The organism is Hymenobacter sp. IS2118 (assembly GCF_000715495.1).
In the GTDB taxonomy this organism is placed as follows: Bacteria; Bacteroidota; Bacteroidia; order Cytophagales; family Hymenobacteraceae; genus Hymenobacter.
Genome location: NZ_JNLX01000084.1, coordinates 57,672 through 115,342, shown reverse-complemented (window position 1 = coordinate 115,342; position 57,671 = coordinate 57,672). Strand labels below are relative to the sequence as shown.

Annotated in this window: 46 protein-coding genes (2 of these 46 cut by a window edge); 24 read left to right on the top strand and 22 right to left on the bottom strand. The window is 59.0% G+C overall.

Going from position 1 to position 57,671, the window contains the following annotated elements; all coding sequences use genetic code 11:
• The 4 genes from GM79_RS07435 to truB form a co-directional block, all read left to right on the top strand.
• On the top strand, positions 1–488 hold the 3' portion of the coding sequence (locus GM79_RS07435) for a cell division protein FtsX (protein ID WP_035561535.1). Its footprint begins 412 nt before the window's first position; the window shows 488 of its 900 coding nt (coding positions 413–900); its start codon lies off the left edge, out of view; its stop codon occupies positions 486–488.
• A gap of 128 nt (positions 489–616) precedes the next feature.
• A complete protein-coding gene (locus tag GM79_RS07430; protein ID WP_072008563.1) occupies positions 617–925 on the top strand; it encodes a DUF3098 domain-containing protein in 309 nt (102 codons plus the stop codon).
• Between the two features lie 10 nt (positions 926–935).
• The gene (locus GM79_RS07425; RefSeq protein WP_035561532.1) at positions 936–1,745 is read left to right on the top strand and encodes an undecaprenyl-diphosphate phosphatase; all 810 of its coding nucleotides are present in this window, start codon (positions 936–938) and stop codon (positions 1,743–1,745) included.
• Positions 1,742–2,566, top strand: a complete 825-nt coding sequence (gene truB / locus GM79_RS07420) for a tRNA pseudouridine(55) synthase TruB (protein ID WP_051718623.1) — start codon at positions 1,742–1,744, stop codon at positions 2,564–2,566. Before GM79_RS07425 ends, truB begins: the two co-directional genes overlap by 4 nt.
• A 176-nt stretch (positions 2,567–2,742) precedes the next feature.
• Here truB and GM79_RS26320 read toward each other — a convergent pair whose 3' ends face one another.
• Positions 2,743–5,685, bottom strand: coding sequence for a T9SS type A sorting domain-containing protein (locus GM79_RS26320; protein ID WP_035561530.1), 2,943 nt, complete (start codon positions 5,683–5,685; stop codon positions 2,743–2,745).
• A gap of 165 nt (positions 5,686–5,850) precedes the next feature.
• On the opposite strand from GM79_RS26320, the gene GM79_RS07410 reads away from it, so the two are divergent.
• The 7 genes from GM79_RS07410 to GM79_RS07380 all read left to right on the top strand — a co-directional run bounded on the left by GM79_RS07410 (position 5,851) and on the right by GM79_RS07380 (position 13,351).
• Positions 5,851–6,759, top strand: coding sequence for an LD-carboxypeptidase (locus GM79_RS07410; RefSeq protein ID WP_035561528.1), 909 nt, complete (start codon positions 5,851–5,853; stop codon positions 6,757–6,759).
• Between the two features lie 147 nt (positions 6,760–6,906).
• On the top strand, positions 6,907–7,854 hold the full coding sequence (locus GM79_RS07405; protein WP_035561525.1) for a bifunctional riboflavin kinase/FAD synthetase: 948 nt from the start codon (positions 6,907–6,909) through the stop codon (positions 7,852–7,854).
• Between the two features lie 33 nt (positions 7,855–7,887).
• Positions 7,888–9,129: a carboxypeptidase-like regulatory domain-containing protein gene (locus tag GM79_RS07400; protein WP_035561521.1), complete on the top strand. Its 1,242-nt coding sequence runs from the start codon at positions 7,888–7,890 to the stop codon at positions 9,127–9,129.
• A gap of 64 nt (positions 9,130–9,193) precedes the next feature.
• On the top strand, positions 9,194–10,420 hold the full coding sequence (locus tag GM79_RS07395) for a carboxypeptidase-like regulatory domain-containing protein (protein ID WP_035561518.1): 1,227 nt from the start codon (positions 9,194–9,196) through the stop codon (positions 10,418–10,420).
• Between the two features lie 10 nt (positions 10,421–10,430).
• Complete coding sequence (locus GM79_RS07390; protein WP_035561514.1) at positions 10,431–11,129, top strand: CoA transferase subunit A; 699 nt, start codon at positions 10,431–10,433, stop codon at positions 11,127–11,129.
• Positions 11,130–11,186: 57 nt separating this feature from the next.
• A complete protein-coding gene (locus GM79_RS07385; protein ID WP_035561642.1) occupies positions 11,187–12,563 on the top strand; it encodes a serine hydrolase domain-containing protein in 1,377 nt (458 codons plus the stop codon).
• Positions 12,564–12,691: 128 nt separating this feature from the next.
• Complete coding sequence (locus GM79_RS07380) at positions 12,692–13,351, top strand: 3-oxoacid CoA-transferase subunit B (protein ID WP_035561511.1); 660 nt, start codon at positions 12,692–12,694, stop codon at positions 13,349–13,351.
• Positions 13,352–13,560: 209 nt separating this feature from the next.
• Here GM79_RS07380 and GM79_RS07375 read toward each other — a convergent pair whose 3' ends face one another.
• A complete protein-coding gene (locus tag GM79_RS07375; RefSeq protein WP_035561508.1) occupies positions 13,561–14,391 on the bottom strand; it encodes a hypothetical protein in 831 nt (276 codons plus the stop codon).
• Between the two features lie 398 nt (positions 14,392–14,789).
• On the opposite strand from GM79_RS07375, the gene GM79_RS07370 reads away from it, so the two are divergent.
• The gene (locus tag GM79_RS07370; protein WP_410471176.1) at positions 14,790–16,328 is read left to right on the top strand and encodes a GNAT family N-acetyltransferase; all 1,539 of its coding nucleotides are present in this window, start codon (positions 14,790–14,792) and stop codon (positions 16,326–16,328) included.
• 126 nt (positions 16,329–16,454) lie between these two features.
• The gene (locus GM79_RS07365; RefSeq protein ID WP_035561505.1) at positions 16,455–17,231 is read left to right on the top strand and encodes an energy transducer TonB; all 777 of its coding nucleotides are present in this window, start codon (positions 16,455–16,457) and stop codon (positions 17,229–17,231) included.
• A gap of 139 nt (positions 17,232–17,370) precedes the next feature.
• Here the strand turns inward: GM79_RS07365 and phhA are convergent, their stop codons facing one another.
• Together phhA and GM79_RS07355 are read right to left on the bottom strand one after the other, a co-directional pair.
• The gene (gene phhA, locus GM79_RS07360) at positions 17,371–18,144 is read right to left on the bottom strand and encodes a phenylalanine 4-monooxygenase (RefSeq protein WP_035561502.1); all 774 of its coding nucleotides are present in this window, start codon (positions 18,142–18,144) and stop codon (positions 17,371–17,373) included.
• A gap of 216 nt (positions 18,145–18,360) precedes the next feature.
• Positions 18,361–19,083, bottom strand: a complete 723-nt coding sequence (locus GM79_RS07355) for an RDD family protein (RefSeq protein WP_035561636.1) — start codon at positions 19,081–19,083, stop codon at positions 18,361–18,363.
• A 234-nt stretch (positions 19,084–19,317) separates the two neighbouring features.
• Here GM79_RS07355 and GM79_RS07350 point away from each other — a divergent pair, with 234 nt between their 5' ends.
• The 10 genes from GM79_RS07350 (at position 19,318) to GM79_RS07305 (ending at position 31,354) form a co-directional block, all read left to right on the top strand.
• Positions 19,318–20,292, top strand: coding sequence for a stage II sporulation protein M (locus GM79_RS07350; protein WP_035561499.1), 975 nt, complete (start codon positions 19,318–19,320; stop codon positions 20,290–20,292).
• 28 nt (positions 20,293–20,320) lie between these two features.
• Positions 20,321–21,283, top strand: a complete 963-nt coding sequence (locus GM79_RS07345; protein ID WP_035561496.1) for a hypothetical protein — start codon at positions 20,321–20,323, stop codon at positions 21,281–21,283.
• 253 nt (positions 21,284–21,536) lie between these two features.
• Positions 21,537–22,313: a DUF4129 domain-containing protein gene (locus GM79_RS07340; RefSeq protein ID WP_152559886.1), complete on the top strand. Its 777-nt coding sequence runs from the start codon at positions 21,537–21,539 to the stop codon at positions 22,311–22,313.
• A 16-nt stretch (positions 22,314–22,329) separates the two neighbouring features.
• Entirely contained in the window at positions 22,330–23,844 is a 1,515-nt protein-coding gene (locus tag GM79_RS07335) for a DUF4350 domain-containing protein (RefSeq protein WP_035561491.1), read from the top strand.
• A 296-nt stretch (positions 23,845–24,140) separates the two neighbouring features.
• Positions 24,141–25,178 (top strand): AAA family ATPase, encoded by a 1,038-nt coding sequence (locus tag GM79_RS07330; protein WP_081867614.1) that lies wholly within the window; start codon positions 24,141–24,143, stop codon positions 25,176–25,178.
• Between the two features lie 46 nt (positions 25,179–25,224).
• Positions 25,225–25,584, top strand: a complete 360-nt coding sequence (locus GM79_RS07325) for a four helix bundle protein (protein ID WP_035561487.1) — start codon at positions 25,225–25,227, stop codon at positions 25,582–25,584.
• A gap of 119 nt (positions 25,585–25,703) precedes the next feature.
• Positions 25,704–27,053 (top strand): DUF58 domain-containing protein, encoded by a 1,350-nt coding sequence (locus GM79_RS07320; RefSeq protein WP_035561484.1) that lies wholly within the window; start codon positions 25,704–25,706, stop codon positions 27,051–27,053.
• Complete coding sequence (locus GM79_RS07315) at positions 27,050–29,113, top strand: beta-N-acetylhexosaminidase (RefSeq protein ID WP_081867613.1); 2,064 nt, start codon at positions 27,050–27,052, stop codon at positions 29,111–29,113. Before GM79_RS07320 ends, GM79_RS07315 begins: the two co-directional genes overlap by 4 nt.
• A gap of 98 nt (positions 29,114–29,211) precedes the next feature.
• A complete protein-coding gene (locus GM79_RS07310; RefSeq protein WP_035561478.1) occupies positions 29,212–30,681 on the top strand; it encodes a hypothetical protein in 1,470 nt (489 codons plus the stop codon).
• A 49-nt stretch (positions 30,682–30,730) separates the two neighbouring features.
• The gene (locus GM79_RS07305; RefSeq protein WP_035561475.1) at positions 30,731–31,354 is read left to right on the top strand and encodes a 3'-5' exonuclease; all 624 of its coding nucleotides are present in this window, start codon (positions 30,731–30,733) and stop codon (positions 31,352–31,354) included.
• Between the two features lie 47 nt (positions 31,355–31,401).
• Here GM79_RS07305 and GM79_RS07300 read toward each other — a convergent pair whose 3' ends face one another.
• The 18 genes from GM79_RS07300 to GM79_RS07215 all read right to left on the bottom strand — a co-directional run bounded on the left by GM79_RS07300 (position 31,402) and on the right by GM79_RS07215 (position 56,924).
• A complete protein-coding gene (locus GM79_RS07300; RefSeq protein WP_035561472.1) occupies positions 31,402–35,205 on the bottom strand; it encodes a hypothetical protein in 3,804 nt (1,267 codons plus the stop codon).
• A gap of 162 nt (positions 35,206–35,367) precedes the next feature.
• Positions 35,368–39,246, bottom strand: a complete 3,879-nt coding sequence (locus GM79_RS24720; protein WP_235183963.1) for a sensor histidine kinase — start codon at positions 39,244–39,246, stop codon at positions 35,368–35,370.
• Positions 39,247–39,534: 288 nt separating this feature from the next.
• Positions 39,535–39,789 carry a hypothetical protein gene (locus GM79_RS07290; RefSeq protein ID WP_035561469.1) on the bottom strand — a complete coding sequence of 85 codons (255 nt, stop codon included), beginning with the start codon at positions 39,787–39,789 and terminating at the stop codon, positions 39,535–39,537.
• A 65-nt stretch (positions 39,790–39,854) separates the two neighbouring features.
• Positions 39,855–40,442 carry a DUF420 domain-containing protein gene (locus GM79_RS07285; protein ID WP_081867612.1) on the bottom strand — a complete coding sequence of 196 codons (588 nt, stop codon included), beginning with the start codon at positions 40,440–40,442 and terminating at the stop codon, positions 39,855–39,857.
• Positions 40,426–41,103 (bottom strand): hypothetical protein, encoded by a 678-nt coding sequence (locus GM79_RS07280; protein ID WP_035561466.1) that lies wholly within the window; start codon positions 41,101–41,103, stop codon positions 40,426–40,428. Before GM79_RS07280 ends, GM79_RS07285 begins: the two co-directional genes overlap by 17 nt.
• A 3-nt stretch (positions 41,104–41,106) precedes the next feature.
• A complete protein-coding gene (locus GM79_RS07275) occupies positions 41,107–41,448 on the bottom strand; it encodes a cytochrome C oxidase subunit IV family protein (protein ID WP_035561464.1) in 342 nt (113 codons plus the stop codon).
• Positions 41,449–41,583: 135 nt separating this feature from the next.
• Positions 41,584–42,357 carry a cytochrome c oxidase subunit 3 gene (locus tag GM79_RS07270; RefSeq protein ID WP_035561462.1) on the bottom strand — a complete coding sequence of 258 codons (774 nt, stop codon included), beginning with the start codon at positions 42,355–42,357 and terminating at the stop codon, positions 41,584–41,586.
• 21 nt (positions 42,358–42,378) lie between these two features.
• Positions 42,379–42,966, bottom strand: coding sequence for a heme-copper oxidase subunit III (locus GM79_RS07265; protein WP_035561459.1), 588 nt, complete (start codon positions 42,964–42,966; stop codon positions 42,379–42,381).
• An 89-nt stretch (positions 42,967–43,055) separates the two neighbouring features.
• The gene (gene cyoE, locus GM79_RS07260) at positions 43,056–43,907 is read right to left on the bottom strand and encodes a heme o synthase (protein WP_081867611.1); all 852 of its coding nucleotides are present in this window, start codon (positions 43,905–43,907) and stop codon (positions 43,056–43,058) included.
• 66 nt (positions 43,908–43,973) lie between these two features.
• Positions 43,974–45,113: a COX15/CtaA family protein gene (locus GM79_RS07255; protein ID WP_035561622.1), complete on the bottom strand. Its 1,140-nt coding sequence runs from the start codon at positions 45,111–45,113 to the stop codon at positions 43,974–43,976.
• Between the two features lie 125 nt (positions 45,114–45,238).
• A complete protein-coding gene (locus GM79_RS07250) occupies positions 45,239–47,116 on the bottom strand; it encodes a cbb3-type cytochrome c oxidase subunit I (protein ID WP_081867620.1) in 1,878 nt (625 codons plus the stop codon).
• A 31-nt stretch (positions 47,117–47,147) separates the two neighbouring features.
• Positions 47,148–48,221, bottom strand: coding sequence for a cytochrome c oxidase subunit II (locus GM79_RS07245; RefSeq protein WP_051718619.1), 1,074 nt, complete (start codon positions 48,219–48,221; stop codon positions 47,148–47,150).
• 102 nt (positions 48,222–48,323) lie between these two features.
• Entirely contained in the window at positions 48,324–49,649 is a 1,326-nt protein-coding gene (locus GM79_RS07240) for a hypothetical protein (protein ID WP_035561453.1), read from the bottom strand.
• Positions 49,650–49,651: 2 nt separating this feature from the next.
• Complete coding sequence (locus tag GM79_RS07235) at positions 49,652–50,416, bottom strand: c-type cytochrome (protein ID WP_035561450.1); 765 nt, start codon at positions 50,414–50,416, stop codon at positions 49,652–49,654.
• Positions 50,416–50,943, bottom strand: a complete 528-nt coding sequence (locus GM79_RS07230; protein ID WP_035561447.1) for a DUF3341 domain-containing protein — start codon at positions 50,941–50,943, stop codon at positions 50,416–50,418. Before GM79_RS07230 ends, GM79_RS07235 begins: the two co-directional genes overlap by 1 nt.
• Complete coding sequence (gene nrfD, locus GM79_RS07225) at positions 50,936–52,396, bottom strand: NrfD/PsrC family molybdoenzyme membrane anchor subunit (protein ID WP_235183951.1); 1,461 nt, start codon at positions 52,394–52,396, stop codon at positions 50,936–50,938. Before nrfD ends, GM79_RS07230 begins: the two co-directional genes overlap by 8 nt.
• A 30-nt stretch (positions 52,397–52,426) precedes the next feature.
• Complete coding sequence (locus GM79_RS07220) at positions 52,427–55,495, bottom strand: TAT-variant-translocated molybdopterin oxidoreductase (protein WP_035561444.1); 3,069 nt, start codon at positions 55,493–55,495, stop codon at positions 52,427–52,429.
• 82 nt (positions 55,496–55,577) lie between these two features.
• Positions 55,578–56,924: a cytochrome c3 family protein gene (locus GM79_RS07215; protein ID WP_081867610.1), complete on the bottom strand. Its 1,347-nt coding sequence runs from the start codon at positions 56,922–56,924 to the stop codon at positions 55,578–55,580.
• Between the two features lie 538 nt (positions 56,925–57,462).
• On the opposite strand from GM79_RS07215, the gene rpsF reads away from it, so the two are divergent.
• A protein-coding gene (rpsF, locus tag GM79_RS07210) for a 30S ribosomal protein S6 (RefSeq protein ID WP_035561441.1) crosses the window boundary here: on the top strand, positions 57,463–57,671 show its 5' portion. Its footprint extends 169 nt past the window's final position; 209 of the gene's 378 nt are visible here — the first part of the coding sequence; the start codon lies at positions 57,463–57,465; its stop codon lies beyond the right edge, outside the window.

Below are 57,671 nucleotides of genomic sequence, written 5' to 3'. Positions count from 1 at the left end.
TGGGCCAGCTGGAGCGCACCGTAACGGCCCAGCGCGGTGTATTCGAGGTGCTGTATCCGCAGGACCTGTTTGCCAGCATCAACAACAACCTGACGCGGGTGAGCCTCGTGCTGCTGGGCTTTGCGGCCGTGCTGGTGCTGGTGGTGGTCATTCTGATTAATAATACCATTAAGCTGGCGTTGTTTTCGCAGCGTTTTCTTATCCGCTCCATGCAACTTGTGGGGGCCACGCCGTTCTTTATCCAGCAGCCGTTTTTGCGGCGGGCTACGTGGCAGGGCCTGGCCAGCGGCGTACTGGCCGCGCTGCTGCTGGTGGCGCTGCTGCAATACGCCTACCTCGAAGTAGAGCCGCTGCGCCTGCTGCGCGACGACTTCCGCCTGGGCCTGCTCCTACTGGGCGTGGTGGGGCTGGGCGTCGTAATCGGCTTTTTCAGCTCGGCCCGCGCCGTGCACAAATACCTAAAAATGTCGCTCGACGACCTGTATTAATTTCAATTATCAATGAGCAATTATCAATGAGTAATAGACCTGGTGTTCGCAACGCTCACCAATAACTGCTCATTGATAATTGCTCATTGATAATTGATAACTCCTCATTGATAACTGTTAACTGACCTATGCAACCTGCTCCCCGTTTCGCTTTTGGCCCCCGCAACTACCGCCTGATGTGGGTGGGACTCGCGGTGCTAGCCGCTGGCTTCATCACCATGATGTTTGGCGACAAGGAAAACTACGGCGAAGACTTCGTGGGCATCACGCTGGGGCCGCTCCTGCTCATCGCCGGCTTCGGAATAGAATTCGCGGCCATTATGGTTCGCGACAAGACCCTGAGCCCCGGCGCACCGGCAATTATCCCTGGCGTGGCCACTGAGCCGGCCACTCAGGCCCCCGCCGCGCCGATAGCACCGGCCTACAAGCGCCTCTAAACCTGCCCGCATGACCTATTGGCAAGCCCTGCTCCTCGCAATTGTAGAGGGCATCACCGAGTTTTTGCCCGTTTCGAGCACGGGGCACATGATTATTGCCTCCGCGCTGCTGGGCATTCCGGCTACTCCGTTCACCAAGCTCTATCTGGTGGTCATTCAGCTCGGCGCCATTTTATCGGTGCTGGTAGTGTATTGGAAGCGGTTTTTTCAGAATATCGATTTTTACCTCAAGCTGCTGGTCGCCTTCCTGCCCGTGGTAGTGGTGGGGTTGCTGCTGAAAAAGCACATCGACGCGCTGCTCGAATCCGTGGCGGTGGTGGCTTTCATGCTGCTATTTGGTGGCGTGGTACTGGTATTCATCGACCGCTGGTTTCCGCAGGAGGATTCGAACGAAGGCGGACGCCCGGTCACGAATCCGAGCTGGCGGCAGGCATTTGTTATCGGTGTATTTCAGTGCCTGGCCGTGGTGCCGGGCGTGAGCCGTTCGGCAGCCACCATCATCGGTGGCCTCACCCAGAAGCTCACGCGCCGGGCAGCGGCCGAGTTTGCGTTTTTCCTGGCCATGCCCACCATGGCGGGTGCTGCGGCCAAAGACATGTACGATTTCTACAAGGAAAGCCCCGTCGGACTTTCGATGGGCGAAGTCAAACTCCTGCTTTTCGGCAATGCGGTGGCGTTTGTGGTGGCGCTGCTGGCCATTCGTTTGTTTGTGGGCTTCGTCACCAAATATGGCTTTCAGGCTTTTGGTATCTACCGCATTCTCGTGGGCGGTATCTTGTTGATAATGTTGGCCCTGGGCATTAACCTGCAATTGGTATGAGCACGAAAACCTTAACTGATTTTGATTTTGAGACCGGTGAAGTCCTGTTGCTCAACAAACCGCTGACGTGGACTTCGTTCGACGTGGTGCGTAAGGTCAAGAACTCCCTGCGCATCAAAAAAATCGGCCACGCCGGCACCCTCGACCCCCTGGCCACCGGCCTGCTTATCCTGTGCACGGGCAAGAAAACCAAGGAAATCGACCTCATTCAGGCCCAGGAAAAGGAGTATCAGGGCACGTTCCGCCTGGGCGAAACCACGCCGAGCTTCGACCTGGAAACCGCCGTGGACATGGCCCTTCCCTACGCTCACCTCACCGATGCGGAAATCACAGCCGCCACTGGCCCCTTCGTCGGTACCATTCAGCAAATTCCACCGTTATTTTCGGCCGTGAAGATTGATGGAAAGCGGGCCTACGAAATTGCCCGCAACGGCCAGGAAGCCGAAATCAAGCCCAAAACGGTCGAAATTAAAGTCTTCGAGCTAACGCGCATTGAGCTGCCGGAGATAGATTTCCGGGTAGTGTGCTCCAAGGGCACCTACATCCGCAGCCTGGCGCGCGATTTGGGCACGGCCTTGGGTTGCGGGGCGCACCTCACCCGCCTGGTACGCACTCGCATCGGCGAATACCGGGTCGAAGATTCGTTTACCCTTGAAGCCATTGAGGCGCTACGCCCGCCCCGGCCCGAAGGCGAAGCCCGCCCGCGCACCGAACGCCCCGGCACAACTCCCAACCGCGTCGGCCTGCAATATTATGCCGCGCTACAGGCAGATGCCCTGGCAGCCAAAGAGAATAAGGAACAAAAAGCCAACGAGGAGTGAGCAGGTTCTGCACGGGCCTCCATCCCTTTCCACTCCGGGCAAGAGAAATTACCGACATTTTTTAAGATTACCAGGAGGCTATTAAAGCCGCTTGCCCCGCCCCCAACGCCCTCCCCATGTTAGCAAAGGACGTTGGAAGCGGGGCAAGTGGTAAAAATAGTAGCTACTTACTGGCGCTAACGCACTACCACACGGCGCACCAGCGGAATCGTGCCGACAGTGAGATGCAGCTGGTACACGCCAGGCGCCAGGCCGCGCACGTCTACTTCGGCCTGCATGGGCTGGCCTACCGCCGCTGATAGCTGCTGCGTCCGCACCGTTTGGCCTAGGGCATTGGTCAGCCGGGCCGCGGCCTGGCCACCTTTCAGCTGGGGCAGCAGTAATGTGAAGCTGCCTGAAGCTGGGTTGGGGTATACCTGCAGCTGCGCCGCCAGTGCCTGGGCCGGGCTGGTGGCAGCCAGAGGAGCCGACCGCAGCTCCAGCGTGAAGCGGCCGGCTGCGGTGAGGCCCGCCAGTGAAAAGCGGTACTGGCTACCAGCGGCCAGTGGAGTCCGCGTGCCGGTCACGGCATCAGCAAGGACGATGGTGGCACCGGGAGCGAAATTGACCAGCTGCTCGGCGGCCAACACATAGGTACCCACGCGGGGCACGGTGAGGGTCAGTGGCACCACCGCCGGAGTCCCCAAAACAGGCAAGCCGTTGATGGCCAACGGCTGGCCATCAACCACCGAAGCCAGGTTCAGACCATTGGGGTTGGGCATTTTGTGGGCATCGAAGCGCAAATCGGTGCCTGCGGTGGCGCCGGCTTCGAGGTAAAGGTAGGTTTCGTCGGAGGCCGCGGTTTTGGCCGCTTCCGTCACCGTGAGGCGGAGGCGGGGCCGGGCATCGGCCGTGCCGCGCTGCACGGTGGCGGTGTTAGCCGCCGCGAAATCAGTAATCCGAGCGCTCACCGGGAAGGTCAGGGTGACGGGCGCGGGCACCGAGGACCGGACGAAAAAGCCCTGCCCCAGCGGAATGGTAGCCGCGGCAGTCGGCCCCACCCCGTTCACGTAGGACCGGTACCGGCCATCGTACTGACTGGTGCTCACGAAGATGTACATGGCCGAGCTCACGGTCGCGGGCACGTCCACGTTGTCCCAGTTCAGGGCCGAGGCAAAGGGATTGCCGAGCAGGAACCAGCCGGCATCGGGTGTGGCGGAACCGGCCAGCGTCACGGCTATAGGTTCGTTGTTGCGGGTCAGCGGGCCGGTGAAGCTGAGCGTCTGGCCGGCCGGCATGTTCACGGCGTAGCCGCGGGTGCGTGCCAGCGGCGTAGTAGTGGCGGTGCCGCCCGTGGGCACGGCCCAGCCTTTGTCGAAAAAGGAGTAGTTGGTGGCCGGCGAGGTCAGCGTCCGCTGCTGGTCGTACTCAAACACCGTGGGGAACGGGCGCACGAGGTCGGGCCGGTCACTGGTATTGTAAGCTGTGTTGAGCACGGGCGTGAACGCATTGGTAGTCAGGCTGGCAGTGGTGATATTGTCCAGGGGCGGTGCCAGGTGGCGGTAGCCCAGGCCGGCGTTCACGCTGGGGTCGATGTAGCGCTGCACGGTGAGCGGGCTGGCCACGGTGCCGGCACCGGGCGTTACCAGTGCCGTGCCGGCCGGGTTGGAGAGCAGCGTTACACTGCGTGTGGCATTACTCAGGGTTCCGCTGGTAGGCATCAGTTTTTGACTGATGGCCAGCGCATTGGTCAACGAAACCGAATTGGCCGTGGCGACGGCAATTTCCAGCTCGCGCACCTGCGCCGGCAAGCCAGAACCGGTTACCTGGTTGGCTGTGCCTACATACGCGTAGCTGGCATCGGCGCTGAAGGTGCGGGTGCCGGTGGTCTGGATGGCACCGGTGGTGCCGCTGGCCGCAATGCCAGCCGGGTCGCAGATGCGAAGCGTGCCGCCGGCCTTGAGGTCGAAGCTGCCGGCGCCATCTACTACGAAGCAATTGGTGTTGAGCGCGCCGGTGTTCGCCACGGTCAGCGTGCCGAGCACCGTCACGTTGCCCAGCAGCCGGGCCTGGCCGCTGTTGATGGTGATGTCCTGATAAGTGCCGGCCGGCACGTCGGTATCAACATCGATAACGAGGCTGGGAAACACCGTCGGCGTGAAGGGCGCCAGCAGTGGGCGCAGGAAGTCGCGAATGTCGCTGAACGCGGTTTCGGCCGCCGCCAGGCCCGCCGCGCTGGTGCTTTCAAACGGCACGTGGCCCGCGCCGACGAGCGTGCGCAAGAAGTTGGGTACGCCCACGGTGGTGGCGTAAGGATGCAGCTTGCCGCTGCCGTACACGTACTTGGGTGGCAATATGGAACCTATTTTGCCTTGCAGATACGGCACCGTTCTATCTTCAGTGCCGTGCAGGCTGTAGAGCGGAGCGTCGCCGGCCTCAATGATGCTGGGTTGCTCGGTGGCACCGCTCAGGTTGAGCACGGCCAGCACGGCGCTGGAATAGTCGGGGTTGCCGCTATTGCCTTCGATGCCGCCCAGGGCGGCCAGGCCCACGTAGGCCGGCACCTCGCTGGCTTTGTCGAGGTAGCCCACTTCGAGGGCCATGAAACCGCCGGCCGACGACCCGCCCACCACAATGCGGCTGGGGCTGACGCGGTAGGTATTGGCCGTGGCCGCGTCCTGGCGGAAAAACCGCACAGCCGCGCGCATGTCCTGCATGCCCCGAATGGCCGCTCTGGCTACCTGCGGGGTATCGGCGGGCGCGTTGAAGCCCGTGGGGAGGAAGCGCAGCCGGTAGTCGATGCTGGCCGTGACGTAGCCCAGTTGGGCAAACTGGGTGCAGACTTTTACCATGTAGGCATCGGTGCGCGAGCCAATGAAAAAGCCGCCCTGGTGGGCGAAGATGATGACGGGCCGCTCGGGTGCTACGTCGCCAGTGGGCTGATAAATATCCATCCGCAGCGTGGTAGGCACGCCGGCGAAATCGGGCGCCGAGCCATAGACCACACCCGAAGTAACCGTAACATCCGGAAAAATGGGCTGGTCAAACCGTCCTCCGGTGCCGTCGATGGGCGTTTGGGCGGCGGCGTGTTGGCCGGCGCCAACAAGCAGCAGCCAGACGAGCAGTAAAGTAGCTTTCATAGAAAAACCAAAAAAATGAAAATAACGAGTCCTGGGCTTGACGTAAAAGCCACGGCCGGGGTTTAGCGCCATGCCCGTCCAAATTTAACTGTCAGACGCTGAAAGTCGCCCACCGCGCAGCAACCGACTCGCCCTGCCTTACTTGCAGCCGTTTTATTTAGTCCAATGCCAGTCCTACCCCCTCCTTCCCTGCAGCCCGGCCAGCGCGTGGCCATCGTGAGCACGGCCCGCAAAATAACCGCCGCCGAGCTGGCACCCGCCATCGCCACCCTCCAGAGCTGGGGCCTGGAGGTGTTACTGGGGGCAAGCATTGCCGGCGAGCACCACCAGTTTGCCGGCGACGACGCCCTGCGCCGCCGCGACTTCCAGCAACAGCTCGACGACCCCAGCGTCCGGGCCATTCTCTGCGCCCGCGGCGGCTACGGCACCGCCCGCATCGTGGACGACCTCGATTTCACCGGCTTTGCGCAACAACCCAAATGGGTGGCCGGCTTCTCCGACATCACGGTCCTCAACAGCCACTTGCTGGCCCTGGGCCACGCCAGCATCCACGGCGTAATGCCGGTACTGTTCCATCAGGCCGGCGGCGAAGCGGCGCTGGAAAGCCTGCGCGGGGCGCTTTTTGGCGAAACCCCGCTGCCATTGGAAGCGCCGACGCACCCGCTCAACCGCCCCGGCACCGCCACCGGCGAGCTGGTGGGCGGCAACCTGAGCTTGCTGCACACCATCACCGGCACGGCCTCGCAGGCCAGCTTTGCGGGCCGCATTCTATTTTTGGAGGACCTCGACGAGTACCTCTACCACATCGACCGCATGCTGCTGCATTTGCACCGCAGCGGGCAGCTGGCAGGCCTGGCCGGGCTGGTAGTGGGCCACTTCTCGCAGATGCGCGACAATGCCATTCCCTTCGGCAGCGCCGCCGAGGAAATCATCAATTCCTACGCGCAGCGGTATGATTTCCCGGTGGGCTACGGCTTCCCAGTGGGCCACGAGGCTGATAACCGGGCGTTGGTAGTGGGCCAACAGGCGCGGCTGGAAGTTACTCCGGCGGGCGCCCGCCTGGTGTTGGAGTAGGTTTCAGAACCGTTTACGAATTTGGATTTGCCCTGTTGAGAATTCCCCTGGCTACACCCTGGCGCCGCTTCCGCCGCAGGGCAAGGGAGTGGGAAAAGCGACAGACTGCGAAGCGCCCGTTACCTTCGTGGCGCTTCTTTTCTCCCCATGCACGTCATCCGCGACCTGGCCCAATTTCCATTTCTTGCCAATGCAGTCGTCACGAGCGGCACGTTCGATGGCGTTCATGTGGGGCATCAGCGCATTCTGGCGCGGCTGCGCGAAGTAGCGCGGGCCAGTGGCGGGCCGTCGGTGGTTATCACCTACTGGCCGCACCCGCGGCTGGTGCTGGGGCCGCCCCCGTCGCACCCCGAGCTACTGGAACTACAGCTGCTCAACACGTTGAATGAGCGCATCGACAAGCTGGCCGAACTGGGCGTCGATTATTTGCTGATTGTTCCTTTTACTAAGGAATTTGCGCAGTGGACGTCGGAAGAATACATTCAACAGCTACTGCTGAAAACGGTGGGTGCCCGGCAGCTGGTCATCGGCTACGACCACCGGTTTGGTAAAAACCGCGAGGGCGGGTTCGACTACCTCCGCCAGCACGCCGACCGCTACGGCCTGCGCGTGGAAGAAATTGCGCGCGAAGACGTGGACGCCGTGGGCGTGAGCAGCACCCGCATTCGCCAGGCCCTGCGGCAGGGCGACATTGCTACCGCCAACCGCTATCTGGGCTACCAATACCCGCTCACCGGCACGGTGGGGCACGGCCAGAAGCTGGGCCGCACCATTGGCTACCCCACTGCTAATCTTACTATTACTGAACCCCTAAAACTGGTGCCGGCGCGTGGGGTTTACGCGGTGTGGGCCACTACGGCGGCGGGCACGCGCCACCCCGCCATGCTGAGCATCGGGCTCCGGCCCACCATCGGCCACGACCTGGCGCAGACCATTGAGGTGAATCTGCTGGACTTTAGCGGCGATTTGTACGACCAGCAGCTGACGCTGGAGTTTGTGGCCTGGCTGCGGGGCGAAGAAAAATATGACGGCCTGGGCGCGTTAACCGCCCAACTGGCGTTGGATGCCGAGGCCACGCGCGCGGCGCTGGCCTGACCTTTGTCTCCATTTATCTCTAACCTATTATTAATGAAGCAACTATTTTTGATTGTGTTGTGCTGCTGGCTGGGTGCTTGCGGCACGGCTCAGGCCCAGGGCAAGCTGAAAGGGGTGGTCCTGGATTCGGTAACCCGCGAGCCGTTGGCCTTCGCCAGCGTGTTTCTGGCCAACACCACACTGGGCGTAACCACCACCGAGCAGGGCCAGTTTGAGTTTGCCCGAGTGCCGGCCGGCACCTACGACGTGGTGGGCTCTTACGTGGGCTACCGCCTGGGCAAGGAATCCATCACCGTGGGCCCCACGGCGCAGGAAGTGACGCTGCAGCTGGCCCCGACCGGCAACCAGCTGGGCGAAGTGGTGGTGAAACCCGCCCCCAACAACCCCGAACAATACCAGAAATTCACCGAGCTGTTCCTTGGTGGCACGTCGTTTTCGGCCCAGTGCCGCATCAGCAACCCCGACCAGGTGCAGGTGGTCTACGACGACTCGACCAAGGAGCTGAGCGTGCGGGCCAAAGAGTTTGTGCAGATTGATAATGAGGCGCTGGGCTACCGCCTTAAGTACTATGGGCTTGACTTTTCCTTTGATGAAGAGTCGGGCGCCATTTCGTACTTCGGCCAGCCGGTGTTTGAGGAAATGAAGCCGCGCGACGACAAGCAGCGGCGGCAGTGGCTGGCCAATCGTGCCATGGCCTACCGGGGCTCGTTCATGCACTTTTTGCGCAGCACCTACAATGGTCGCCTCAAGGCCGAAGGGTTTCTGACCCAGCAGGTGCAGGTGGTGGCCAACCCCCGGTTTGAAATGGCCGAAAGCCTACGCCGCACCTTACTGGAGAGCAAGCCCAACGGCCCCTTTACGGCGGCCGAAGAGGATTCCCTGACGAAGTGGGACCGCATGGTGCCCGCCGTGGCCACCCTCAACCCCGAGCCGCAGCCCATCGATAGCGTGCGCCGGGTTTCGGCCGACGGGCGCCGCACCTACCTGCGCTTTACCGGCGAATTGCAGGTGGCCTACTTCGGCGAAGCGCCCGACCCGCGCTACAAGCGCCGCATGTCGCCACTGGGCAACTCGCGCGTCTCATACCCGTCCAAGCGCCAGGTGTCGCGCCTCAAGCTGCGCGGCCGGCAGGCTGAGATTCAGCCCAATGGCTCACTCATGAACCCGCTGGACGCTTATAATGGCGAATACTGGGGCTTCGAGCGTATCGGGGAATTCCTGCCCGTCGACTACGTGCCACCAAGTGCATCGGCCGCGCCTACCAGCGCCAAGTAGCCGGGCGAAAGAGCCAATCTGAGGCGTTGTAGCGCAGTTTTGATTCAACCAATACCTGATGAGTATGCGCTTCTACCCGGTGCTGCTGCTGTTTATCGCACTGATTTTGCCGCCAGCATCAGCCTTCGCTCAGGCCAGTATCAGCGGCGTGGCGCAGGACTCGGTGACGCGCCAGCCGCTGGCCTTCGCCAGTGTGTTTTTGGCCAATACCACGCTGGGGGTGACGACCACGGAACAGGGAAAATTCGTTTTCCCCAGCGTACCGGCCGGCACCTACGACGTGGTGGGCTCCTACGTGGGCTACCGCCTGGCCAAGCAAACGGTGACGGTCGCCGCCGTACCCCAGCAAATCACGCTGCGGCTGGGGCCGTCGGCCAACCGGCTGGGCGAAGTGGTGGTGCGCGCCGACCCCAACCGCCAATCCAATTACCGTGTGTTCGTCGATTTATTTCTGGGCCGCACCTCGTTTTCGCAGCAGTGCACCATCAAAAACCCCGACGAGGTAGTGGTGGATTTCGACACCCCAAAGAACACCCTGACGGCCTCCTCTGCCAATTTCCTGCAAGTGGACAACAAAGCACTAGGCTACCGCATCAAGTATTTCGGGCTCCGGTTCTCCTGCGATTTTACGGCGCGGGTCCTCCAGTTTTACGGCGAGCCGGTGTTTGAGGAGATGGCCGCCCGCAGCAAGGGCCAGCAGCGCCGCTGGGAAGAAAACCGGGAGAAGGCCTACCGCGGCTCGCTCACCCATTTTTTGAAAAGCGTGCGCGACGACCAGGTGAGTGCCAACGGGTTTCTGGCCCAACGGCTGCGCGTGGTGCCCAACCCCCGCTTTGCTCGCATCGACAGCCTGCGGCAGCGTTTGCTGCGTGCCCGCGGGCTGGGCAGTGAGATTTCGCCGGCGGAAATCGATTCATTGAACCGGTGGCGCGACGAGCCGCGCCAGTTTTCCATGCTTTACACTGCCCCGCGGCCCATCGACAGCCTGTGCCGAAAGAGCGACGACGGCAGCCAAACGTTTTTACGGTTCCGGGATTTCGTGCAGGTCACTTACATCCGGGAGGCGCCCGACCCGCTGTACCGCCGCTCGTTATCCCCGCTGGCCACGGCGAAAAGTGACGCCAACCAGGTATCGCAATTGCTACTGCGGGTGCCCGAAACGGAGATTAAGCCCAACGGCCACTTAGCGAATCCGCTGGCCGTATTTGCCGACGAATACTGGGGGTTCGAAAAAATGGGTGAATTTTTACCCCTGAATTACCTGCCGCCGGCTGCTGTGCCCGGTCCCTAACCTCCCACCCATGATAAACAAAACCGTTTCTAACGCCCAGGAAGCCCTCCAGGGCATTGCCGATGGCATGACACTGATGCTCGGCGGCTTCGGCCTCTGCGGCATTCCCGAAAACTCCATTCAGGAGCTGCTGCGCCTCGGCACCAAAAACCTCACCTGCGTGAGCAACAACGCCGGCGTCGACGACTTCGGCATTGGCCTGCTGCTGCAAACTAAGCAGGTGAAGAAGATGATTTCGAGCTACGTGGGCGAAAACGCGGAGTTTGAGCGCCAGCTCCTGAGCGGCGAGCTGGAAGTGGAATTGATTCCGCAGGGCACGCTGGCCGAGCGCTGCCGGGCGGGCGGCGCGGGCATTCCGGCCTTCTTCACTCCCGCCGGCTACGGCACCGAGGTGGGCGAAGGCAAGGAAGCCCGCGAGTTCAACGGCAAAATGTACCTGCTCGAAACCGGCCTTATCGCCGATTTCGCCTTCGTGAAAGCCTGGAAAGGCGACACCGCCGGCAACCTGATTTACAAAGGCACCGCCCGCAACTTCAACCCCATGATGGCCACGGCCGGCAAAATCACGGTGGCCGAAGTGGAAGAGCTGGTACCCGCCGGCGAGCTTGACCCCAACCAGATTCACACGCCGGGCATCTTCGTGCAGCGCATTTACCAGGGCCAGCACTACGAGAAGCGCATCGAGCAGCGCACCGTGCGGCAGGGATAAAATACCCGTTTTAGACTGCCTGAGTTACTTATTTCACGGTTGTTGATGATGAGCGGTATGAAGAAAAACACTTTTGCGCTACTGCTGCTGCTGAGCGGCTACGGGGCTGTTGCTCAGGTAGCGGCCCCGGTGGCTAAGGCCCGGCGGCCTAATGCTGCACCAGCAGCAGCTGCGGAGGCGATTGATACCCGGCGCATTGATGAGCTGCTGGCCCGGTACACGGCCGACGTGGGCACACACGGCGCGTATGGCCCATTGTCGCTGCCGACGGCCAAAGGCTCCATCCGCCGCTACGACAAGCGCGTGCCCGGCACCATTGCGCTGGTGCTGCGCGATGGCAAAGTGGTGTATCGCAAAGCATTTGGCGTGGACAATATGTTCACCCAGACGCCGCTGCGGACGGATGCCATCGTGCGCATTGCTTCCCAGACCAAGGCCATCACCAGCGTTGGGCTGATGCTGCTTTACGAGGAGGGCAAATTCCAGCTCGACGACCCCATTTCGAAGTATCTGCCGGCTTTTGCCAACCCCAAAGTCCTGGCTACTTTCAACGCCAAGGACTCGACTTACACTACGGTGCCGGCCACCGGCGAAGTCACCATCCGGCAGCTGTTCACGCACACGTCGGGCATCAGCTACCCGGTGATTGGCTCGCCGGAGGCACGGGCCATTTACGCCAAAGCGGACATTCCGAGCGGCATTGGCACGCCCACGGGCTCGCTGGCGAAATCTATGGACGCCTTGGGTGCCCTGCCGCTACTGCACCAGCCCGGCGAGCGGTTCAGCTACGGACTGAGCGTGGACGTGCTGGGCCGGCTCATTGAGGTGCTCTCGGGCCAGCCGCTGGATAAATATCTGCGCGCCCGCCTGTTCGAGCCGCTGAACATGCCCGACACCTGGTTCTACCTGCCCGCCAACAAGAAGAACCGCCTGGCACTACTCTACACCGAGAACGCGGCCAAAAAAACCGTACCCATGGAACCTCGCGACGGCATGTTTCCGGACTATCCCAAGGCGTCGGGTGGCACGTATTTTTCGGGCGGCGCAGGCCTCTCGTCCACTATCGACGACTACGCCCACTTCCTGCAAATGCTACTCGACAACGGCACCTACAACGGCCGCCGCCTGCTCAAACCCGCCACCGTGGCCCTGATAACCCAGAACCAGATGGGCGCCGTGAGCCAGGGCGGCAACAAGTTCGGCCTGGGCTTCAGCATCGTGAGCGCCGAAAACGCGGCCCGGCAGCCCGGCGGCTTGTCCGAAGGCGCGTATGAATGGGGCGGCATCTTCGGTACCACGTATTGGGTCGACCCCAAAACCAAGCTCGTGGCCTTGATTTACACCCAGAAATACCCCAACAGCACGGGCGGCGACCTGGCCAACAAATTCAAAACCGCCGTTTACCAGACCTTTGTATCGGAACAAAATAAATAACGAACGGTCATGCTGAGCGCAGCCGAAGCATCTCTACCGCGCAACTAATCAATTTAAGTAGTGCGGTAGAGATGCTTCGACAAGCTCGGCATGACGCCTTTTTTCATTCCCACCCACAAATCCGCATCATGCTTGACAAACACGGCATCGCCAAAAGAATAGCCCAGGAAGTGAAAGACGGCTCCTACGTCAACCTCGGCATCGGCATTCCCACGCTGGTGGCCAACTACATCCCGGCCGGCATCAACGTGGAATTGCAGTCCGAAAACGGCCTGCTGGGCATGGGGCCCTTTCCCACGGAAGACCAGGTGGACCCCGACCTCATCAACGCCGGCAAGCAGACCGTGACCACGCTGCCCGGCTCCAGCCTCTTCAGCTCCGCCGATTCGTTTGGCATGATACGCGGCGAGCACGTGGACCTCACCATCCTCGGCGCGATGGAAGTATCGGAGCGCGGCGACATCGCCAACTGGAAGATTCCCGGCAAAATGGTGAAAGGCATGGGCGGCGCCATGGACCTGGTGGCCTCAGCCAAAAACATCATCGTGGCCATGCAGCACGTGGCCAAAGACGGCAGCAGCAAGCTATTGGCGGAATGCACGCTGCCCATCACCGGCCTGCGCTGCGTGAAGAAAATCGTGACCGAGCTGGCCGTACTCGACGTGACGCCCGACGGCTTCGTGCTGCGCGAGCGGGCCCCCGGCGTGAGCGTGGCCCAGATTGTGGCCGCCACCGCCGGCACGCTGGTAATCCCCGAAGGCGAGGTGCCCGAAATGCAGGGCGTGTAGTGGCGCGGCAGCGCGTAGTTTTGGAACAACCGGACCCAGCTTGTAATCAGTCAGGTAACTGCTCAGAAGTAACCGTGGTGTCTAAGCCGTCATGCCGAGCGCAGCCGAGGCATCTAGCTCGCTTCGTTGAACGGTGCGGGCGAGATGCCTCGGCTGCGCTCGGCATGACAACCTCAGCAAAATATGCCTGCTTCCACACGACTATTTGCTTAATACTTCGGCTGGTAAGTGAGCCACAACCCTATGCCGTGGGCCTCGCGAGAAGCAAGGTCGTTGGGTTTAAATTGGTTGCCAATTAGCCCAAAATCAGCTTCCAGCCGCACAAACACTTCCTGTTTGTAAACCGCAGCCTCCAAGCCCAGCGGAATAAATAGCTGCCACTGCAGGTAGTTTTTGCCGCGCAGGTAGGGCAGTTGCGTGGTTTTGGTTTCCCGCCGCAGCACCTGGCTGTTTTCAACAACCAACGTGGTGCTGTCCCAGCGCGGTTGGTAGCCGTGCACAGCGGCGATGCTCGCCTGCCCGTGCAAACCGGCCAGGAAATGCAGCCGGTCAACTAGGCGAAAGCGACGGTTCAGGCCCAGCGTGGCGCCCAGAAATTGCTGCTGCTGCGTCAGGGAATACCCGTTGGCTTTATAGGTAAAGCTGTTCGGGTTGTCGGGCGAGGGCAAGAATTCCTCGTTACCGATAAATGCGCCCGAAAGCTTCATCCGACGGCTGAGTACCAGCCCGGTTTGCACGGTGTAGTGGCGCCAGAAATGCGAGCTTGCCGCCGGCTTGTGGAATTCGGCCGTGAGGTAGCGCATAGGCACCCGTTGAATTGGTCCTCCCCCGTTGCCGAGGCTGGTGTAGACAATGCCCTCTACGAATTGCTGATAGGTGTACGGGTCCTGCAAAAACCGCCCCAGCGCCAGAGGAGTACCCCCGACGGACTCTATTTCAAATACCCGGTAGCCGAGGCTGTAATTCTTGAGTTGCAGCCCTTGGGCTTTTGCGGGCGGGGCCAGCGCCAGGCAGGTGAGCAGAATAAGCAGCAAGCGCATAGTAGAGAAAGGAGCAGGTTGGCCGCGACCTGGAATAGTGTTGTTAAGGAAGCGTAATCGCGCAACTACACCGCCAAGATAGGGCATTTTAGAGCCGTTGCCGAGTTCCTTACTGAGCCTTTTCGCCCGGAAAACCGTTACATGGTCACGCAAAAGCTGCTGCCGCTTCTGGCAGCCGCATCTTTGTGGTTCTGTTTCGATACATTCTTTGATTACCTATGGCCACTTCTTCTAACGGCAAAGCTGCTGCTTCCTCCGATAAAAACACGCTTAACAGCGCCTCCGCAAAAAAAACTGATAAGCCCGCCGCCGAAGTGCTGGCTCCCACGCCCGCCGCGGCCCACCGGCTGGTGCTACGCACCCTGCGCCGCTCCGACTTCAAGGCCGTGAAGGAAATTATGGACAAGGTGTACTCCAACATGGAGGGCGCCTGGGCCGCCGACGAGTTTTCGGCCCTGCTGCGTAAGTTTCCCGAAGGCCAGATTGGCATTGAGGACAACGGCCGGCTGGTAGCGGCAGCGCTGGCCATTATTGTGGAATACAGCGACTTCGGCGACAAACACACCTACGCCAAAATCACGGGCCTGGGCAAGTTCGACACCCACAACTCCGATGGCGACACCCTGTACGGCGTCGATGTATTTGTGGACCCCGAGTACCGCTCGCTGCGCCTGGGCCGCCGCCTCTACGACGCCCGCAAGGAGCTGTGCCAGAACCTGAACCTGCGCGCCATGGTGGCCGGTGGCCGCATTCCCGGCTTTGCCGCCTACGCCAGCGAGATGACCCCGGCCAAGTACGTGGAGAAGGTGCGCAACAAGGAGCTGGTCGACCCCATCCTCACGTTCCAACTCAGCAACGAGTTCTACGTGCGTAAAATCATTCGCGGCTACCTGCCCTACGACTCCGAATCGAAGGCCTACGCCACGCTGCTGGAGTGGATTAACGTGTACTACGAGGAAGAGGAAAAGCTCATCGGCAATACCAAATCCAACGTGCGCATCGGCATTGTGCAGTGGCAGATGCGGGCCACCACCAGCCTGGAAGACCTGTTGCAGCAGATTGAGTTTTTCGTGGACACGGTGAGCGGCTACAAGTCCGACTGCGTGATGTTCCCGGAGTTTTTCAACGCCCCGCTCATGGCCCTCACCAACGAGGACTCGCCGGCCGTGGCCATCCGGGCCATGGCGGCGTTCACGGAGCCGATTAAGGATAAAATGATGGAGTTGGCCGTGAGCTACAACATCAACATCGTGGCCGGCTCGATGCCCGTGTACGAAAACGAGAAGCTGCACAACGTGGCCTACCTCTGCCGCCGCGACGGCACCGTGGACGAGCAGTACAAGCTGCACGTGACGCCCGACGAGGCCAGCTACTGGGGCATGCGCGGCGGCGACAAGCTCAAGAGCTTCGACACCGACTTTGGTAAAATCGGCATTCTGGTGTGCTACGACGTGGAGTTCCCGGAGCTGGCCCGTATGCTGAGCGACGAGGGCGTGAAAATTCTGTTCGTGCCCTTCTGGACCGACACCAAAAACGCCTACCAGCGCGTGCGCATCTGCGCCCAGGCCCGCGCCATCGAAAACGAGTGCTACGTGGCCATCACCGGCTCGGTGGGCAACCTGCCCCGCGTCGAGAACATGGACATTCAGTACTCACAAAGTGCCGTGTTCAGCCCCTCCGACTTCGCCTTCCCGCACGATGCCATCGTGGCCGAAGCCACGCCCAACACGGAAATGACCCTCATTGCCGACCTCGACCTGAACCTGCTTAAGGACCTGAACACCAGCGGTGCCGTGCGCAACCTGCGCGACCGGCGCCACGACCTGTACTCGCTGAGCTGGTCGGTAAAGAAAACCGAGCGCGACGAGGAGCTGCTGGACCAGGGCGCTGACCGCGCGCCGCGGGTGAGCCGCCGCAAAGCCATCGCGGCCGGTTAATTGCCGCCGTACCGTGAAACTCAGCCCCTGGCAGCACGCGCTGTCAGGGGCTTTTTTTGGTGGCAGCAACGCGGCATTACTCCTTACATTTGCCAGTAAATCCCTTCTTCCCCGCTACCCGATTTCATGAAAACCATTCTTCTTGCGCTGGCTGCTACCTTGAGTTTGAGTCAGGCCCAGGCCCAAAAGCCGCTTCTGCCCATTGCAGCGTCAACATTTCAGCTGGAGCAGGGCACCACGGCAGCGGATGGCCAGCGCACGGGCAAGTGGAATTTTTACACCCGCCAGCAAGAGCTGGAACTCACCTTCGACTACGACTCCAGCCGCATTGCTTTCCTGCGCCCCGATACCACGCGCTACCTCGTGGACCCGGCCGGGCAGGCGGCCTGGGAGGCCAAAATAATGGCCCGCCCCCCGCATATTTTGGGCAGTACCGATGCGCGGCTGAACCAGCTGCAACGGATGTTGCGCTACCCGGTAAGTGCGCTGCGCCAGCAATTGCAGGGCTCCGTGCTGGTGGCTTACACCGTGGATGCCACTGGCCACACGCGCGACTTCAGCATCGAGAAAAGCCTGAGCCCCGACTGCGACCAGGAAGTGTGGCGGGCCTTGCAAACCCTGCCCGACAACTGGATACCTGCCGTGCACCTGGGCCGCCCCACGGCCGCCCGCTTCTTCCTGGCTGTGAAATTTGAGATAACGGACGAGGCCAAGCTGGCCCGCCAAAAGCGCTTGGAAGCCCGCCAGGCCAAGCTGGTGGCCGAAGGCGCGCCCCTGCCGGCCCCGGTCCCCGGCAAGCCCCGCTACGTGAGCGAAGTGACCGTAACGGCCGTAGGCGTCGAGCGTCAGGCCGACAATTTTCCGACCGGCGGCACTCCTGGTGGCCGGGGGCGCGGCTGGTGAAAACCGTTACACAATCCGCGCTTAACCCTTGTTAGGCAGTAAATTATAGGATATTTTTTGAACTGAAAACCCCCGTTGCGCATCCATTCCCAATAGGATGCGCAACGGAGATTTTCCATCCCGGCGAATCGAAGAACATCTAGCTGACTACAACGGCCCGCGCCGCCAGCAGCCGGAGCAGCTCGGCTTCGAGGGCGGGCACCGAGGCCGCGAGCTGCTCGTAGGAGTCGATGATGAAATACACGTCCTGCATCCGGTCTTTCACGTAGGGCGTGGCCAGAATTTCGGCCACGTCGAAGGGCCGCCGGGCCGGACCCTCGCTGAGGCAGAACTGGGTTTCGCCGGCCGATGAGAGAATGCCGGCCCCGTAGATGCACAGGCTGCCACCTTCGGCAATCAGGCCAAACTCGACCGTGAACCAGTACAGGCGCGAGAGCAGCTCGATGGCGTAGGGGTCGTGGAGGTGGCGCAGGGCCAGCGTGCCCACGGCCTGCAGGAAATCGGCAAAAAAAGCGTCCGTCAGCAGCGGCACATGGGCAAACACGTCGTGAAACATGTCGGGCTCTTCCAGGTAATCGAGCTGGGCCGGGGTGCGCAGCCAGGTGGTGGCCGGAAAGCGCCGGTCGGCCAGCAGCTCAAAAAAGGTGCGGTCGTCGACGATGCCCGGCACGGCTACCAGACTCCAGCCGGTGGCCTGGTCCAGGAGCGGGTTGGTGGCGGCGAAGTCGGGAATATGGTCGGCCTGAAAGTTGATGCGGGGTATTCCTTCGAGAAAGCGGCGGGAGGCTACAGCGGGCAGTACCTGCATCTGGCGCTCAAACAGTGTGCGCCACACCCACTGGTCGTCGGCGGTGTAGCGGGCATAGTCCTGAACTAGGGAAGCGAAAGCGGGCGCAGGGGAATCGAGGTGCATGAAACAATAAAAGGGTACAAAACAGCTAGCAAACAAGTAAGCCGGACAATTTGATTTTGTTCCGACGACCTTATTACCGGGGCTGCATTCACTTGCAGCGGAAGCAACGAGCCTGACACGAAACCCCTAACGGGCGCCTAAGGCAGTTTCCAGGTTGACGCTCAAATTTTTAGTTCTTCATTTTTAATTCTGTTCATTCCGCCCGCTTTTCCTCTCCTACGCGCCGCCCATGGCCAGGTGGGCGTGGTCGCGCAGGATGGTTTTCAGGAACGGTACGTCCTGCAGGTCGGTACGGATGCCGGTGAGGGCCTTCACCTTATTGGCCAACTCGTTGATTAGCAAATAATTTTCCTGCTTAGTGCCTTGAAACAGGAGCTTGCGCACGAGGGCCACGTCCTGGTCGGAGAGGGCGGCGGCTTGCAGGAATACGGGCTGATAGCCGGCCAGGCCAGCCAGGTCGGCGGCCTGGGGCGAGCCGTAGGTGGGCCGCTTTTTGAGGCTGATGACGGTGGTGCCGGCGGCAAGGTCGCCGATGCGCTGGCCGCGGCCATTGAGCAAAATAGTAATCAGGGCCCCGGCGCCAAACGTCATAACGACTTCGATGGGCCGCAGCAGCCAGCGCAGCACGTAGTCGCCCACGCGGGCCCGGCTGCCATCGAGGCGCACCACGCGCAGGTGGCGGGCTTTTTTGCCCAGGGTCTGGCCGTTGAAAAACACCTCGCAGGCCAGGAAATAGAACACCGTGGGCAGCAATATCAGAAACGTCCCTACCTGGCCGTCGCCGGCGATGTTCAGCTCCCGGTTCAGCACGCTCCAGGCAATGAACCAGGTAATATACAGACCGTAATCGATGATGGCCGCTACGATGCGGTCGCCCACACTGGCTATTTCGTACTCCAGGCTAACATTTTGGGTGGTTTGGATGCGAATCGTACTCATATCGTCGGGATAATGCGGGGCGAACCGGGCAGGCAATTCGCCCCGAAAATTACGCCATCAGCATCGTTTTTGGTAGCGCCCGTGGCCGTAAAACTCGCAAATGGCTCACGCTGCTACCCACCGGTTGGCTGGTGGGAATGCGCCGGCAGCCGGGCGCCGCCCCAAAAAATAGCCGGAGCCCGATTGGTTGCGGCTGGTTGCGGCACACTACCTTTAAGGCCCTAACCTTGCCCCATGCGCGAAGCTCTTTTTCTGCGGCAAAACCAAGCCCGCTGGCAGCAGTACGAAACCCAGCCGGCCGCCAACCCCGACGAGCTGGCCACCCGCTTCGTAGCCCTGACCGACGACCTGGCCTACGCCCAAACCTTCTACCCCGACTCGCCCACCACGGCCTACCTCAACGCCCTGGCCGGCAAGCTGCACCAGGCCATCTACAAAAACAAAGCGGAGGCGCGGGGTCGCTTTGGGCAGTTCTGGGCGCTGGAGCTGCCGTTGGTGGTGGGCCGCCACCACGCGGTATTGGCCTGGGCGTTGGCGTTTTTTGCGCTCTGCACGGCCCTGGGCGCGCTCTCGGCAGCTTATGACGACACGTTTGTGCGCTCCATTCTTGGCGATGGCTACGTGAACCAGACCCTGGAAAACATCCGCAAAGGCGACCCGATGGCCATTTACAAGAGCCAGGATTCCACGTCGATGTTCCTGCAAATTACCTTTAATAACATCCGGGTGGCGCTGCTCACCTTCGCCATGGGCATTACGCTGGGCTTGGGCACGGGCTACATGCTTTTTTATAACGGGCTGATGCTGGGTGCGTTTCAGCAGTTTTTTTACGAGCAGCACGTCCTCAAAGCTTCCGTGCTCACCATCTGGATTCACGGCACGCTCGAAATCTCGTCCATTGTGCTGGCCGGCGGCGCGGGGTTTGTGATGGCGCGGGGCCTGCTGTTTCCCGGCACCTACAGCCGGGCCGAGTCGTTTCGCTACGCCGCCCGCGAAGGCGGCAAGCTGGCCACGGGCCTGGTCCCGATTTTCGTGCTGGCGGGTTTCCTCGAAAGCTTCGTGACGCGCCACACCGAAATGCCCGTGGCCGCCAGCCTGGCCATTATTGGCGGTTCGGGGGCTTTTATCTTTTGGTATTTCGTGTGGTATCCGCGGCAGCTGCGGCGCCGCATTTCACCGGGCATCACTTCAGAGCCCACTCGTTCTTAACTTTCTTTCACCTTCCTCCTTTTTTTGCATGCGCTCCAATTTTACCCAGGAATCCGATTTTCGCCAGCAGCGCGACTTCGGCCAGAAAATAACGGCCACGTTTGAGTTTATCGGCGCGCATTGGCGGGAGTTGGGCCGCGCCCTGCTCTTTATCGTGCTGCCGGCGGCCATTCTTCAGGGCATCCTGTCGGGCCTCATGCAAAAAGAATTGCTGCTCAGCGGGGTGAGCCAGACGCAGGTAGAAGGTGCGGCGGGCCGAATGGCGGGCGGCCTGGCAGCCTTCACGCAGGTAACGCAGTCGCCCTATTATTCGGCTTCCATTCTGGCGGGCGGCATATTTTTGGTTCTGATGGTGCTGACCGTTTACGTGTACATGAACCTTTGCCTGCGGCCCGGGCCATTTCCGGAGCCAATTGGGGTAGCGGCAGTTTGGGCCGGGGTGAAGGCGGAGTTTATCAGCTCCTTCCTCTCGTATTTTGGCCTCCTCATCGTGGTAATTATTGGAATGTTTTTGCTGGTGGTGCCGGGCATTTACCTGTCGGTGGCCCTGAGCATTTTTTTCGTGGTGAAGGTGGTGGAAAGCACTGGTTTTGGCGCCACGGTCAGCCGTTCGCTGCGGCTCACGCGCGGCAAGTGGTGGTCTACGCTGGGGCTGATGTTCGTCATGTCGTTGCTGCTGGGCGTGTGCAGCACCGTTGTCGGGGCCGTTATTGGCGGTATTGTGGGCGGCATCGGCGGCGCCCTGGGGCTGTACAAATCCGGAGAAGCGAGTGAGATTGCCGGCGTATTCGCCGTGCTTGTTTCTTCACTGGGAGCCCTTTTTTACCTGGTTATCTATCCGCCGCTGCTCATTGCCCTGGCCTTTCAATACTTCAACCTGGTAGAACGCATCGACGGTGTGGGCCTGCGCAACATGGTGGGCCAGCTGGGCCAGACGCCCGTTCCGGTAGCCAATGCGGCCTACCGGCCCGATGAGGAAGGCGAATACTAATTTTTCAGTTAACGGTGAGCAGTTATCAGTGAGCAATTTTGGAGTAGTCTGTTTCTTTACAACTCATCAATAAAAGCCAAACGTCGTCTGTCATGCTGAGCGCAGCCGAAGCATCTCGCTCGCTTCGTTAGGATGGACTATTCAACGGTGCGGTAGAGATGCTTCGGCTGCGCTCAGCATGACAGACGTTATTTATTTTCAAAAGCAAACCTCACTGTTAATTGCTCACTGCTAATTGTTAACTGCCATCAAAGTGTCATTTCTTACTTATTGGTTGCGGGTGCTGGTGCTGGCGGCGTTGTGCGGAATGCCGGCCGCCTTCGCGGCCGTACCGCCCGACCAGTCGGTGAGTACCCGCCCGCTGCCCCTGGAACAGGGCCCGGCGCCCCGTCTGCGGCGGCCCGATGCCGCCCGGCTGCAGGAGCTGCGCGGGCAACGCGAGTTCCAGTACGTGGAGCCGGTGAACCGGGCCGAGCAAAGCGCCTGGGAAGCGTTTAAGGCGCGGCTGTGGCAGGCGGTGGCCAAGTGGCTGGCGAGCCGCAGCTACAGCCACTTCTGGCGCTGGGTTTTCTACGCGCTGTTTCTGGTGGTGGGGGTTTTTGTGGTGCTCAAGCTGATGCAGATTGATATTACGGCCATGCTGGGCCGCACGCCCCGGCGCGCGTCGCTGGCCTACGACACGGCGGCGGAAAACATTCACGAGGTAGATTTTGCTACCCGGCTGGCCGAAGCCGAGGCCGCCGGCAACCTGCGCCTGGCCGTGCGCCTGGGCTACCTGCAGCTTCTCAAGACGCTTTCCGACCGCGGCCTCATTCAGTGGCAGCCCGATAAAACCAACCAGGCCTACCTCGCCGAGCTGGCCCCCAACGCTACGCTACGCGAGGACTTCCGGGAAATAACCCGGCAGTTTGAATTCGTGTGGTACGGCGAACTGGCGCTGTCCAACGCCCTGTACGAGCAGGTGCGCGGCCGGCACCGCGCCTTTCAGGGCCGGGTAGCCGGCTCCACCGTTCGCCACCGCGCCGCCTGATACGTTCCTTCACTCCATGACTTCTACATTTCGCTGGTATTTGGTGGGTTTGCTGGCCTTGTTCGGGGGCTACGTGGCGCTGGAATATTACCGCCCCAAACCCATCAACTGGCAGCCGACGCTCATCAACAAGGATAAAATTCCCTACGGCACCTACGTGCTCTACGACCAGCTGCCGCGCCTGCTCGGCACCGACTCGGTAGAAACCAGCCGTCTGCCCATCTACAACCAGCTCACGGGCCTGGGCCTGGACGTAACCGATGCCCTGGCCCAGGCCGAAACCATCCCAGTGGTTGATACTCAGGAAGAAGCCGATTCCGACACAATTACCACGGCCGAAAATCCATCCTTGACCGACGAAGACGAGGCCATTCCGGTGCAGGAACAAACGGCTACCGATTCGAGTGTAAGGGAGCCTGATGGCGATTTTTCGGAAGAGACCGATGCCAACGACCTTACTAACAGTGCGGAAACCGACGAGCCCGCTGAGGCCAGCCCGGAAGACGACGAAAGCGACGCCGATAATTCGCTGGCCGCAAAGGTGAGCGACGTGCGGGCCAACTACCTGTTCGTGAATACCAGGTTTGCCGCGGGCAAGGCCGACGCCAGCGCCCTGCTGGACTTCGTGGGCAAGGGCAACAGCGTGTTCATCGTGGCCGAGGAGTTTGGCGATTCCACTTCACTTTTCCTGAAAAAGCTGGGCATCCGTACCCGCATCGCGAAGCTGCCGGTGCACGCCGGGCCCCAGGGCCTGCCCGTGCTCGATTCGGTGACGGTGCGCTTCACCAATCCGGCGTTGGCCGGGCCGCGCTACCGCCTGCCGGGCGCCGATGCCAACGTGCGGTTCGTAGTGGATTCGGGCAAAGTGGGCCAGGCCTTGGCCGTGGACGCTGAAGGCCGGCCGCTGCTGGTGCGGTTGCGGCACGGCAGCGGCTACGTGTATTTCTGCTCGGTGCCCATTGCCTTCACCAACCAGTTTCTGTTGCGGCCCGCCACCGAGCAGTTTGCCGCCACGGCCCTCTCCTACCTGCCTGCCCGCCGCACCTGGTGGGACGAGTACCAGAAGCAGGGCCGCGTGGGCAATCAGTCGCTGCTGCGCATCGTGAACGGCAGTGAGGCCCTGAACACGGCTTTTTACGTGCTGCTGGCCGGCGGGCTACTTTTTGTACTTGTGGAGGCGCGCCGCCGCCAGCGCATCATTCCCACGCTCAAGCCGCTGCCTAATACCACGCTGCAGTTCACGCGCACGGTGGCCAGCCTCTACCGCCACGGCAGCAGCCACGCGCTGATTGCCGAGAAAAAGGTGGGCTTGTTTCGGGATTACCTCCGTACCCGCTTCCAGGAAACCAATCCCGATTTCGCCGACGCGGACTTTCGCGAGCGGCTCAGCCAAAAGGCCGGCGTGCCCCGCCCCCGCGTCGATGAGCTGCTGCGCATCGTGAACTTTGCCCGCACCGCCCCGCAGATGACCGACCAGCAGTTACTCTTGCTCAGCAAGGCACTGAGTGATTTTAAGCAGGAAGCTCGATGAATATTTAACTGATGTTACGCCGCCCAGACGCCAACCTCACCCCCTAACCCCCTCTCCCCAGGAGAGGGGGGACTGGTTTTTAGTCTTAGCTTCTAGAAATTAGATTTTTTGAACTAGTGCTAGTTCCCCCTCTCCTATGGAGAGGGGGCTAGGGGGTGAGGTTGGCGTCTGGGCTGCGTTACATCGGTTAAACAGTTGCTTCCGCGTGAGTACTTGATTCACACAGACCTGCCCTTGGTTTGCGTTAATGCCCCCTACACACTCAGCTATTAATTGGCTACGCCAGCACGTTATAAATGGAAAACGAAAACACGTTTCAAGCCCCCGAAAACCCCGATTCCGCCGCAGCTCCGGCGCCGGCCGAAGCTTCGTTCGCACCGCGCACCGACTTCGCCCGCCTCACGGCTCAGACGGATGCTATCCGCGCCGAAATCGGTAAAATCATTGTGGGCCAGACCGATTTGCTGGAGCTGCTGCTCACCGCCGTGCTGGCCGATGGCCACGTATTGCTGGAAGGCGTGCCCGGCGTGGCCAAAACCCTGATGGCCAAATTGCTGGCCCGCACCCTGGAAGTGCCTTTCAGCCGCATTCAGTTCACGCCCGACCTCATGCCCTCGGACGTGCTGGGCACGTCGGTATTCCGGCAGAATAAGTCAGAATTCGAGTTTCGGCCCGGTCCTATTTTCGCCAGCATCGTGCTGATTGACGAAATCAACCGCGCGCCCGCCAAAACCCAGTCGGCCCTGTTTGAGGTGATGGAGGAGCGCACCGTGACGCAGGACGGCACCGCTTACACCATGAGCGAGCCCTTTCTGGTGTTGGCCACCCAAAACCCCATCGAGCAGGAAGGCACCTACCGCCTGCCCGAAGCCCAGCTCGACCGTTTCCTCTTCAAGTTGCACGTGGGCTACCCCACTTTGGCCGAAGAAGTGCAGATTCTGAGCGGGCACCACGCCGGCCGGGGCAGCACCCACCTCGAAGCCGTACAGCCCATTCTCTCGGCCGCTGACTTGCAGGCCCTGCGCCAGCAAGTGCGCCAGCAGCGCGTGGAGCCCAATATTCTGGAGTACATCGCCAAGCTCGTGGGCCAGACGCGGGCGCACAAATCATTGTATCTGGGCGCTTCGCCCCGCGCCTCGCTGGCCTTGCTCAACGGGGCCAAAGCACTGGCCGCCCTGCGGGGCCGCGACTTCGTAACGCCCGAAGACGTGCAGTTTCTAGCCCCCAGCGTGCTGCGCCACCGCATCATGCTCACGCCGGAGCGCGAAATGGAAGGCGGAACCCCGGATGAGGTGGTGAAGCAGATTATGCAGTCGATTGAAGTACCGCGGTGAGGAAAATTAAAAATGAAGAATTAAAAATTAAAAAAGGGCCGCCGGCATGAAAGATGAAAACCCTGTATTAGTGAAGAGCTACGCGTTTTCCAAGCGCGTAGTGCTACTCTATAAACTGCTTCTCAAGAATAAACAGCCCCGTTCTGTAGCCGACCAAATACTGCGCTGTGGCACTTCTATCGGAGCAAATATTGAGGAAGCTGTGGGCGGATTTTCGCGGCGCGACTTTGCAGCTAAGTGTAGTATTGCTTACAAAGAGGCCCGCGAGGCGCATTATTGGTTACGGCTGTTGCGCGACACCGAATGTCTCGAGCCCAATCTTGCCGCATCAATGATTGACGATGCTGAGGAGCTAAAGCGCATTCTGGCAGCCATCATTATTTCGACAAGACTCCCGCAGGAATGAGTGTTTGTTGCTATTTTTTGTTCTTATTGTCAGTTCATTACGCCAAAGCGTTATGTCGATTATTTAGGATGGGCTACGATAAACCCGACGATTTTTAATTTTTAATTCTTCTTTTTTAATTGACTCTCTTCCTAACCAAGCGTTTTTTTCTACTCCTCGCCGGCCTGGCGTTCGGGCTGGTGGTGGCGTTTTTTCTGCCGTGGCTGCTGGGGCCGATGCAGATTGCATTGGGCGTGCTGGTGGTGCTGGTGCTGCTCGATTTGCTGCTGCTTTATATGCCGGCCAAGAACAACGCCGCGCCGGTTTTTGCGCGGCGCGTGATGGGCGAGAAACTTGCCAACGGTTCGGAAAACGACATTCAGATTTACATCGAGAACGGCTACCGGTTTCCCATCCAAACGGAGACGATTGATGAGATTCCGCACCAGTTTCAGCGGCGCGACGTGCTGTTTCAAACGAGCATTAAGCCGGGCGAAACCCAGATTATCAACTACCAGCTGCGGCCCGTGAAGCGCGGCGAATACGAGTTTGGGGCGGTGAATATTTACGCCGCCTCGCCGCTGGGACTGGTGCGCCGCCGCTTCCGCTACGACCAGAACCGGGTGGTGCCAGTGTACCCCTCGTTCCTGCAGATGCGGCAGTACGAGCTGCTGGCCATTCATAACCGGCTGACCGAAGTGGGTGTGAAACGGATTCGCCGCATGGGCCACAGCCTGGAATTCGAGCAAATCCGGCCTTACGTGCCGGGCGACGACCCGCGCAACATCAACTGGAAAGCGACGGCCCGCCGCGCCGGAACCGGCGCCACCGACGAGCTGGTGGTGAACCACTTCCAGGACGAGCGCGCCCAGCAAGTGTACTGCCTCATCGACAAAGGCCGGGTGATGCGCATGCCCTTCGACGGCCTGAGCTTGCTCGACTACGCCATCAATGCCACGCTGGTAGTCAGCAACATTGCCCTGCTTAAACACGACAAAGCTGGCCTGCTCACGTTCTCGAACCGCCCTGGCGCCACGCTGGCGGCCGACCGTCGCCCCGGCCATCTGCTCAAGCTGCTCGAAATTCTGTACCGCCAGAAAACTAAGTACCTGGAAACCGATTTTGAGCTGCTCTACGCCACGGTGCGGGCCCGCATCAAGCAGCGCAGCCTGCTGGTGCTGTTCACCAATTTTGAGACGTTGCACGGCATGCAGCGCCAGCTGCCCTACCTGCGCCGCCTGGCCAAAGACCATTTGCTGCTGGTTATTTTCTTCGAAAACACCGAGCTGCGCGAGTACCTCGACGCCCCGGCGGCCACCACCGAAGACGTGTATAACCAGACCATTGCCGAAAAATTCGCCCAGGAAAAGCGCCAGATTGTGCTGGAATTGCAGCGCTACGGAATCTATTCCCTGCTCACCGCCCCTAAGGATTTAACCGTAAACACCATCAACAAATACTTAGAATTCAAAGCCAGGGGAATGATATGAGGAGATTGACACCGGCACTGGGGCTGTTTTGGATGCTCGCGCTGGCGCTGCTGGGGCAGGGGCCGGCGCTGGCCCAACTGCCGCAGAAGCCGCACAACCTCATGCCCGTGCCCGCCGAAATGCGCTGGGGCCAGGGCCGGCTACCCCTGAAAAAGCCGCTCAGGCTGCAGCTGGAAACCACGACCGACCCGGCTTCCGTGACCGCTGCCGCCCGCCGCTCGCTGGCCCGTATGCAAGGCCCCGCCGAACCGGCCAGCGGCCCGCTGCTCCAAATTCGCTACGGCCGGCTGGGAAGTCCTGAGCTGTTTGAGGAGGAGCGCTACAGCCTGCGCGTGACACCAATGGGCGTGACCATCGACGCGCCCACCAGCCTGGGCGTGCTGCGGGCGCTGGCCACGTTGGAGCAGCTGGTCGTGACCGATAAGCGCCAACGCTACCTGCCCGAAGTGGATATTCAGGACCAGCCCCGCTTTGCCTGGCGCGGGCTGCTGCTCGATGCGGCGCGGCACTTTATGCCAGTAGCCGTTATCAAGCGCAACCTCGACGGTATGGCGGCGGTGAAGCTGAACGTGCTGCACTGGCACCTTACTGATGACCAGGGCTTTCGGGTGGAGAGTAAGGTATTGCCGCGCCTGCACGAAGTGGGCGGCGCCGACGGCTACTACACCCAGGCCGAGGTGCAGGAAGTGCTGGCCTACGCCGCCGCACGCGGCATTCGGGTGCTGCCCGAATTCGACGTGCCCAGCCACGCCACCAGCTGGATTGCGGCCTACCCCCGGCTGGCTTCCAACGACTCGATTTACGGCGTTTACCGGAGCTTCCGCACCTCCAACATTGCTATTGACCCCACGCGGGAAACCACCTACTCGCTGCTCGATTCGCTGTTTACGGAGATGACGGCGCTGTTTCCGGACCCGTATTTCCACATTGGTGGCGACGAGAACGACGGGCGGCAGTGGCGGCGCAGCCCACGCATCTCGGCCTTTATGCGGGAGCGTGGCATGGTGAAGGCCGACGGCAAAACCGTGGACAAGCACCTGCTGACCACCTACTTCAACCGCCGGGTGCTGGCCATGCTGCAAAAGCAGGGCAAAATAATGGTGGGCTGGGATGAGATTCTCGGCCCCGACCTGCCCAAGGAAATTGTGATTCAGAGCTGGCGCGGCAAGAAATGGCTGGATGATGCCGTGAAGCAGGGCCACCCCTCCATTCTTTCGGAGGGCTACTACCTCGACCTCAACTACGGCGCCGCTGCCCACTACCTGCCCGACCCGTTACCCGCCGCCACTACCCTCACGCCCGCGCAGCAAAAGCTGGTGCTGGGCGGCGAAGCGGCCATGTGGTCCGAATTTGCCGATTCCGTCATCCTCGAATCGCGCATCTGGCCCCGCGCCGCGGCCGTGGCCGAGCGGTTGTGGTCGCCCCAGGCCAGCACCCAGGACGTGCCCGACATGTACCGCCGCCTGGGAGCCGTTTCGGTGTTTCTGGAAACCGTAGGGCTGCGCCACCGTAGCGCCCCCAAGCTGCTGCTGGCCGAAATGGCGGGTACGGGCAACGTGGCCCCGCTGCGCACCCTGGCCGAAGTAATAGAGCCGGTAAAAGAGTACAAGCGCCATTTTCAGGGCATGGTGTACACGCCCCAAACCCCGCTCAACCGCCTGGTTGATGCCGCCCCGGCCGAATCGGAGGTGGCCCGGCGCTTCGGCGTACTCGTGGACAGCGTGCTGCTGACCGATGCCCGCAAACCGCCGCTTTCCCCGGTACCGCTCCGGCAGCTGATGCGACTGCGGGCCCAATTGCTGCAATGGCAAGCCAACGACCAGCAGTTTCAACTGCTGCTGGTGCTGAACCCGGCGCTGCGGGAATACGCGCCACTTTCAACCCAGCTCTCGGCCATTTCCACCCTCTTGCTGGAGCGCATCAACCAACTACAAGCCAACCAAATACCATCGGCTGCGTGGCTGAAAGCGGCGAGTGCCACGCTCAAAGCCGCGCAGGCGCCGGCCGGTCAGGCCGAGCTAGCCCTAATTCCAGCCGCGCGGCGGCTGGTGGGTATCTGATTAGTTGTCAGTGGTTGGTTGTCAGTGGCTGGTCATGATATTGCCGCAGCACTAATAACCGACAACCAACAACTGACAACCAATTCCCTGCTTTTGATTTGACTATTTCCCCGAAGCTGCGCAATACCTTTCTCCGCCTCGCCCTGTTGCTGGCCATCGCGCCGTTTCTGCTGCTGACGGCCTATAATCAGCCGTTCTTCGATGATTTCCGCAACGCGTACTGGACGCGGGAGCACGGCATGTGGGGCGTGCAGCAATACCTGTTCAATACCTGGACCGGACGCTTCACCTCCACGTTTTTCATGACCGTGCTCAACCCTGTCACCTACGGGTGGCTGGGGGGCGTGAAGCTGGTGGCCGCAGGGCTGTTTGTGGCACAATGGGCCAGCATTGCCCATTTTTTCAGGGCGCTGCTGCATACGGCGCTACGGGTTTCGTTTTCCTGGGGCGCTGCTTTTTGGGCCTCCGGCTTGCTCATGGCGCTGTTATGCAATGGCGCGCCGGCGCCGTTTTCGTTCCTGTATTGGTTTTGCGGCGCCGTGGCCTATCAGATTCCCTTGATTGGGCTACTGAATTTCACCGCCCTGGCGCTGCGGGCTGGCTGGGGGCCCGCGCCGGCCCGCTGGCGCTACGCCGGGTTCGCCTGCCTGCCACTGGTTTTGGCCCTGGTGGGCAATGAGTTGACGCTGGTGCAGGCCGTGCCGGTGCTGGCGTTGCTAGGCTACGCGCTGCCAGCGGCGGCGCGGCCCAAATGGTGGTTGTGGCTGGCCATCGGCGGGCTGGCTACTGCCGTGGCCGTGGCTGCGCCCGGCAACTGGCTGCGCGCTCGCGCCATGGCCCCCGAAGATGCCCTGCAATCGTACCGCTGGCTGGTGCTGCTGCCGCGCACGGCTTATTCCGCCCTGCTTTTTCTGGCGCGGCCCATCACGGTGTTGAGCGTGCTGGCGGCGGCGGCGGCGGGAAGCTGGCTGGGCTGGCAACACCGCAGCGCGGCGGTACGGCTAGCGCGCCGCACCTGGTGGGCGGTACTGGCGGCCTTCCTGGTTTTAAACGGCATTGGATTTCTGCTGTTTCGCTACCTCATTGTCGGCGCGCCGTTGATGCGTGCCCAGAACGAGATTTTGCTCGTCATGCTGCTTTCGGTGGCGGCGCTGGCCTGGCTGGCAACCCGGCACTTCTCAGCGGCAGGTTTCAATATACCGTGGATTTTGCACCGTGAAGGATTGCTGGTGCTACTGACGGCGGGCCTGTTCGGGGCCGGGCATGTGTCCGAAGCCTGGCGGGAACTGCTGACCAGCGCGCCCGCTTTCGACGCGCAAATGCGGGCGCGCTTTTCGGTATTGCGGGCGGCTCAGGTGGCCCGCACGCCCGTGGTGGTGCTGCCGCCCCTACGCCTGCCGTACGGGCACGTACTTGTTCCACTACGCCAGTTCAGCACTTTTATTGAGTTTGATATCGACCTCACAACCGGCTGTGAAGGCAACATCAACGGCGTGATGGAGCGCTATTTCCAGGTTCCGGACGTGTGTTGCCAGCCTACTACGCCCGCCCTGCCGACGCCGGAATAAACGCCCGGCGGCGGGACTTTTTCCGGCCCGCGGAATTATCTTGCAGCTTATGCAAGCAGAAATAGCCCAGGCGCTGGCGGGTCTCAACTTCACGGCCATCGACTTTGAAACCGCCAATGAGCGCCGCGACAGCGCCTGCGCCGTGGGCGTGGTGCGGGTGCAGAATGGCCAAATTGTGGAAGAGTTTCAAACGCTGCTGCGGCCCCGCGTGCTGCGCATGGACTGGCGCAACCAGCAGGTGCACGGCATTGCCGAGGCCGACCTGCACCACGCCCCTTCCCTGGCCGACGCCTGGCCCATGCTCCTCCCCTACCTGCACCAGCAGGCCGTAGTGGCCCACAACTCGGCCTTCGATGTGAGCGTGCTCGAACACACCTGCCGCGATTTTGGCCTGTCCGTACCCGCCTTCCACTGCCTGTGCTCGGTGAAGCTCGCCAAGCTGTGTTGGCCGCAGCTGGAGCGCCACCGGCTCAACTATGTGGCCGCGCACTTCGGCATTCCCCTCAACCACCACGACGCCCTTTCCGATGCCCGCGCCTGCGCCGAAATCACGGTTCAGGCTTTCCGCTCGGGGGCTCATTTGCCCCTGTGCTACAAGCAGCGGGAACTCACGGCCGGGCTCGCCGCCCGGGCCGCGAAAGCTGCCAAAAAGGTTTTTGCCGGCTCTAATTAGGTTTTTACTTCCTCAATTATGCTTGGTCGTGGTGAGCGCCAAGCCCTCTAAAACAGCACCGCCACCTGCATGCGGCCGGTGTGCACGGTGTTAAGGCCGCTGGCCTTGCGGCCGTCGTAGGCCAGCGTTATGTTCAGGCCGTTGCTGAGGCGCTGCTCCACATTCAGGTTCCAGGTGAAGTTGCTGCCGGGGCGCAGGGCGTTAAGGATTTCGATGGCGACCACCGAATTGGGGTTGGTGCCGTCGAATTTTACGCGGGTGTAGCGGGTACCCGCCGTGAGGGTCCGCTTGTTTACCTGACTGAGGCGGGTTTCCACGCCCAACTCGTCGAAGGTGCCGGGGTTTAGCTCGGCTTCCGGGATGTCAAGCGTATTTTGCTTGCGGGTGTGCAGGTAGGTGCCGGTGAGGCGCAGGGCCGGCGTGGGCTGGTAGCTGATTTCGGGCTGCACCGTGTAAATCAGCAGGCGGTAGTTGCGGGTGGGCAGGTAGCTGCTGGTCGATTCGCGGATGTCGCGCGAACCGGTGAGCCGGGCCGTGAACGAGGTAGTGAGCGTGCGGCGCACCAGCAGACTCTGGGTGCTGAGGTTGCGCAGGTCCACGCCCTGGGCCAGCAGGGTTTTTTGCTGGGTTTGCTGCACGGTCAGCTCCGAGCCAAAAATTGGGTTCGACCGGTTGAAATACAACGTATTGCGCACCAACTGATTAAAGGCCAGCAGCTGGTCGTCCTCCTTGTCGTAGCTCAGCGGGCTGAGGCGCGAGAGCAGCGAAGGGTCGGTGGTGCGGCGGTCGACGGTGATGCTGGTGAGCGTGGCAAACCGGGCGGCGGCTGCCCGCCAGCCGCCGGCTTCACGCCAGCCGCGCGGGGCGGCCGTAGTCAGGCGGTAGCTCAGGCGGTTGGTGAAGGCCGTGATGTAGTCGGCCGTGGGCAGAAACACCTTGATGAAGGTGCGGAACTGCGCATCGGTGGTTTGGGCCTCAAAAAACTCGTCTTTCTGCTGCTGCCCGTCGCCGTTGGTATCCACAAAAAAGTGCGTGCCCAGGCCGGGCGGCACGGCAATAAAGGAGAAGTCGCGCCTCAACTCCCGACCCGTGGCCACGCTGTAGCTCAGCTCGGAGCGGATTTGGTTTTGCAGCAGGCTGGCGTTGTAAAACACCTGGCCCAGCACGGTGCGGTTGCGGGCCAGGCCCAGCGAATCCAGGTCGCGGTAGGTAGCCAGCAGGCGCAGGTCCTGGGTTTTGCCCAAGCGTGAGGCCAGCGTGGCCTGCCAGGTTTGGGCGGTGCCGCGCCGTTGCAGGGCGTTTTGCTCGGCGTTGGGGGTTTGGTCGCGGCGGTAGCTGTAGTCCAGGCGGTACTGGGTGCGGGCCGAGTCGCGGCTTTGCAGAAACACGTTGTGCTCGTCGAAATAATTAGCCGAGCGGATGGTATCCGTCGAGGCCGAACTGACGCGGTTTTTATCGAAGCGGTAGGTGTAGCCGGGCACCACTTTGCCGCCCACGTACCGGCCCGTGGCCTCGCCCCGCGCCCAGTCGGACTGGAAGCGGCCGGCGCTGGAGTTGAGCACGAACAGCGAGCCGCGCATTTCCAGGTTGCCCACTTTTTGGGCCGCATCCAGCCAGTGCTGCAGCCCGCTCACCTCGCCCGACCGAAAGCGGCGGCTCACCCGGTAATTCAGGTTATTATTTATGTCCTTCGCTACGCCCAGGCTGAAGTTGAAAATATTGTCGGAACGGGCCGACTGGCCGTTGGCCGTGCTTTGCAGCGGGTTGGCGGCGCTCCAGTTGCGGTCAAATTCGATGTCGCGGTAGCGGTCAATCGGCGAAAAGCGCTTGCCCGTGTACTCGTAGTCGAGGCTGGAGCGCAGGCGGTAGTTGCGCAGCACGCCCCCGGCCAGGGCGGCGGGCAGCCGGCGGTCCTGCACCACGTAGCCCATGCGCATGGCCCCGTCCTGGTCGCTGTCGGTCGAGAAGCGGTTGCGGTCGAGCCGCGAGCGGGCCGCGTCGAAAAACACCGTCGTGCTGCTGTCAATCTGGTAGCTCAGCCCGCCCGATATCATCTGCTTCAGCAGCGGCGTCGGGATGCGGCGTACCGGCTGGTAGCGGCCCTGAGCTACCCCCGCAATGGGGTCCACATATTTATACACCCGGCCGTTGCTAGTCTGGTCGGCCACATCGTTCGAAAGGATATAGTCGCCATTCCCCTGGCCCACGTCGGTAAACCGCACCGAATACACGCCCCCGAGCGTATCAGCCCCCACGGCACGGCTGAACCGGCCGGTAGCCGGGTCACGCTTATACAGCACCTGCGTACTCGTATAGGCCACCGAATCGGCCCCCGGCGCCACCGCGAAGGCCACGTTGCCGGCCTGCTGCAACCGCGCCCGCAAGGTGTCGTTCAGGTTGAGGTTGGGGGCGTTGTCGGGGTTGTCAGATTCCTGGTAAATGTTGCCGCGCACGCTCAAACGGCCCAGCTGCTGGTAGTGGCTGGCCGTGAGCAGCGAGCGGGCGTAGTTCAGGTCCGAGTACTCAAAATCAATCTTAATGCGCGAATTGCGGGTGATGAGGTGGCGCGGCGTAAACGTGACTTCGGCCAGGTTGTAGTCGATGATGTAATCAGCATCGAAGCCGCGGGTTTGCAGGCGCCCATCAAGGTAAACCCGCTCCGAATTGGCCAGCACGATGATAAACTGCTCGCCATTGGGGCCACTGAGGCGGTACGGGCCCTGCACGTTTTCGATGGGCGCCACGTCGGTGCTGGCAAACTTGCCCTTGGCCACGCCGCCCGCCGCCGAGGTCGACGACTGCCACGCCACGCCCTTGCGCACGCCCGAGCTGCTCACCGTAGCGCCAGTCACGGGCGCCCCATCGCCGGCCGGCATCTGGCGGTTGGGGTCGGTGAGCTGGGGCTGGCTGATGGCTGGCGGGTTGAGCGTGGCCGGCGACGGCCCGGTGGGGTACTGCCCCGGCAAACCGGCCGGCACCTGCCCCACCGCCCCGTTCAAAAACACGGTATTCGACACGCCCGGTGCGGCCCCCAGCCCGGCCAGCCCCACGATGGGCGGCCCAAAATTGGCCTCAGCGGCGGCGCCCTGGATGTTTTTGTAGTAGCGCAGGAAATAGTCGGGCTTGTTGCGCAGCACCACGTCGCCGGCCGTCAGGTTCCAGTTGGGGTTGGTGAGGGTGATAAAAATCCGGTCGAACTGCTGAAGCTGCTGCGTGTTGCCTTCGGGCTGAAACGGCACGCTCTGGTCGGAAATGGCCGCCGTGAGGTTGATGTTTTCGGCCAGCTTGCCTTCGAGCTGTAAGTTCAGGGCCGAGTTAACAAACACGTTCTGGGTATTGCCGAAGCTGATGCCCCGCGCCAGATTGCCCGTTTTGTTGATGCCCGGCGTGCTCAGAATCTGCTCTTTCACCGAGAAATCCTCGAACCGCATGGGCCCGCGCTGGAAGCTCAGGCTATCCATCAGGCTACGGGGCCGGCGGAACCGGGCGGCCGACAGGCGCAACGGCAGCACCCGGTAGCACAGCAGCAAGGAGTCGGGCAGCGGCACGCCGCTGGAGTCGCGGGGTGCGGGCCGAATCCAGCGGTACTGGTCGGTGCGTGCGTCGTAGGCCACCGCCCGCCCGTCGGCCGCCACCGACGACGGCACCACGGTCAGCGTGTCAGAAAGCGTAAACGTGGTGGTGTCGCGGCCGGGCGTAAGGCGCACGTAGCGGCAGCGCCGGGTGCTGGGCGGCGGCGCCTCCCCCGAAACTGCCGGCTTTATCTGGGCCGCTGCCTCCCCTGCCACAAACCACAACGCCGCAACGAGCAGGCCCGCAAAGGGGAAGCACAGGCGTAAGCGGCGAATCATGCGGTAAAGGTCGGGAGTAGTGCGGGCACAACGCGGACGCGGAGCAGTTTCGTGCCCGAATCAGCTTCGATTAATTGTTCGCTGTTGGTTGTCAGTTGCTGGTTGTCAGTTATTAGATTGCTCGAATTAACCGACAACTGACAACCAGCAACTGACAACTAACTAGCCCGCCAGCGGCAACTCAATAAAAAATTCGGTTCCCACGCCTACTTCGGTTTCAAACCAGATGTGTCCGCCGGCGCTCTCGATGCCGCGCCGGGCCACCGCCAGGCCAATGCCCGACCCGGTTTCCTTCGTAGTAAAATTCGGCACGAACACTTTGTCGCGCACATCGTCGGCAATGCCCACGCCGTTGTCGCGGATGGTCACCCGCACGCGGTCTGCATTCACGGCTTCCAGCCATACCGCAACGTGCGGCTCGCGGCCGGGCGGCACGGCCTGACGGGCATTCAGCAGCAGGTTGTTGAATGTGCGCACCAGTAGGCTTTCATCGGCAAAAACCAGGTAATGGCCGGTTTCGGCATCGGCCGGCAAGTGCAGCTCCAGGGCACCATCGTCGGTATCGGGCTGATGCAGGGCCGCGCACCGGCGCAAAATAGTGGCTACATCCAGTCGCTCGGGGCGCATGGCCGGCAGGTTGGTGAAGTTGCTGAACGAGGTGGCAATGTCGCTCAGCACGTCGATTTGGGTGATTAGCGTCTGCGAAATCCGCCCGATAAGCTCGTCGGCATTGGCGCGACGCTCGGTAATGGCTTTTTGCAGGAATTGCAGGCTCAGCTTCATCGGCGTGAGCGGATTTTTGATTTCGTGGGCTACCTGCCGGGCCATTTCGCGCCAGGCGGCCTCTTTTTCCTGGGCCGCCAGCTCGCGCTTGCTGGCTTCCAGCTTGGTGAGCATGGTGTTGTACTCGCGCACCAACAGGCCAATCTCATCATCAGAGCTGCGGTAAACCAGCAATTCGTTCTCGCCGGTGAGCGTGGTTTTGGTGAGCTTTTCGGTGATGAGCTTGAGCGGGGCCGTGAGCTGCCGGGCGGCCAAGAAAGCCAGCCCCAGAAATAGCAGAAACATCAGCGTGAAGATGTTGAGGATGGTGGTAAACAACTCCGTCAGCTTGGTATTCAGCTCCTTTTCCGAATCGAAGAACGGAATTCCCACATAGCCCAGAATGGGGCCGGTGGGCAGGGCGGTATCGTCGGCCAGCTCCTGTTCATAGCCATTGGTCTGCGACGCCGGGCGCCGCGAGTCAGCATTTCCGGCGTTTGAGGCCCCACTCTCGCTAAGGCTACGGCCAGCCAAGTCCTCAATCACTACCTCCCCTACCTCGGCCCGAACCGGCAAGTACAGGGCGTTGAACGACAGCGAGCCAGCCTGCTCCGTGAGCAGCGCCCGCTGGCGGTTCTGCTCGCGAAGCTCCACCATGGCGTGCGGGTTCAGCAGTGGCCCCAGCAGGCCGGCCTCAAAAATCAAGGGCTGGCTGCTGGCCAGCAGTTCTCCGTGCACATTGTAAAGGTTGAGGTCGGTTTCCGTGAGGCTGGCCACGGTTTTGGCTAATACCGCCAGCGTGGGCCGGGCCGAGCTGTCGGCAAGCAGATGGCGCTGGCGGCGCAGGCTCTCCAGGGCCAGCTGCCCGCGACGCTCGTAGGTGCGGGCCAGGTCGCGCTGGTACGAGGCAATGAGCTGGCTGGCCGTGGCCACGCTCACCACCACCAACGGCACCACAATGCCCACGTTCAGCAGCAGCTGAATACGGGTGCTGAAATTGAGCCGCAGCCGCGCCACCGGCTGGCCCCGCAACAACAGCAGCAGCACGGTGGCCAGCAGCCAGAAAAAAGACGAAGTCAGAAATTGAAACGAGAAATTGGCCAGCCAGTCGCCCGGCGAGTACGTGGCCGTAGTCACCACCACAGTCCGGTCGGCGGAACCGCGTACCGCATAGTGATGGTAGCCCGCGCGACTTACACCGCCCTCAAACAGCCGCTTATCCGCCAGCAAGCCGGCAGGCAGGCTGTTGGCATAGTCAAAATCACCCTCACTGTATACCAGCTGGTCTTTGGTGTAGCCCGCATAGCTCAGCTCGGTGGCCAGTCCGGGCTGAAAATACTTCTGGTCGACCAACAGCTCCGGCAGCACACTGTAGGTGGTAAGCTTTTTCAGCGTCAGCTCCACGCGCACCGCGCCCCGCGGCAGGCCAAACCCATTGACGCGGGCACCGGGCACCGCGATTTGGGCCACGTAGCGCCGCGAACTGAACGGGTTGGCCGAATGCAGCAAGTACACGCCGCGCTGGTCGGTGGTGCTGGCGGTGCGTTCCAGCTCTGCCCTGGCTACTACCAGACCAGGCGTGCCGGGCGGGGCTCCCCAGGGGCTGCCGGCCGCGTCGTAGAGCGTGATGCTGCTTTCGTATTTATCAAAATAGTCGCCCAGATATTTTTGGGCAATGCGCTGGCGCACGGCCTCGGGCTGCCCAAACGCCGCCGACATTGAGCGCTGCACGAAGGGGTCGCGGGCAATTTGACGCATGCGCTCACCCAACTCAAATTCGCCGTAAAAATCATTGTCAATCAATAGATTGCCCGCTATTCGTTGCTTGTCAACAATTAATTGCCGCTCAAAATGCTCGTACAAAGCCAGCGCGCCCGTGGCTGAAGCCAACCCCAGTAGCAGCACCACCAGCACCGAGGCCTGGTAGCTGCCCGTGATGGCCTCGGCCCGCAGGTTCAGGGCCCGCACCAACGATGCGAACAGCAGCAGCACCCCCGCCAGCAACGCCCACGACACCTCCCCGACCAGCCCCACGCCCAGCACGGGCAGCGCCAGCAACGCCGGCCCCCACAGCAACACCCGCCGGGGCACTTGCCGCAACAGCGCGCCTGCCAGCTGGGTCAGGCCAAAAAATCCGACCAGCCAGGCCGCCGTGTGCAGCAGCACTGCCAGAGCCAGCAGCAGCCAGTTTCCCGTTATCTGCAGGTTGCGGGTAAGGTCCAGGCTCAGCTGCGAGCTACCAAACGCGGTGATGTAATAGGAGAACAAAAGTGCCAGCCACGTCCAGAAAGTGACTCCCATGCCCACCACGGCCAATGCCAGCTCGCCCGGTGTGCGCGGCACTGGCACCCGTTCCATCACCCGCAGCTTTTGCCACAGTGCCAGAAACCCCGCAGCTACCAGCAGCGCCAGCAGCGCATTCAGCAGCAAGTCGCCCAGCGAGGGGGCCCACCACGAAGCCGCGTACACCCGCGGGTCAAACAGCTGAAATTCGATAAATGAGTAGGGCAGCCCTAGGTACAGCAGCGCAGCCCGCAGCAGGGCCAACGGCACCACCAGCACGACTACCGCAGCCCCAAAACGGCCTTTGCTCCACCAGCGGCGGGCCAACAGCAGCCACCCCACTGCAAACAGTAAGCTGCCCAGGGCCAGCAACACCAGCGGCAGGTATTGCCCCGTCAGCAAATTGGTTTGCAGCCGTTTGATGGAAAACAAGTACCGCCCGTTCTCCGCATTAATTCGCGCCAGGCCGGTAGCCGCGCTATCCACTACCACTTGCAGCTGCATTCCCCGAAACAGCACCTGCTCGCCCCCCTCCAGCAAATAGCGGTTATTGATGCTGTAGCGCCGCTCCAGGGGCAAGTAGGTTATTATCTGGAACCGTCCCGCCGGGCGCGCTAACATCAGATAGGCGCCCACGTCGTTTTCCACGCCTCTTTCACCGCTAAAGTTCGCCGAGCTGGATTCCGGCCGCAGCGTGGCGTCGGACCAATAGCGCAACTCGCCATTTTCCAGCACGCAGGTTGGATAGGTAGTTTGCTTCAGTAGCTGCTGGAAGCTGTAAGGCCCTTGCGCCAGCCGCACCGCCACCGAATCTGCTTCGCGGCGGGCCACGGCGGCAGCATCGCGCACCAGCTGCTGCAAGCGCTTCACATCGGTGCGCTGCACCACGCCCGGCTCCTGGGCATAACGACTGGCGAGGTATCCACCCAAGAAACACAGTCCCGCCACCAGCAGCAACAGCCAGGGCAAACGACGCCACGCGGGAAGTTGAACCACCTTTTCTGCTGGGTTTCTTTAAGGAAATATCAAAAAATGCTCGGGCAAAGCACTCAGCCAACAGTTGAGTTCCTTGCCCACGCAGCCGACAAGATAAGACCCTGAACCGCCGCCATTCACCCACCAGTCCAACAACCGGCCAAAAACTGCTTCGAATTTATCGGGTCTGGGCTTTCCGCAAAATCCGCGCCTAACAAAAATGCCGCCCAATGGCGGCATTTGTTCTACTTTGACTCAACGCTCCTAGGTGGCCTTAGCATGCCTGAAACGCCGAAGGCGAGCCGGCTACTACTTCTTGGCCGCTTTCGGGTGCGTGCGACGATACCAGAAATAGCCCACGGCGCCCATCAGAATGTAGGGCACGGTCATCATGTACACGATGCCTTTGTTGAGGCCGGCCACGTCGTAGTCGTCGCGCTCCTGACGCGCCGACTCTACCTGCGTCTTACACATAACGCACTGGGCACTGGCCGCGAGGGGCGCCAGACTCAGCAACACCCCCAGCAAAAGGGCAAAAGCGGAAGCAACTAGGGTCTTTTTCATGGTATTAGAACACGAGGACAGCGGCAAAGTTTCCCGTTTATTTAGGTCTTCGCCTTTTGTTGAACCTAAGTATAATAAGGCGAAATCATTAGGTAAACGATAACGCCGGTCACGGAAACGTACAGCCAGATTGGAAACGTCCACCGCGCGATGGCCTTGTGCTTGGTGTATTGGCCCGTTAGAGCGAAATACAGGGTAAACAGCACGAGGCCCACCGTCACCACGGCCAGCGCAATGTGCGTGAGCAGCAAGAAAAAATAAGCATAGCGAATTGCTCCCTCACCGCCGAATTTCACACTGTCGGCCTGCGAATGGTAGGCCACGTACGAGAGCAGGAAAAGCCCGCCCAGCGCAAACGCAGTACCCATCATGGCGCGGTGGCGCAGCACCTGCTTCTGACGGATAAAGTAGTAACCCGCCACCAAGCAAATAGCAGTGAGTGAGTTCAATATAGCATTCAGACCCGGCAGCGAGGATACATCAACACCGGAAATACGGAACAGCTTGGGGAAGGAAAACAGCACCGCCACCAGCAATGGCACCACTACGCCCAGCGTGCCCAGAATAATTTTGTAGCGCGTATAGTCGCCCGGTGCCAGCACGGGGGGCTGCAATTGCTCCGCAGAGGCACTGGTATTAGTGGGGGTGTTCATAGTCGTAGAGTTGCACGGTCACTTCCGTAAGTAAGCGGTCGATTTCGCGTCCGTCGGTACCGTTGTAAATGCCTCGTACCCGGCGTTGATTGTCAATCAATAACAGCCGGCCCGTGGGGATGTTGGCCGTATAAACCGCCCCGGCCAAGCGCTTGGGGTCGGAGGTAAGGCGGAACTCGTCCAGCATGAGGCCCCGGAGGGTATCGGCCGGGCCAGTTAGAAAGAACCACTTGCCGGCAATGCTGCCATACTGCTCGGCCAGACGGCCAAGCGAGGCGGCTTGCGTGGCAGATTCAGTGGGCAGAACAAATGTGACCAAACGCACGCGGGGCTCGCGCCGAAACTTCTCCTGCACGCGCAGCAGCTGGCGGGAAACCTGGGCACTTGCAGCGTCATCGCCATAAAATTGCGCGATGTACAGCCCATTGCTAAGCTCTTCACTGCTCACGGCCCTCCCGGACGCGGCAGGCAATTGGAAAGGTGCGACTTGGTGGAAAACAGTATCGCGCTGCCACTTCCCGCCAACCTGCGTGGAGTCCACGCGGTCGGGCAGGTAAGTAGGCAGCGCGTAACGGTTTTTGCCGAAGCTGAACAGAAATAGAAAAGCCAGTACCGGCACCAATAGCAGCAACCCCAGCAGCAGTGTTTGGCGGGGCCGCATCCGCTATTTAAACATGTTTTCCAGTACCTCGCCCACGTACGAGCCTTCGGTAATCAAAGCCACCAGCAACCATACCAGCAGCGAAACGGGTATCAGAATGGTCCAAATAAGGCCCTTGGTCTCATGCTTGAGGTGCATGAACTCAGCTACGATGTAGAAAGCCTTCAGAATCGTGAGGGCAATAAAGATGCTATTACGCAGCGTGCTGGGTTCCATGAGAAACACAAACACGAATTCTACTGCCGTAATACCGACCAGAATAAAAAACGTTTTCCAAATCCAAGCGGTATTTGGCTTGGCGATTTCCCCTTGCGGCAGGGTTTCATCAGTTGCGTGAGCAGCCATAATTATATGTTGGTTGTCTAAAAGCACTGCTTGAGGAAGCGAGGTCTTGCAACCTCCTCAGCCCGCAGCGCCGCTAGTGTTAGGAATAAGCGAAGCAGCACTGCGCTGGGCGGTGCTACTTCCTGGCACGACAAATTATACGAGGTAGAAGAAGGTGAACACGAATACCCACACCAAGTCTACAAAGTGCCAATACAGACCGATTTTCTCAATCATTTCGTAATGGCCCCGCTTGTGGAATGTGCCGTTGGAAGTGGCAATGAAGCACCAAATCAGCAAGCACACCCCCGAAAAAACGTGGGTGCCGTGAAAGCCGGTGATGAAGAAAAACAAGTCAGCAAAAAGCACCGGACCGTATTCATTCACCTGCAGGTTGGCGCCGTAAAACGTGCTGCCATCGGCCATGAGCATACCCTTCTCCGAACCGTGGATAAAGTGACTCCACTCCCACGCCTGGCTCAACAAGAAAGTAGTACCAAACAGAATGGTCCACAACAACCACTTTTGCACATCGTTCTTGTCCATGCGATGGCCCGCTTCTACAGCCAGCACCATCGTCACAGAGCTCAGAATCAGAATCATGGTCATCAACGCCACGAAGCCCAGGGGCACGTCCATGCCATGCAGGCCTGGAAAAGCATTGAACACTTTATCCGGAACCGGCCACCAGCGGGTACTGAAGACGAATTTTTCCGCCGCTCCGGTAAACACTTCGTGCTTGTGACGGATGAGGCCGTAAGTGGTTAGAAAGGCAGCGAAGGTAAAGGCATCAGAAAGAAGGAAGAACCACATCATCAGCTTGCCGTAGCTCGCCTTGAATGGTTCGTTGCCGCCATCCCAGTTGCCAGTGCGTGGAGCGTCTTGAGTAGCGGAGGCAGCAGGGGGCTGCAAAGTGGTGGGTTGGGCCATAGCGGACAGCGTAACGTCGTTTTAGTGGTTCAAAAGTAAGAACAAATACAGGTACAGCCAAAGCCCGCCTAGGAAGTGCCAGTACAAAGTGGCATTTCCGATGGAGAGCAAGGCCCGCGAATGCACCTGATAACTAAGGACTCGCTTCAGAACAACGGCCAGAAAAACCAGGCCGGTAACGAGGTGAAAAGCATGCACGCCCATTATCACGTACACGAACGAACCGGAAGGATTGGCGTCGGCACCGCCAAAATAAGTGTTACCAGCCACCAAATCGCCAAAGCTGAAATACTGGCCCACGAGGAAAGCCAGGCCCAACCCCAAGGTGATAATCATCCCCGTTTTCACACGCCCAATTTCGTCCTTACGAGCTGAGGCATAAGCCCATTGCAGGCTGGCACTGCTCAGGCCAATTATGATGGAATTGATAAGCAGAGAGAAAGGCAGGTCGAATTCGCGCCAATTACCTTCGTCGCGCCGCACAATGTAGCCGCTGGTGAAGGCAGCAAACATCATAACAATACTGAAAATAAGCAGGACGAGCAGCACGCGCTTGGGGTGCCAGCCGAGGCCTACTTCCTTATCGGATAATGTTTCAGAAGGATTCATACTTTTAGTAGTTAGTTATTGATGGTTGGTGGTGAACAACGTTCTGGGTTTGATAGCAGCATTCACCACTAATCATTAACAATTAACCACTACATTTTGTCCAATACCAGCGCAATTTGTACGATGGGTAAATAGAGAAAGGAGGCAAACATGATGCGCAGGGCCGCCTTGCGGGACTGCGTACGCATGAGCTGCACGGTGAGCAACAGAAAAAGGACACCGCATACCACTGCCACGAGTGCTGACCAGGTGCCCGATATCTTGAACACCAGCGGCATCAGGCTCAACGGAATCAGAAGCAACGTGTAGGTCATTATCTGGAAAGCCGTACGGATGTCCCGGTTACCGGGCGAAGGCAGCATCTTAAATCCAGCCCGTTTGTAGTCATCATCGGCTACCCAGGCAATGGCCCAGAAGTGCGGAAACTGCCACATAAACTGAATACCAAAGAGCACCCAGGCTTCCACGCCGAGGTATCCGGTGGCCGCCACCCAACCGATGAGCGGAGGCAAACCGCCCGGAATAGCCCCCACGGCCACACAGATGGGCGAAATGGTTTTGAGCGGCGTATAAACAAAACCATATAAAATCAGCGAAAGCAACGAGAGCGCAGCCGTGAGCGGGTTAAAGCAATAGGTCAGCAATAACAAACCGCTCACGCCCAACAGCACGCAAAAAACCCAGCCCTCGGCCGGCGAGATAATTCCGAGCGGCAGGGGGCGCTGGGCGGTGCGTGTCATCAGCTTGTCCAGCTCCCGCTCATGAATCTGGTTGATTATGTTTGCGGAGCCGGTCACGAGCAAGCCGCCCAGCATGACCAGCAAGGCCTGCCCCCAGCCAAAGTCCCGCGCCCCCAACATATATCCGATGGCGCTCGAAAAGGCCACCGTGAGCGAAAGCCGGAATTTAAGCAGCTGAAAATAGGCGCGGGCCTTGACCATTAATACAAGTAAAAATATCATCGCGGGGCTCAGATTAGCGAGCCTTGCCCCAACGGGGCCGCAAAGTTACGCAACAACCCGATGGGGGGCATCTGTAGGCGCAATTGTTTGCGGAGTTTTCCGCGCCCGTGCCACTGCCAGCACCGCGATAAATTGGGCCCCAAACAAAACGGTAGCCAGTACCAAATGCACGGGCTGGACAACGGCTGGCAACGCAAAATAAGCCAAGACGATGCCGGCCAGGATTTCAAGCCCAACCACACCCAATATCAAAACCGCCAAACGACTCAGACGTGGCCGGGCGAGTTGCCCCAACTCGTAACAAACATAAATATTCAGCAGCAGTACCACGGCCGAAACCGTGCGATGCACATTAAAAACAGAGCCCAACTGGGCCACCCAGGTATCCCGACCCAGCCCCGCCGTCGCGTCGGCTACCATGTCCACTTGTTCCCGAACTTGCGTACCCAGTATTATCTGCCAAAACGTAAGCGCAAGAGCCGCCAACAGTCCCCATTGCAGACTGCCATTGGGAGTTTGTAATTTCAAATTTGCGCTAGCATCAGCTTCTGTTTGAGCGAAACTAACCTGCTCAATCTGCCACTGCGCCCGGTCAACCGCATACAATAGCATGGCCACGATTACCAGAGCCAATGCCATGTGGATTGTTACCATCACGGGCAGCAGGTTGGTTGAAACCACCAATGAACCCAAGTAACCCTGAACACCTGTCAGCAGAAAAGAACCAAATGCTAACCAAAAAACAGGACGGTCACGGCGCCAGTAAGGAACCGCAAAAACAACCGTCAGGAAAACAAAAACCCCAATTAGAGCGCCTAATAAACGGTTTAAATATTCAATCCAGGTTTTAACCGGATTGAAATCCGTTTCGATGTACTGGGTCGGATGCGCGAAAATATCTCCGGCTACCTGTGAGAACCCAAGTTTCTCAAGGGTTTGGGCCAGCTTCTTATTTTTGGCAACCCGCTGTGCGGTGTAGATTTCCTTGTAATCGGCGGGCAACTGGCGGGCTTCGGTTGGGGGAATCCACTGCCCGAAGCACTTGGGCCAGTCCGGGCAACCCATTCCACTGCCAGTACTCCGCACAACGCCCCCCACCAGAATAAGCAGATAAACTGAAACAACGGTCAAAATACCGACGAACCGAAACCGTTTAACCGCAGGGCTAATATGTAAATTATCCATCCTCCTTATCAACAATTATCCTCACTCATTAGTCTTTCGTTTCCGTTAAAATTATACGGAAATCTCATAAAAAAAACGGGCCGCCGATTGGGCGGCCCGTCTTGGGACTTCACTAACTGGATGAATTATTCAGCTATTTCCTGCTCGTAAGGCAGATTTGAAGACTGCGTTTTCGAATATGGCACGTTCTGAGGAATGAAATCCACATCGGAACCCGGCTTGCTATAATCATAAGGCCAGCGGTAAACAGCCGGAATCTCACCAGGCCAGTTGCCGTGCCCAGGATTGACGGGCGTCGTCCACTCTAGCGTGGTCGAGTTCCAAGGGTTCTGGGTGGCCCGACGGCCGCGGTAGATGCTGTAAAAGAAGTTGAAGATGAAGATGAACTGACCTAAGAAGGCAATAATGGCTGCTACCGAGATGAACTTGTTCATGTCAGCAAACTGCGAGAAGGCATCGAAACCAGTCCAAGCGTAGTAACGACGGGGGAAACCGGCGATGCCAACGTAATGCATGGGCATGAACACGAGGTAAACGCCAGCAAAAGTCAACCAGAAGTGGATGTAGCCCAACTTCTCATCCATCATCCGGCCAAACATCTTCGGGAACCAGTGATACACACCGGCAAACAGACCAAAGAAGGCCGAGCTACCCATTACCAAGTGGAAGTGAGCTACCACAAAGTAAGTATTGTGCATCTGTATGTCGAGCGTAGCATTACCCAGAATGATGCCCGTCAAACCACCCGAAATAAACAGCGATACAAAGCCGATAGAGAACAGCATTGCGGCCGTGAATCGGATGTTACCGCGCCACAGAGTCGCCAGCCAGTTGAACACTTTCACGCCTGAAGGCACAGCGATAATCAGCGTCAGGAACATGAAGACCGAACCAAGGAAGGGGTTCATACCCGTAACGAACATGTGGTGAGCCCACACGACGAACGAGAGCAGTGAAATGCCAATAAGCGAACCAATCATGGCGCGGTAGCCGAAAATAGGCTTGCGGGCATTGGTTGCCAGTACTTCCGATACCATGCCCATGGCAGGCATAATCACGATATAAACCTCGGGGTGACCCAGGAACCAGAACAAATGCTGGAACAAAACCGGCGAGCCGCCCTGATTGCTGAGTGCCTGACCAGCAATATAGATATCGGACAGGAAAAATGATGTACCGAAAGAGCGGTCAAAAATCAGCAGCAAGGCCGCTGAAAACAGCACTGGAAACGAAAGAATACCTAGAATCGCAGTGAGGAAAAATGCCCAAATGGTGAGGGGCAATTTGCTCATGCTCATTCCTCGGGTCCGCATGTTGATAACCGTGGTCACGTAGTTCACACCACCCAAGAGCTGAGAAACAATGAACAAAGCCATGCTTACCAGCCAAAGCGTCATGCCGGAACCTGAGCCAGGGATGGCCTGAGGCAACGCACTGAGTGGCGGGTAAATTGTCCAGCCAGCAGAAGCGGGACCGGTTTCGATGAACAGCGATGACAGCATCACGATGCTCGACAGGAAGAAGAACCAGTACGAAAGCATGTTCATGAAACCCGAAGCCATGTCGCGGGCTCCAACTTGCAATGGAATCAGGAAGTTGGAAAAGGTACCGCTTAGGCCAGCAGTGAGCACGAAGAATACCATAATGGTACCGTGCATAGTGACGAGCGCCAAGTAGAATTCTGGGTTAAGCTTTCCGGCTTCAATCCATTTGCCCAGGAAAGGCTTCAGCCATTCCATCGAGCCTTCGGGCCAACCTAACTGCAAACGAAACAAGCTCGACAGCAAGCCACCCAAGATGGCCCAGAGCATGCCCGTAATCAGGAACTGCTTGGCAATTTGCTTGTGGTCCTGGCTGAAAACGTACTTCCACAGCCAATGTTGGTCGTGATGTTCGTGCTCATCGTGATGCAGGTGTTCACCGTGCTCAGTAGCGGGCACTGCTGCGGTACCAATACCACCCTGCGTTTGCACGCCAGGCGAAAGATTGGGTTTGGCTGCCATGTCTGACATAAAGGGATACCGTTAATTGTGATTAGTAGGAAGCCGCTAAAGGAGCAGGAGCTACTTCTTTGGTTTCGGCAGGAGTTGTTGCTTGTGAAACCATTGAAGCGGGCTTCTGTTTGAGGGCTGCCAGCACCTCCGGGTTTTTCTTTGCAAAGGACTCCTGCGCGGCGTACCAGTTTTGGTAATCATCCGGCTCATCCACAATAACCGTGGCCTTCATGGCGAAGTGGCTGCCGCCGCATATCTGATTGCAAGCCAGCTCATAGTTAAAGCCAGGGTTACCCAATTTGGCACGCATCTCGTCGGTCGTCATCGTTGGTGTAAACCAGAACCGCGTAGGCATACCCGGTACGGCGTACATCTGTACCCGGAAATGGGGCATGTAAACCGCGTGCAACACATCGCGCGAACGAATCTTAATCAACACTGGGACGCCTTTGGGAACGTGGATTTCGTTGGTAGTGAAGTCATCAAGCGCCGATTTATCGCTCAAGTCAAAACCAAACTCGTTTACCGCGTCAATCATGCGGTAGTTAACTACGCCCAGCTTCATGTCACGGCCGGGGTAACGAACCAACCAGTTGAACTGCTTGCCCATCAGTTCCACTACCACAGAATCCTTAGGAGCGGGGCCAGTGATGCGGGTCCATGCCTTCCAACCGGCAAAAATCAGAGCCGCCATTACAATGGCCGGAATCACAGTCCAGATTACTTCAATCTTGTTGTTGTGAGAGAAGAAGTAAGCACGGCGGCCTTCTTTGTATTGGTATTTGTAGGAATAAACGAACAATAAGGATTGGGTGATAGCGAAAGCAACACCAATTACTGCCATCGTAATCCAAAACATGCGCTCCATCTCATGCCCGTGAATAGAGGCAATGGGTGGATTCATCTTATTGAAATTTTCAACAAAAGAATAAGCGAACCAAGCACCTCCAAACACCAGAAATACCAGCATCAGAATAGCATTTACGCTATTACTCATACCAATGTCACGAGTGAAAGTACCCGAAAAAATAGAGGTGAAAATTTGCAGGCGGAACAGCATGGCGAAAACGACCAGCAGTAACACAAGCACCAGCAAAATAGTAAGAGCTGTCATTTTTTAGATATTAGAGTCGAGAGCTTAGAGTTTAGAACTGGACAACAATCTCAAACAGGAAAAGTCCGAGTTCTGCGTTCTAAAATCTCCGTTCTAAGAAAATTAAGTAGTGTGGTGAACACTTTCGTCCAGGAAAGGGTGATGAACCGGAACAAGGGAAGCAGAGGCCAAGCGGCGCGTAAACAAAATCAGGAAAGCACCGAGGAAAATAGCCGCTACTCCAATCTCAATAAGAAACCCGTTTTCACCCTTCAAAGTGCCCGGCATTAGCATCAAATAAAAGTCGGACCAGTGCCCAACCAAGATGGCAATACAAACGATTTTCATGATAATCATTTGGCGCTTGGCATCGCGGGTCATCAGCCCCAGGAAGGGAAACAAGAAGTTGATGACCAGGTTGAAAAAGAACATGCCCGTATAGCGGCCTTCAAAGCCCCCGAGGCGCTGATTGAAGTAAACAGCTTCTTCAGGCAGGTTAGCGTACCAAATCAGCATGAACTGCGAAAACCATACGTAGGTCCAGAAGATGCTGAAACCAAACATCAGCTTACCCAAGTCGTGCAGGTGGTTGGATGTTAAAGCCCGCAGGTAGCCTGCTTGTTTCAGGAAAATAGCGGTAAGTGCAATAGCAGCGATGCCCGATACCCACCAAGAAGCGAATACGTACCAGCCGAACATGGTGCTGAACCAGTGAGGGTCAACCGACATCACCCAGTCCCAAGCCGACATTGACGAGGTTACGGCGTACAAGACCAAGAACAGTGCTGAAGCATTGATGCTCTTGTGAAACCAAACGGTACCACCCAACTGGTCTTCGGCCAGCGAAAGCTGACGAAGTTTCCAGCTGAAAAATGCCCAGATACCAAGATAAACAACGGTTCGAATGAGATAGAACGGCAGGTTTAGAAACCCGCTTTTGCCCGCAATGATGGCATCGTAGTTGGCGCTGCCTTTTTCCATGATGCCCTCATGGGTCCAGTGGAAAATATCGTGGCGACCCAGCAGGAAAACTACCAGCATAATGGCAGCCCCCGGAATTACCCAAGCACTCAGCGCTTCCGCGATTCGCTTAATCATTACGGACCATCCGGCGTACGCTACGTAATTGATGGCAACGAAAACGGTACCAATGGTGGACACACCCAGAAAAAACACGTTGCTGTGCCATAGGCTAACCAGTAGACGCTTAAGCCAAACGGGGCTGCCTTCGTGGTGCTCGGCGCCGTGTGCAGCAGCGGCACCAGCGTGGCCGGCGGCTTCACCTGCCGCTGCATGCTCTCCTTCCCCGATGTGGAAAATGGAGGCAAGCAAACCAATGATGAGGAGCACCACACCGGCAACGATGATGGTGATAAAAGTCTTACGGGCGCCGGCCGTAACAACGAGCTGTTCAGCCGTGGCGCTATTTTGATGCGTCAGAGTTGCCATAGTTATTTGTTGCCGGGGAAATAAGTGACGCCGGAACCGTTGGGAGCGATGGTTCCACCCTGGCCGGGAGTTGCGGAACCCTTATCAGCCTGGGCCTGACCCACGGGGGCCTGATTGGCCCGGTCAGTCATTTCCGTTGAATCGTTTACGGTGGAGGTTGGGCCTTTAGCAATGAGTTTGCTCAATCCATCCGGACCTTCGCCGCGCTGCAAAACGCGCACGTACATCGCAATTTTCCACCGCTCTTCCGGATTCACGATTGAACCGTGGGGCATCATGCGGTTGCGTCCCCACTGGATGACGTGGTAAATGTGGCCATCGTTCATGGTTTTGTAGGCGCCGGCCGTGTAATTGGGCACGCCTTTAAACTTCACTCCTACTGGGCCGTTGCCAGCCCCTTCTTCTCCATGGCAGTGTGAGCAAATACGCGTGTACAGCACTTTACCTTCTTCCAAATTGGCTTTGGTGTAAGCAAAAGGGTTGCGCAACGTACGCTCAGCAATCCCGACACTGTCTTTGGGAATGTGATTGTAGTAGTCTAGCTTACCAACTGGAACAGTGGCAATTGGCGGCGTACGCTGATTGATACCGAAAGCGTTAACTTTGTTGAAGTTTGACTGCCTCAAGGGCTCGTATGGAATCGATTCATACATCTCCGGCGCGTATTCGAGGCCGGGGTCGTCGGGACGGGGCGTACAGGAAGAGGCCAGCCCTACGGACAGCAGCAGCGCCGAAACGCGCAAGCTCAGGTTCAGCGGATGCTTCATTATTTGGTGGTCATTTCTTTTTGGTTGACTTCTGAAGCGCCATTATCGCGCAGCAATTGGGTCAACTGGGGTAATTGCGAACTGGATTCGTCCAGTTCGATGGCCATTACAAACTTGTCGTCGGTCGCTCGCACGTCCATCACCGGCACCTTGAAACGCGGGTATAGCCCCGTAATGGTGAAGAAAGTGATAGCCATGCCGTGGCAAGTGAAAAACACTGTCAGCTCGAACGCGACCGGAATGAAGGCGGGCAGCGCGATGTGCGGCTTACCACCAATATTCATCGGCCAGTCGAAACCCAACATATAAATCTGCATCCAGAGCGCGAAGGCCAGGCCCGTCATGCCGAAGAAGAAGGCCGCGATGGGCAGACGCGAACGTTCGATGCCGAGGGCATCGTCGATTCCGTGCACGGGATAGGGCGAAAACACGTCGTGAATCTTCACACCGGCGGCGCGAACGTTTTCTACGGCGTGCAGCAGCACGTCTTCGTCTTCGAAGATGCCGAGGGCATAGCGCTTAGTCATGCTTATTGTAGTTTACGGGTGCCGAAGCAGGAGCCCCGTGAATGGCAGGTTGAGGTGCGGGCGTCGCGTGAGCGGCCCGTTTGGGGTTGTAAGTCGGACCGTTGTCCACCGTGTATTTCAGGATGGTTTTCACCTCGGCCATGTTAATGACGGGAAAGAACTTGGCGAAGAGCAGGAACAGCGTGAAGAACAAGCCCAGCGTGCCCACATACAGGCCGATGTCGATAATCGAAGGCGAGAACATGGCCCAGCTCGACGGCAGGTAGTCGCGGTGCAGCGAGGTTACGATGATTACAAAACGCTCGAACCACATACCGATGTTCACAATAATCGAAAGCACAAACGTGAGCGGAATGCTGTAGCGCACGCGACGAATCCACACTAGCTGCGGCGTAATTACGTTGCAGGTCATCATGGCCGCATATGCCCACCAGTAAGGACCGGTAGCCCGGTTGATAAAGGCGTACTGCTCAAATTCAACCTGCGAATACCAAGCAATGAAGAACTCCGTGATGTAAGCCACACCTACGATAGAGCCCGTTACCATCATGATTTTATTCATGAGGGCAATGTGTTCCAGGGTGATGTAGTCTTCGAGACGGAATACCACGCGGGTAATCAGCATCAACGTAAGCACCATCGCAAAACCAGAGAAGATAGCGCCGGCCACGAAGTAGGGCGGGAAAATAGTGGTGTGCCAGCCCGGTACAATCGACGTGGCAAAGTCCATCGATACGATGGTGTGCACCGAAAGCACCAGTGGGGTCGAAACACCAGCCAGAATCAGCGAAACTGTTTCGTAACGCGACCAAGCCTTAGCTGAGCCTTTCCAGCCAAAGCTCAGCATCGAATAACTGAATTTGGCAATCGTGCCCTTAGCACGGTCCCGGATGGTAGCAAAATCAGGAATCAGACCGATGTACCAGAATACCAGCGACACCGTGAAATAGGTCGAAATAGCAAATACGTCCCAGAGCAGCGGCGAATTGAAGTTCGCCCACAGCGAACCGTAAGTGTTTTGCAATGGGAACACCCAGAATGCCAGCCACGGACGGCCCATGTGCAGTACCGGGAACATCGCTGCGCAGATTACAGCAAAAATGGTCATTGCCTCGGCGGCCCGGTTGATGGACGACCGCCACTTCTGACGGAACAGCAGCAGCACAGCTGAAATCAGCGTGCCGGCGTGGCCAATACCTACCCACCACACGAAGTTGGTGATGTCCCAAGCCCAGTTTACGGTTTTGTTGAGGCCCCACTCTCCGATGCCGAACCATACGGTGCGGTAGACGGAATAGAAGAAAACACCCAGGAAAAACAGCGCCACGCTCAGGGCCGCCATCCAACGAATGTTGGGCTTGGCTTCTACCTGATAGCAGATGTCTTGCGTTACGTCGTGTAACGTCTTACCCCCGGTTACGAGTGGTTCGCGTACGGCTGATACGTGCTGCATAATCTTATAAGTTTGTGATTATTAAGCTTCTTAGGATTTGGCCTCGTCGTACTTGATGTACTCTGGCTCTTCCTTAGCAAAGAACTCCGATTCCGCATTCCGAATCTTGGTCAGATAAGTAACGTTCGGCTGGACGTTGATGGATTCCAAGGCGTGGAAAGCCCGCTCGCCATCCTCGCGGCGCAACAGTTGGCTGATGCGGCTATTGGGGTCGCGCATGTCGCCGAACACGATAGCTTCGGTGGGGCAGGACTGGGCACAAGCCGAAACAATCTCCCCATCCATGGGACGGCGCTTCTGCTTCTTGGCTTCGAGCTTGCCCAACTGAATGCGCTGCACGCAGAACGAGCATTTCTCCATCACGCCACGGGCCCGAACAGTTACGTCGGGGTTGAGCACCATGCGGCCCAGGTCGGTGAACATGTGGCCGTTCACGGTTTCGAACTTCTCGTTGGAGTAGTACGAGAACCAGTTGAAGCGCCGCACTTTGTACGGGCAGTTGTTGGCGCAGTAGCGGGTACCGATGCACCGGTTGTAGGTCATTTGGTTGAGACCTTCCGAGCTGTGCGTGGTAGCCAGTACGGGGCACACCGTTTCGCAAGGTGCGTGGTTGCACTGCTGGCACATCATCGGCTGGAAAATCACCTGCGGGTTGTCCGAAGGGTCTTCCATGGCCGTGTAAGTCCCTACTTTGCCCACCGTTTCAAACTCGTCCTTGTGGTGGTCCGAGCTGTAGTAGCGGTCAATGCGCATCCAGTGCATTTCGCGGCGGTTAATTACCTCCTGCTTGCCCACTACGGCGATATTGTTCTCAGTCTGGCAGCCAATCACGCACGCGCCGCACCCGATGCACGAGTTGAGGTCCACGGCCATGCCCCAGTGGTGGTTGTTGTACTGGTAATCCTGCCACAGCGAAACCTTGTTGGGCTTCTCCAAACCGTCAGGAGTAGAAACCTTCTCGTACTCGGTTACCTCACTGGGGTTTTTGATGTACTGCGCCAGCGTGTTCTCCTGCACCACCGGCTTGCGGTCCATGATGGTGTGGTGCGTCTGCGTTTGGGCAATGGGTGAGGTGGCATCGGTCTTTGCCAGCGTCACCACGTTATTAAACATCAGGCCGTTGGCCGTAGCCATGGCCAGCGGGGCAGCATTGGCACCTACCAAATTACCGGCTTTGCCAGCCAGGGTGCGGCCATAGCCCAGCGCTATGCTTACGGTACCATTGGTCTGGCCCGGCTGAATCAGAACGGGCAGTTCGATGGAATAGCCATTAGCCGTTACTTTAATAACGTCGCCCTGCTCCCACTGGTTATCAACCGCCATTTTACGGGGCACCGCCACGTAGTTGCCCCAGGTAGCTTTCGAAACCGGGTCGGGCAATTCCTGTAGAAATGGGTTATTGGATTCGCAACCAGCGGCACCCAAACCTACTTTTTCATACAGTGCCAGCTCAACCGCGTTAGCGCCAGCCTTTGGGCCTTGGCCAATCTGAGCAATTGCAGCGGCTGGGCTCATGGCAGCGCCCATCATAGCCGGTGCGGCAGCCAGAGCCGTGCCGGTAGCCACGCCATCGTGCACCACCTTGTCCCAGGCTGAGTCAGTTGGGGTGATGGCACGCCACGTAGCGCGGAGGTATTTGTAATAGTTAGTATTGTTGCCAGCCCAACGCAACAGCGTTTCCTGGCCCTGACGGGTGGAGAAAAGCGGCGTGATAGCAGGCTGCGCCAAGCTCAGGAAGCCGCGCTTGGGCTCGTAGTCATTCCACGATTCCAGCCAGTGGCTGTCGGGAGCAACGTATTGGCAAAGCGTGCCGGTTTCGTCTAACCGGTCATTCAACGAGATGGTCAGGGGCACTTTGGCGATACCTGACTTTACTTTCTGACCGAGTGGGTGGTTGTAAACAGGGTTGGCGTTGTAGAAAATAACTGCGCCAACGCGGCCATTATTCATGTCATTCACCAGCGCGACCATGCGGGCGTCGTCGCCCTGGCGCACGTTGCTCGGAGCGTTGAGGTCAACCGTAGTGCCCACGTTGCCCAGCGCCTGGTTGATGGCCGCTACCAAGGCCTGAACGGCGGGGTCGTTTGAACCCGATACCACGAGGCTGGCACCCCGGTTGGCAGTCAGGTCGCGAGCGGCCTGAGTGAGTTTATCATTTTTGTAGGCGGAAGTGCCGCCACCGGTTACCGCGTTGTACAGCGCCACAGCTACGGCACCCATCTCCGAAGGCTTCACTGGCACTCGAATGTCGGCGTTCGAGCCGCTGAGCGACATCGCCGTCTCGAACTGGTAGTGGCGTGACATGGAGCGCTTCTCCCGGCTAATCTTGCGGGTCATGGCGTACTGCCGGCTGTACTCAACCGGAGAAATCCAGGTACCCAGGAAGTCAGCACCAAGGCTCACGATAACATTGGCCCGGCTGAAATTATAGCCTGGCACAACACCACCGTTAGCCTGCAGCAGCCCCGTTACCGATTGCGCGTCGTACATGACGTGCGTGGTGTTGGGGTAGCGCGCGGCAAAATCAGCAATTGCCCGCTTGGTGGAAGGGCTGATAATGGTGGGCGAAACAATGGCAATGCGGCCCGTAGTAGCAGCCAGTTTGGCGCGTACTGCCTGGTCGAGGGCTGCCTGCTCCACCTTTTCGTGGGTGTTGCCCGACTTGATGGCAAAATTCTGCAAGCGGCCACCGTCGTACAAACTCAGCACCGCTGCCTGGGCCCGCGCCGACAAACCACCGCTGGTGATGGGCGACTCCGGGTTGCCTTCCAGCTTGATGGGGCGGCCCTCACGGGTCTTCACTAACACGGCGTTGTAGTCGGAGCCGTTGAAGTAGGTGGAAGCGTAGAAGTTGGAGATGGACGGGTCAATCTCCTCGGGCTTGTTCAGGTATGGAATGGCCTTGCGAACCGGGGCTTCACAGGAAGCCAAGGTAGCCGCAGCCACACCAAAACCCATTAGTTTGAGGAAGTCGCGACGAGGAGCCGAGGCAGCATCTTTGCTCTCGTGGCTCTCCTTGACCGGCATGAACTCAGCAAAAGCTGATTGCATGAATTCCGGGGCGTTTTCTAGTTCCTCAATTCCTTTCCAGTACTTCATTTGGGAGGGTAATCAGTAGTCAGTATTGGGCAGTCAGTCGGCAACAAATCGTTGTCATTCTGACTGCATAAGAATCAAAATATTAGTAGTGGCACTTCGAGCACTCGGTGCCGCCGTTCGACGACACGGTGAAGGGAGCACCAGCATTTTTGGTGTCGTGCAGCTTCACGAGGTTGTCGTAATATGCGTTGTCTTTGGCGTTCACCGGCATCTCGCGGTGGCAATTGATGCACCAGCCCATGGTGAGAGCCGAGTACTGGTACACAACCTCCATGTTCTGAATGGGACCGTGACAGGTCTGGCACTGCAGGCCCGCTACTTGCGTGTGCTGCGAGTGGTTGAAGTAAGCCAGGTCTGGCAAGTTGTGCACGCGCACCCACTGAATGGGCTGCTTGCGCTCGATGGCACGGTAAATCTTCTTGATTTCCGGCGACTCCGTTTTAATCTGCGAGTGGCAGTTCATACAGATGTTGGCCGAAGGAATGTTGGCCGACTTGCTCTTGTAAACCGACGTGTGGCAGTAGGCGCAGTTAATCTGGTGTTCGCCAGCGTGCAATTTGTGCGAGAAGGCGATGGGCTGGGTAGGCTGATAACCCTGGGACAAGCCCACCGCCATCACGCTTTGCACCCCGGCATACACCAGCACGATGCCGAATACTGCCCCTACAATTCCGCGCAGCATGGGCGAACGGTACATTTTGCTCCAGTCGAAGCGCTGCTCCAGGATTTCAACGTCCCGGCCATCAAGGTCTTTGCGGCCCCGCAGCACATCTTTCATCAGGTTACCGATGATAACGAGCGTTACAACCAGCACAATCAGAACCACTACGAGGACAATCAGCAGAATGTCAACGTACTTACCGGCGCCAGCTTCGGCACCAGCATCGGCGGCTGTGCCATCAGTTGCTGCCGCGTTGCCAGCGGTTACGCCGCCCGCTGTGGGAGCAGCACCTTCCTGCGAGGTTACCCAGGCCAGAATTGAAGTAACCTCTTTATCCGAAAGGGCAAAAGAGGGCATCTGCTGCTTATTGTACTTGTTGTAGATGGCCACCGCGTATTCATCGCCGCTGGCTACTACTTTGCTCGAGTTCTTAATCCACGGAATCAACCAGGAAATGGTGCGCCGCTTGGTAATACCAGACAAGGCAGGGCCAACTACTACTTCGTTGACGGCGTGGCACTGGGCACAATTATTTTTGAAAAGCGCATCACCTGCAGCGATGGCCGCGGCATCGCCGCCCCCGCCCCCGGCCGCTGCCGGGTCAACGGCTATGGCGGCCGTAGCACCGTCGGTAGCGCCGGGAACTACGCCCGTTTTGTTTACATCGCCAGCACCGGCTTGTTGAGCGGCAGCGTGTTGGGTGCCGGCAAACGTAAGGAACAGTGCCAGCAACAGTTGAGGTAACGTACGAAGTCGAATGCTATTCATAAGAAAATAGACGGTAAAACGAAACGCTAGGGCATTTCAAGGCCACAAATGTAGGTCAGGAATCGTAGGCGGCAAAAAGTGAAAGGTAATTTCTGGGCAATCTTACCGGGCTTTCCCGAAGGGTTTGAGTCCTCTCCCACCCTGCGTGCCGGTTATTACTGCCCTGGCAGCCAGACTACATTCCGCAACTCCCATATTCCGAATAAACCGAGCAACGCGCAGCGGATAAATCCCTGAACGACAACCCTAATTCGGGGTGTTTTGTTGATTATTCTACAAAAAAAGTATGGCGCGTGCTTATTGCTACTTTGTTCATATCGGTCCGTGCCATGAGCTTCATGTTAGTAAGTTCGGCCCTGCCCTATCCAACTGTTGGCTTCATCGCTGCTTTAGGCCTCAGCTGTAGCGCTCCGGCTTACATGGGGTAACGGGCCCGCTATTGAAAGGAAGGATATGCTGCCTTTGGCAATCTAGCGGAAAGTCAGTACCTTTGCGCCCCAATCAATTTTTTTCACCCCCAAATTTTCACCCCGTCGTAATGGAAGTAAGAAATTACGAGACGGTCTTCATCGTAACTCCCGTGTTGAACGAGAGCCAGGTGCAAGAGACGGTCGAGAAGTTCACCCAGGTGCTTAAGGAAAATAGCGCCGCCATTTTGTCCACTGAAGCCTGGGGCCTGCGTAAGCTGGCTTACCCGATTCAGAAGAAGAACACAGGCTACTACTACTGCCTGTCGTACACTGGACA

Coding starts and splice junctions, on each gene's coding strand:
- GM79_RS07410 (WP_035561528.1), top strand. CDS start 5,851: ATGCCAGTCCTACCCCCTCCTTCCCTGCAGCCCGGCCAGCGCGTGGCC.
- GM79_RS07285 (WP_081867612.1), bottom strand. CDS start 40,442: ATGAACACCCCCACTAATACCAGTGCCTCTGCGGAGCAATTGCAGCCC.
- GM79_RS07355 (WP_035561636.1), bottom strand. CDS start 19,083: ATGAGTACGATTCGCATCCAAACCACCCAAAATGTTAGCCTGGAGTAC.
- GM79_RS07390 (WP_035561514.1), top strand. CDS start 10,431: ATGATAAACAAAACCGTTTCTAACGCCCAGGAAGCCCTCCAGGGCATT.
- nrfD (WP_235183951.1), bottom strand. CDS start 52,396: ATGCAGCACGTATCAGCCGTACGCGAACCACTCGTAACCGGGGGTAAG.
- GM79_RS07370 (WP_410471176.1), top strand. CDS start 14,790: ATGGACAAGGTGTACTCCAACATGGAGGGCGCCTGGGCCGCCGACGAG.
- truB (WP_051718623.1), top strand. CDS start 1,742: ATGAGCACGAAAACCTTAACTGATTTTGATTTTGAGACCGGTGAAGTC.
- GM79_RS07290 (WP_035561469.1), bottom strand. CDS start 39,789: ATGAAAAAGACCCTAGTTGCTTCCGCTTTTGCCCTTTTGCTGGGGGTG.
- GM79_RS07270 (WP_035561462.1), bottom strand. CDS start 42,357: ATGGCCCAACCCACCACTTTGCAGCCCCCTGCTGCCTCCGCTACTCAA.
- GM79_RS07315 (WP_081867613.1), top strand. CDS start 27,050: ATGAGGAGATTGACACCGGCACTGGGGCTGTTTTGGATGCTCGCGCTG.
- GM79_RS07275 (WP_035561464.1), bottom strand. CDS start 41,448: ATGGCTGCTCACGCAACTGATGAAACCCTGCCGCAAGGGGAAATCGCC.
- GM79_RS07215 (WP_081867610.1), bottom strand. CDS start 56,924: ATGAATAGCATTCGACTTCGTACGTTACCTCAACTGTTGCTGGCACTG.
- GM79_RS07335 (WP_035561491.1), top strand. CDS start 22,330: ATGACTTCTACATTTCGCTGGTATTTGGTGGGTTTGCTGGCCTTGTTC.
- GM79_RS07305 (WP_035561475.1), top strand. CDS start 30,731: ATGCAAGCAGAAATAGCCCAGGCGCTGGCGGGTCTCAACTTCACGGCC.
- GM79_RS07300 (WP_035561472.1), bottom strand. CDS start 35,205: ATGATTCGCCGCTTACGCCTGTGCTTCCCCTTTGCGGGCCTGCTCGTT.
- GM79_RS07350 (WP_035561499.1), top strand. CDS start 19,318: ATGCGCGAAGCTCTTTTTCTGCGGCAAAACCAAGCCCGCTGGCAGCAG.
- GM79_RS07255 (WP_035561622.1), bottom strand. CDS start 45,113: ATGGATAATTTACATATTAGCCCTGCGGTTAAACGGTTTCGGTTCGTC.
- cyoE (WP_081867611.1), bottom strand. CDS start 43,907: ATGGTCAAGGCCCGCGCCTATTTTCAGCTGCTTAAATTCCGGCTTTCG.
- GM79_RS07325 (WP_035561487.1), top strand. CDS start 25,225: ATGAAAGATGAAAACCCTGTATTAGTGAAGAGCTACGCGTTTTCCAAG.
- GM79_RS07375 (WP_035561508.1), bottom strand. CDS start 14,391: ATGCGCTTGCTGCTTATTCTGCTCACCTGCCTGGCGCTGGCCCCGCCC.
- GM79_RS07240 (WP_035561453.1), bottom strand. CDS start 49,649: ATGGCAACTCTGACGCATCAAAATAGCGCCACGGCTGAACAGCTCGTT.
- GM79_RS07365 (WP_035561505.1), top strand. CDS start 16,455: ATGAAAACCATTCTTCTTGCGCTGGCTGCTACCTTGAGTTTGAGTCAG.
- GM79_RS07245 (WP_051718619.1), bottom strand. CDS start 48,221: ATGACAGCTCTTACTATTTTGCTGGTGCTTGTGTTACTGCTGGTCGTT.
- GM79_RS07400 (WP_035561521.1), top strand. CDS start 7,888: ATGAAGCAACTATTTTTGATTGTGTTGTGCTGCTGGCTGGGTGCTTGC.
- GM79_RS07220 (WP_035561444.1), bottom strand. CDS start 55,495: ATGAAGTACTGGAAAGGAATTGAGGAACTAGAAAACGCCCCGGAATTC.
- GM79_RS07250 (WP_081867620.1), bottom strand. CDS start 47,116: ATGGCAGCCAAACCCAATCTTTCGCCTGGCGTGCAAACGCAGGGTGGT.
- GM79_RS07385 (WP_035561642.1), top strand. CDS start 11,187: ATGAAGAAAAACACTTTTGCGCTACTGCTGCTGCTGAGCGGCTACGGG.
- GM79_RS07235 (WP_035561450.1), bottom strand. CDS start 50,416: ATGAAGCATCCGCTGAACCTGAGCTTGCGCGTTTCGGCGCTGCTGCTG.
- GM79_RS07330 (WP_081867614.1), top strand. CDS start 24,141: ATGGAAAACGAAAACACGTTTCAAGCCCCCGAAAACCCCGATTCCGCC.
- phhA (WP_035561502.1), bottom strand. CDS start 18,144: ATGCACCTCGATTCCCCTGCGCCCGCTTTCGCTTCCCTAGTTCAGGAC.
- GM79_RS07230 (WP_035561447.1), bottom strand. CDS start 50,943: ATGACTAAGCGCTATGCCCTCGGCATCTTCGAAGACGAAGACGTGCTG.
- GM79_RS07345 (WP_035561496.1), top strand. CDS start 20,321: ATGCGCTCCAATTTTACCCAGGAATCCGATTTTCGCCAGCAGCGCGAC.
- GM79_RS07430 (WP_072008563.1), top strand. CDS start 617: ATGCAACCTGCTCCCCGTTTCGCTTTTGGCCCCCGCAACTACCGCCTG.
- GM79_RS26320 (WP_035561530.1), bottom strand. CDS start 5,685: ATGAAAGCTACTTTACTGCTCGTCTGGCTGCTGCTTGTTGGCGCCGGC.
- GM79_RS07405 (WP_035561525.1), top strand. CDS start 6,907: ATGCACGTCATCCGCGACCTGGCCCAATTTCCATTTCTTGCCAATGCA.
- GM79_RS07280 (WP_035561466.1), bottom strand. CDS start 41,103: ATGCGGCCCCGCCAAACACTGCTGCTGGGGTTGCTGCTATTGGTGCCG.
- GM79_RS07425 (WP_035561532.1), top strand. CDS start 936: ATGACCTATTGGCAAGCCCTGCTCCTCGCAATTGTAGAGGGCATCACC.
- GM79_RS07265 (WP_035561459.1), bottom strand. CDS start 42,966: ATGAATCCTTCTGAAACATTATCCGATAAGGAAGTAGGCCTCGGCTGG.
- GM79_RS07395 (WP_035561518.1), top strand. CDS start 9,194: ATGCGCTTCTACCCGGTGCTGCTGCTGTTTATCGCACTGATTTTGCCG.
- GM79_RS07380 (WP_035561511.1), top strand. CDS start 12,692: ATGCTTGACAAACACGGCATCGCCAAAAGAATAGCCCAGGAAGTGAAA.